This is a genomic window from Pseudomonas nabeulensis (genome assembly GCF_004682045.1).
In the GTDB taxonomy this organism is placed as follows: Bacteria; Pseudomonadota; Gammaproteobacteria; order Pseudomonadales; family Pseudomonadaceae; genus Aquipseudomonas; species Aquipseudomonas nabeulensis.
In genome coordinates, this window is record NZ_QUZT01000041.1 from 1 (window position 1) to 56,689 (window position 56,689).

A 56,689-nucleotide genomic window follows, 5' to 3' on the forward strand; every position below is an offset into this window, starting at 1 on the left:
AGCCAGGGCCAGGGCCAGGGCTTCGGGTTTTGTCAGGTCCGGTAGTTGTGTAGATATCTATGCTCATCGGGGGCAAGCCCCCTCCCACCTTTTGATCCCATTTACCCTGAGGGATCAGCGGTAGACGAGGCCGCCGTCGATCAGCGGCGATTGGCCGGTCATGTAGTCCGCATCCGGGCCAGCGAGGAATGCAACCAACCCGGCCACATCCTCCGGCGTCTCCGCCCGGCCCAACGCAATACCATCCACGTACTTTTTGTACGTCGCACCCAACTCAGCGCCGGTGATCTCAGCCATGCGCTTATCGATCTCCACCCACATATCAGTGCCCACCACGCCCGGGCAATAAGCATTCACGGTGATCCCAGCGCTCGCCAGTTCCTTGGCTGCCGCCTGGGTCAATGCCCGTACGGCAAATTTGGTAGCGGAGTAAACACCGAGCAACGCAAAGCCTTCATGACCGGCAATGGAGCAGGCATTGATGATCTTGCCCTTCTGCTTGAGCGCCTTGAACTTCTTGCCAGCGGCCTGAATGCCCCACAACACGCCCTGCACATTGATGCCCAGGGTGCGTTCGACCTGTTCCGGGCTCACGTCCAGCAATGAGTCGATCTGCGCGACGCCAGCGTTGTTGACGATGATGTCGAAGCCGCCCAGGGTTTGGTGCGCATGCTCAACGGCCGCGACTACTTGCTCACGCTTGGACACGTCGGCGATAAACACCGAGGCTTTGCGCCCCAGGGCGACAACCTCGGCGGCCACAGCTTCGAGCTTGGCGCCATTGATGTCCACCAGGGCGATGTCGGCGCCGTCTTGCGCCAGGCGCAACGCAATCGCGCGACCGATGCCCTGCCCGGCGCCGGTGACCAGCGCAACTTTTCCAGCAATAGCCATGACACTCTCCTGCAATGATGAGGGAAGCCTTGTCTATCGCAGGTGCCCGCCGGGTCTGTCGAGGCCCGGACAGATCGGCGTGCGGCCTGAGACGGACAGTCTCAAGCCGCGAATCATTCTCGAAAACTTGTAAAAGTGCGCACTTATGCCTAGCTTATGCGCCCCCCGCCCTGCGCTTTAAGGCCCTGCCCCCATGGTTCTGCGTTTTCGTCCCGTCGTCACTTCACGTTTCGCCCTCGGCCTGCTGCTCAGCGGCGGCATCGGCACCAGCTTTGCGGCTGAGCTGGAACTGCCCGAGGTCAAGATCCAGGGCCAGGACGAATCCGGCTATCGCAGCGATACCGCCTCCGTCAGCGGTTTCAGCGAAGCCCCGCTGCTGGACACCCCGGCCTCGATCAACGTGATCAACGCCGCCTTGATCAAGGACCAGCAAGCGCGCCTGCTCAGTGAAGTGCTGCGCAACGATGCCTCGGTGGGCGACAGCTATGCCCCTATCGGCTACTACGAAAACTTTGTGGTACGAGGGTTCTCGCTGAACGCGGCGAGCAGCTACAAGATCAACGGGCGCACCATCACCGGCGAGCAGAACGTCGCCCTGGAAAACAAGCAGCAAGTGGAAGTCCTCAAGGGCCTGGCCGGTTTGCAGAGCGGCATCTCCGAGCCCAGCGGCGTGATCAACTACGTGACCAAGCGCCCGGAAGATGTGCGCTCGGTGACCGTCTCCACCGATGATCGCGGCAGCGGCTACATGGCCGCCGACGTCGGCGGCTGGTTCGGCAGCGAGCAGCAATTCGGCCTGCGCGCCAACGTGGCCCATGAAGACCTGAATTCCTATGTGGAACACGCCAACGGCCAGCGGGATTTCGTGTCCCTGGCGTTCGACTGGAACATCAGCCCCGATGCGGTGCTGCAACTGGATGCCGAATACCAGAACAAGCAACAACGCTCGGTGCCGGGTTACCAGTTGCTGGGCGGCACCGAAGTGCCCTCGAATGCCTCGCCGAAAAAACTGCTGGGCCATCAGAGCGGCTCCAAGCAGGTGGGGATTGATTCGCTGAACCTCAACGGCAAATTCGAGTACCGCTTCAACGATCAGTGGAAAGGCAATGTCAGCGCGGCGCGTAGCAAGGTGGTGATTGACGATTACAGTTCGTTTGCCTACGGCTGCTTCTACGTGACGGGTTGTGAGGCTGCGACCTTCGGCCCTACCGGCGACTACGACGTCTACGACTACCGCAGCCCCGATGACACCCGTCGTGATGACGAACTACAGGCGGCCATGACCGGCGTGTTCAACACCGGCAGCCTGGGCCATGAACTGACGTTTGGCTCTAGCGCCTTCCGCCGTGTGGTCGATAAGCGCAAGTCGGTGAACGAGTACATCGGCAGCACTAATATCAACGTCGATGCCCCCACCTTCACCCCCACCGATGTGCCGCTGAACGACAAGCATCGCCGCCTCGACAGCCGCCAATATGGCCTGTTCGTCACTGATCGAATCCGCTTCAACGAGCAATGGCAGACCATCATCGGCGGGCGCGAAGTACGCCTGGATGAAAAGGCCTTCGACAAAAATGGCGATCAAGAGCGCCACACGCAGCAGTACGAGTTCCTGCCCCAGGCCTCGCTGATCTACAAGCCCGTGGAAAACATCTCGCTGTACACCAGCTACAGCAAAGGCTTGTCCTTGGGCGGTGAAGCGCCGTGGACCGCCACCAATGACGGTGAAACCCTGGCCCCCACCACCTCACGGCAAATCGAAGCCGGGGTGAAATACGACTGGCACCGCATGAGCTTTACCGCCGCCGTGTTCCAGACTCGCCAGGCGTACCAGTACGCCAAGCCGGATGGCACCGGCCTGTTCAACTACGTGCAACAGGGCGAGCAGAAAAACACCGGCCTGGAATTATCAGCCAACGGCTGGGCCACCGAACGCCTGCAAATCGCAACCAGCGTGGCCGCAATTCGCGCTCGTGTCACCGGCAGCGGCACCTCGGACTACGAAGGCCACCAGGCGCTCAACGTGCCCAAGCTGCGCGCCAGTGTGTATGCCGATTATGCGTTGCCGTGGGTGAATGGTCTGGCGGTGCTGGGCGGCGTGCAATACAGCGCCAAGAAATACGCCGACCGTACCGGCAACGTAGAAGTGGGGGACTACGCGGTGGTGAATGTGGGCAGCCGCTACACCACCAAGGTGGACGGCTATGAAACGGTGTTGCGCCTGAGCGTCGACAACCTGTTCGACAAGCGCTACTGGCGCGACGTGGGCGAGTACATGGGCGATGACTACCTGTTCCAGGGCGCGCCGTTGACGGCGCGCTTGAGTGCCACCGTCAACTTCTGACACAGGTTTACTTAGGCATTTTGCGGAAACCCACCGCCAACCGGTTCCAGCTATTGATGGTGGCAATCGCCACGCTCAAGTCGATCTGTTCCTGGGCGCTGAATTGCTCGGCCAGGGCGTTGAAGTCTTCGTCCGGGGCGTGGGTGTGGCTGATCAGGGTCAGGCTTTCGGCCCAGGCCAGCGCGGCACGTTCACGCGGGGTGAAGAACGGCGTTTCACGCCAGGCCGATACGGTGTACAGGCGGCGTTCGGTCTCGCCGCCTTTGCGGGCGTCAGCGGTGTGCATGTCGAGGCAGAACGCGCAGCCGTTGATCTGCGACACGCGCAGGCGCACCAGCTCCAGCAGCGGCAATTCGATGGACAGTTTGCCCACGGCAGCTTCCAGGGCCAGCATGGCTTTCATGGCGTCTGGGGAGGCGGTGTAGAAATCGGTACGGGTTTGCATGGTAGTGCTCCAGGACGGTAGGAATTGGTGGCTAGGTTAGTCACCGGACGCTACGGGAGAAATATCCAATTCCTGGGAAGAACAGGTGACCAATCCCCACCACCCATCAGGATCTAAACGTCGAAGGTCTGCGAAGGCCTGCGCAACGTGGGATCAAACGGATTAATCCTCGGCCCGATCGCCGCTGCTTCGCGCTTCAACAACTCCACCACCATCGGCAACCGGCTCGGCCCCAGCCGGTCGCTGATGGTCGCCACACTCAACGCCGCCACGGCATGCCCATCCCGATTGAGGATCGGCACCGCCAACCCTGCCATGCCCTCCAGCACCCCGGTATTGCGCGCGGCGTAACCCAGGGTGCGCACGTTCTCCACCTCCGAGCGCAGTAGCACTTCGTCGTACAGATGAAAGTCCTTGAGCCGTGGCAGGTTGTAGCGAATCACGGTTTCGCGCTCTTCCTCCGGCAAAAACGCCAGGATCGCCAAACTGCCCTGCCCCACGCCCAACGCCACGCGCCCACCAATATCACCGGTAAAGGTGCGGATCGGATACGGGCCTTCGCTGCGGTCCAGGCAGATTGCATCAAAGCCTGAGCGCGCCAGCAGGAACAACGAATCCCCCAACGAGGCACTCAAGCGCAACATGCTCGGCCGAACCAGGTCGCGCAGGTTCCCGGTCTTGCCTGCGTTGGCCGCCAGGGCGAAAAACTCCAGGCTCAGCCGATAGCGTTTGCTGCGCGCGTCCTGCTCGACCATGCCTTCGTCCATCAGGCTGCGCAGCAAGCGGTGCGTGGTCGGCTGCGACAGGCCCACTTGTTGCGCGAGTTGGGTCACGCGCTCGCCGCCTTCGGGCACCTTGCCCAGGGTACGCAGTAGCGCAAACAAGCGAGGTACCCCACCCGCTCCGACCTCTTTGCCGTTTTCGTTTCGACCAGTGGAATCCATAACACACATTCTCTTTACATATTCCGGTGAGTGAATAAAACAGAAAATAATAGTCCGACCAGTGAAATTCTATCTTCCGCCCATCCTAGTCTTCGTCCTAATCTGCGTCCACAGGGGCGAAATGAACAACAACGGCAGCCGACTTCGAGATCGAGCGCCAACGCACCCGCAACACTCTTTTCGCATCTGCCCAAAACAACAAAGCGCGTTTCGACGCGACTTAAAAAAGGTGGAACGCACCCATGGCATTTCTCCAACTCAACGCCTTGAGCAAACGCTACGGCGCCGTCGACGCGGTGGTCGCCACCGACCTTGCGGTGGAAAAAGGCGAGTTCGTGTCCCTGCTCGGCCCTTCGGGCTGCGGCAAGACCACCACCCTGCAAATGATCGCCGGCTTCGTCGATGTGAGCGGCGGCCAGATCCTGCTGGACGGTCGCGACATCACCCACGCCAAACCCGCCAGCCGTGGCCTGGGCGTGGTGTTTCAGAGCTACGCGCTGTTCCCCCACATGACCGTGCGCGACAACGTCGCCTTTGGTTTGAAGATGCGCAAAGTGCCCGCCGCCGACATCGCCAGCAAGGTCAAAACCGTGCTGGACCTGGTGCGCCTGGCCCAACACGCCGACCGCTACCCACGGGAACTCTCCGGCGGCCAACGCCAACGCGTCGCCCTGGCCCGCGCCCTGGTAATCGAACCGCCGGTGTTGCTGCTGGATGAACCGCTGTCCAACCTCGACGCCAACCTGCGGGAAGAGATGCAATTCGAGATTCGTCGCATCCAGTGCGCGGTCGGCATCACCACCTTGATGGTCACCCACGACCAGGCGGAGGCCTTGTCCATCAGCGACCGCGTGGTGGTAATGCAGGCCGGGCGCGTCACCCAGATCGACGCGCCCTACAAGCTGTACGAACACCCGCGCACCCGGTTCATCTCGGATTTCGTCGGCAAGGCCAACCTGTTGCCTGGGGACTATGACGAGCTGCGCATTCCACAAGTACGCCATGCGGACGGCGACGGCGAACTGACCCTCAGCCTGCGCCCGGAGAAAATCCAACTGGTGGACGCCGGCACCGGCCGCCTGCAAGGTCAGGTGATCAACCGCTACTTCTTCGGCAGCCAATGGCTGTACCACATCGACACCGTTCTGGGCGAAGTCACCGTGGTACGCAGCAACGACGGTAATGCACCGCTGCGCTGTGGCACGGCAGTGGGCCTGGACTGGCATGCGAGCCTGTTGCGAGTGCTGGCCACGGATGAGGTGCATCCATGAGCCGTGGGTATTGGCTGTCGTTGCCGGCGCTGGTGCTGTTCGTCGGGCTGCTGATTTTGCCGCTGGGTCTGACGTTGGTGCTGTCGTTCAACGTGTTCGACTACCAGGTGGGCGTAAAGGCCGATGAGTGGACCTTCGCCCACTATTGGTCACTGCTGAGCGATTCATACTTCTACGAAATTTTCTGGCGCACCTTCTGGATCAGCGCTCTGGTGACTCTGCTCTGTGTGGTCATCGGTGTGCCGGAGGCCTATATCCTCAGCCGCATGGGCACGCCATGGCGCTCGATCTTTCTGATCCTGATCCTCACACCTCTGCTGATCTCGGTGGTGGTGCGGGCTTTCGGTTGGAGCCTGCTGCTGGGTGCCGACGGGCTGGTGAACCAAACCATCCAGTTCCTCGGCGGGCGTCCGGTGAAACTGCTGTACACGCCATTCGCGGTGATCATCGCGCTGGTGCACGTGATGCTGCCGTTCATGATCATTCCGGTGTGGACCTCCCTGCAAAAGCTCGACCCGTCGGCGGAGCAAGCGGCGTTGTCACTCGGTGCCAGCCAGACCACGGTGATGCGCAAGATCGTACTGCCGCAGGTCATGCCCGGTGTGCTGTCCGGCACCTTGATCGTGTTCGGCCTGGCCGCCAGCTCCTTCGCCATCCCCGGCCTGCTGGGCGGACGACGCCTGAAAATGGTCGCCACCGTGGTGTACGACCAGTACCTGTCCGAACTCAACTGGCCCATGGGCGCGACCATCGCGGTGGTGCTGCTGTTGGTCAACCTGCTGATCATGCTGAGCTGGAACCGCATGCTCGAAGGCCGCTACAAAAAGTCCCTGGGGGTTTAAGCGCATGTCCAGAAACGGTCCTTTGGCCCTCGGTTTCCACGGTTTGGTGGTGCTGTTCATGATGGCCCCACTGGTGGTGGTGTGCCTGGTGGCCTTCACCCCGGAAAACACTCTGAGCCTGCCTACGTCGGGCTTCTCCCTGCGCTGGTTTCGCGCAGTGTTCGAGCGCGCTGACTTTATCCAGGCGTTCTATAACAGCGTGATCCTGGCCTTTACCGCCGCAAGCCTGGCGACCTTGATCGCCGTGCCGGCGGCGTTGGCGATCAGTCGCTATCAGTTTCCGGGGCGCAATTTTTTCAGTGCGCTGTTCCTGTCGCCCATCATCATCCCGCACCTGGTGCTGGGCGTGGCGATGCTGCGCCTGTTCGCGCTGATGGGGGTCAACGGCAGCTTTACCTGGTTGATGCTGGCACATGTGGTGATCATCACCCCATACGTGCTGCGCCTGGTATTGGCGGCGGCCATCGGCATTGACCGCAGTGCCGAGCAGGCGGCGGAGTCACTGGGTGCCAGCCGTTTCACGCTGTTTCGCCAGATCACCCTGCCGATGATCCTGCCCGGCGTGGCCGGCGGTTGGTTGCTGGCGTTCATCAACAGTTTCGACGAGGTGACGCTGTCGATCTTCGTCAGCTCACCCGCCACCCAAACCCTGCCGGTACGCATGTATGTGTACGCCACCGAATCCATCGATCCGATGATGGCGGCAGTGTCTGCGCTGGTGATTGGGCTGACGGCCGCCACCATGATTCTGCTGGATCGGGTCTACGGCCTGGACCGCGTATTGGTAGGGAAACACTGATGGCCTTGTTCAAACGCGTGGCTGAAACCCAACGCCCTGCCCTCGCCTTCACCCTGGACGGCCAACCCTGCACCGGTTTAACAGGCGACACCTTGCTGACCGCGGTGCTGACCTGCGCCGAGCACCTGCGCGGCAGCGACTTCAGCGCCGAGCGGCGTGCCGGGTTTTGCCTGATGGGTGCGTGTCAGGATTGCTGGGTGCGGCTCGAAGATGGGCGGCGCGTACGGGCGTGCTCGACGCTGCTGGAAGAAGGCCTGGCGATCAGCCGCGACCTGGGGCGCCTGCCATGAAGCCAGTGGTGATTGTGGGCGCAGGCCCGGCGGGAATCAGCGCGGCGCGTACGCTACTCGAGCATGGCATTACGCCCTGCCTGGTGGACGAGAGCCTGCGCGGCGGCGGGCAGATTTATCGACGCCAACCGGTGGGTTTCCAGCGCACGGCCAGGCAGGTCTACGGATTCGAAGCGCGCAAGGCAGAAGCCGTGCACCGCACCCTCGACGGTTTGGCGCCATGGATCGACTACCGCCCGGAAACCCTGGTGTGGAACGCCGAGGACGGTCGCCTGGATCTGCTCAACAACGGCCTCGCCACGAGCATCGAATACGCACAGATCATTGTTGCCACAGGCGCCACCGACCGCATCCTGCCAGTGCCAGGCTGGACCTTGCCCGGCGTGTACAGCCTCGGGGCGGCGCAGATCGCCCTGAAATACCAGGGCTGCGCCATCGGCGAGCGCGTTGCGTTTTGTGGCAGCGGGCCGTTGCTTTACCTGGTGGCTTATCAATATGCCAAGGCCGGCGCCAAGGTCGTCGCAGTACTCGACAGCGCGCCGTTCAGCGCCCAGTGCCGCGCACTACCGACGCTGCTCGGGCAACCGGCAACCTTGGCCAAGGGCCTGTATTACCGCGCCTGGCTGACGGCCCATGGCATTCCTGTGCATCAGGGCGCGACGCTGACGCGGATCGACGGTGAACAACGGGTCAGCGGCATTCGCTGGGGCGAGCACACCCTGGCATGTGATGCCGTGGCCTTCGCCCATGCGTTGCGCAGCGAGACCCAACTGGCGGACTTGCTCGGTTGCGAATTCACCTGGAGCGCCTTGAACCGCGCCTGGTTGCCACAACGAGACAATGCCGGACGCAGCAGCGTCGAAGGCGTGTACCTGGCGGGCGACGGCGCGGGGATCATGGGCGCCGATGCTGCACAGATGGCCGGCGAGCGCTCAGCGCTGTCGGTGCTGGAGGACTCGGGCAGCGCGATTGATCCTCGTCGCGCCGTCACATTGGAGCAGCAATTGGAAGGCATCCAGCGCTTTCGCCATGGCTTGGAAACCGCGTTCCCCTTCCCCGAACAATGGGCAGCGCAGGCGCCGGATGCGTTGATCCTGTGCCGCTGCGAGGAAGTCAGCGTCGGCGATGTCCGTGCAGTGGTGGATGAAGGCCACTGGGAGATCAACCGCGTGAAGGCTCACTGCCGCGTCGGCATGGGCCGCTGCCAGGGACGCATGTGCGGGCTGGCGGCGGCGGAAATCGTGGCCGAGCGCAGTGGGCGAGGGATTGAAAACGTCGGGCGGCTGCGCGGTCAGGCGCCGATCAAGCCGCTGCCGTTTGGCGTGGAGATCAAGCCATGATCGATGTGATCGTACTGGGTGGCGGGATTGTCGGCGCGTCGGCGGCTTTGATGCTTGCGCAGAAAGGTAAGCGGGTCGCGTTGGTCGAGCGGGATTTTTGCGGCTCCCATTCCAGTGGCGTGAACTATGGCGGTGTTCGGCGCCAAGGCCGGCCTTTACACCAGTTGCCGTTGTCCCAGCGTGCCCATGAACTGTGGGCCGACTTGCCGGGGCTGATCGGCATCAATGGCGAATATGTACGTTCGGGGCATTTGAAGTTGGCGCGCAGCCACGCCGATTTCGCCGCGTTGCAGGCCTACGCCGAACAGACCCGCGGTTTTGGCCTGGGTTTGCAACTGCTGGACTACGCCGAGTTACGCGCGCGCTTTGCTTGGGTCGGCGATATCGCCGTGGGCGCCTCGCTGTGCCCGGAAGACGGGCATGCCAACCCGCGCCTGGTCTCCCCCGCCTTCGCCCGTGCCGCGCAGCGCTGCGGCGCCAGCGTGTACGAGCAGGCCGAAGTGATCCGCATCGAACATGACGGCAGCCTGTTCCAGGTGCTCTGCGCCAACGGCCTGCACCTGCAAGCACCGTGGTTGCTGAACTGCGCCGGCGCCTGGGCGGGCAGCGTGGCTGCACAGTTTGGCGAAGCGGTGCCGATCACCTCCGCACACCCGGCCATGCTGGTGACCGAGCCGTTGCCGGTGGTGATGGACGTGAGCACCGGCGTGGAAGGCGGCGGTATCTATGCACGCCAGGTTGCCCGGGGCAATTGCATACTGGGGGGCGGGCGCGGTTTTGCCTTGGGCCCGGCGCAAGCGCGGCCGGGTCAGGCCGCCGTGTTGGAGATCCTGCGCAATGCCGGCGAGTTGTACCCGTTTCTCAAAGGTGCCCAGGCCATCCGCACCTGGAGCGGCACCGAAGGTTACCTCCCCGATCATGAACCGGTGATCGGTCCCAGCAGCACCCAACCGGGCTTGCTCCACGGTTTCGGCTTTGCCGGCGCCGGGTTCCAGCTTGGTCCCGCGGTCGGTGAAGCCCTGGCAGAGATCGTCTGCAGCGGGGCCAGCCGTCACCCTATCGAAGCGTTTTCCATCCGTCGTTTCCAAGCCTGAGAGGAAAAACATCCATGAACCCACGTATTGCGCTGTCCTGCTTGTCCCTTGCCTTGCTCACTTCCACCGTCCAGGCAGCACCCACGCTGTACCTGGGCATGAACGGCGGCACCATGGAGCGGGTGTACGCCGACAAGGTGCTGCCGGCATTCGAAAAGGCCAATAACGTCAAGGTGGTGATCGTGCCCGGCACTTCGTCGGACATCCTTGCCAAGGTCCAGGCCAATAAAGACAACCCGCAGATGCACGTGATGTTTCTCGACGACGGCATCATGTACCGCGCGATTTCCATGGGCCTGTGCGACAAGCTTGGCGCCAGCCCGACGCTGGACCAGATCCCGGCCAAAGCGAAGATCAAGGACGAAGCCGTCGCCGTGACTCTCGGCGTCACGGGCCTGGGCTACAACGCCAAGATGTTCAAGGAAAAAGGCTGGGCCGCGCCAACCTCGTGGATGGACCTGGCCGACCCGCGCTTCAAGGAAAAAGTGGTGTTCCAGTCCCTGGCTTCATCCACCTTTGGCCTGCACGGTTTCCTGATGTTCAACCGCCTCCAGGGTGGCGACGAGACCAATGTGGAACCGGGCTTCAAGGCCTGGCCAAAAACCGTCGGCCCCAATGTGCTGGAATACATTGCCAGCTCGGCGAAAATCTCCGAGATGGTGCAAACCGACGAAGCCGCACTCTTCCCTCTCACCCCGACCCAGGTCGCCACCCAGAAACTGCTGGGTGTGCCGATGGAATATGCCCAGCCCAAGGAAGGTGCGGTGGTGCTCAACGTGGCTGAGTGCGTGATCGCCCGCAACGACCAACCGGAGCTGGCGCAGAAACTCGCAGCGTTCCTGCTCACCGCCGAAGCCCAGGCCCCGGCGCTGGAGGAAGGTGACCAGATCCCTTCGAACCCGACCACGCCCACCACCGACAAGACCCGCGCGCGGGTGGAGGCGATGCAGGGCTATTTGCAGACGGCGATCTCGATTGATTGGGACCAGGTGAACCAGGCGCGGCCGGAGTGGAATGCGCGGTGGAGTCGGTCTATCGAGCGCTGATCAACACTGCCTGTAGTGAGCGGGCTTGCCCCGCGCTGGGTGGCGAAGCCGCCCCAAATCCATCCAGCGTGGGCTATCTGAAACACCGCGGTGCCTGGGTTTAGGGCGGCTTCGCCACCCACCGCGGGGCTATCTGAAACACCCCGGTGCCTGGGTTTAGGGCGGCTTCGCCACCCAGCGCGGGGCAAGCCCGCTCACTACAGGGTCAGAGCGGTGCAATGGGCAGAGAACGCTTGTGGGCGGTCTTGGAATAGGCGCTTTCCACAATCACCCTCACCCGCTCGCTCACCGCTTCGCCCATCAGGTACGCGTCGATCTCGGCATATGAACATCCATAGGCGTGCTCATCCAGCTTACCCGGCACCAATTCTTCAAGGTCGGCGGTGGGGTGTTTGTGCACCAGGTTGTCCGGTGCGCCAAGGGCCGAGGCCAGCAGGCGGACCTGTGTCTTGGTCAGGCCTGACAGCGGTGTGAGGTCGCAGGCGCCATCGCCAAACTTGGTGAAGAAGCCCATCAGCGCTTCGGCGCCGTGATCAGTGCCGACCACCAGGCCATGGTGCAGGTTGGCCACGGCGTACTGGGCGATCATCCGTGTACGGGCCTTGACGTTGCCCTTGATGAAATCCACATGGGCGGCGCTGGCTTCGGCAGCGCTCAGGCTAGCCATCAGGCCGTCGACACTGGCGGCGATATTCAGGGTGTCGATCTGGTCCGGGATGATGAAGTCCAGGGAGGCCTGGGCATCGCTTTCGTCGGCCTGGGTCTTATAGGGCAGGCGCATGGCGATAAAACGCGCGGCGTAGCCTTCGTTGCGCAATTGCTCGACAGCCAGTTGGCACAGACGGCCAGCGGTCAGGGAGTCGACGCCGCCGCTGATGCCCAGCACCAGGGCCTTGCAACCCGACTGGCGCAACGTGTGCTTGATGAAGTCGATGCGCCGTTGGATTTCCTTGGTCTCTGCGCCTTTCACTAACTGCCGGTTGATATTCAGTTCCCGCGCAATTCGATCCTGCATGTCACACCTCCATACTGCCGACGTTGAACACCTGGGCTGCGTACTGCAAAAACGAGGCGTCTTCGCAGACATTCTTGATCGGGTCATCAGAGAACTTCACTACCGGTTCGCCGTGCACCCGTACCAGTTTCATCACGACACTCAACGGCTCCACACCCTCGACATCGCAAGCCAGGCTGGTGCCCATGCCAAAACCGAACTTGGCCTTGCCCCGCACGTGACGCAGGATCGGCAGGCACTTTTCGAAGTTCAGGCCGTCGGAGAACATCAGGTCCTTGGTCATCGGGTCGATGCCCAGCTGTTTGTAACGGGCCAGCACCTTGTCGGCCCAGACGATGGGGTCACCGGAGTCCTGGCGCAGACCGTCGTAGAGCTTGGCGAAGTACAGGTCGAAGTCCTTGAGGAAAAAGTCGGTGCTGATGCAGTCGGTCAAGGCGATACCCAAGCGGCCACGGTATTCACGCACCCAGTTTTCCAGCGCGGCATTCTGGCTCTCGCGCAGGCGCCCCAGTTGCTGGTGCACCATCAGCCATTGGTGGGCCATGGTGCCGATCAGCGGCAGGTCGAACTCATAGGCCAGGTGCGCGTTGCTGGTGCCGACGAACTGACCGGGAAAGTCGCGGCGCATGATGTCGATCACTTCGCGCTGGGCCTTGAATGACAAACGCCGGCGGGTGGAGAAGTCGGACACACGCAGGTCGGCGAGTTCATCGCGGCTGAGGTTTTTCTCCAGCCAGTCGAATTTTTGATAGAGCTTGCGGGTGACGTCTTCCAGGGTCACGTCGGGGTATTTGTCGCGGTTGCGCAACTCGCTGACCAGGGCCAATACCGGCTGTTCAAACATGATGCAGTGCAACATCGGGCCGATGACACGGATGTTCAGTTGGCCGTCAATTTCGCTGACGTGGATATAGCGCAAGTTAAAGCGAAACAGGCCGAGGAAGCGCTCGTAATCCGGCGTGAGGTACTCGCGAAAACGCGGGTTGAACAGGAAACGCAACTCGCCTTCACGCATGTGCAGACCGGCCATTTTCTCCAGCTCGGCGCGCAGTTCGGGGATCAGGTGGCCGAGTTTTTCCCGGGAGCGCACGATGAAGTTGTATTCCACATCGACGTTGGGGTGCTGGTGCAACACGGCCTGCATCATGGTGAAGGTGTAGTAGTCGGTGTCGAGCAAACCCTGAATCACCGGCACTTCGTAGTCGTAGGCACTTTCCATGGTGGGTCTCCTTAACGCGTGGCCATCGCGGCCAGTTCTTCGCGGGTGCGGCTGATGCCAGCACCGGCCTTGAGCAAATCGTTGACCGCCTGGGTACTACCCTCCTCGCTGATACCTCGGCAGGCGGGCAGGTGCAGCACCACCTCAAAACCGGCCTTGAGCAGTTGCAATGCGGTGGTCTTGACGCAGTAGTCCAGGGCCAGGCCACCGACGATCACGCGCACAACCCCTTGGGCTTTCAGATACTCGATGACGCCCGTGGACAGCTTGTCGTGAAGGTCGTGGAAGCAGGCGCCATAGGGGTGCAGGTCGGGTTCGACGCCTTTCCAGATGAAGTAATGGTAGTCGTAGGGCGTGGGCAACTCGTCCAGCAAGGTGAAGCCTGCGGTGCCCGGTACGCAGTGGCTTACCCAGGTCACATCGGCATGGGCCAGGCCGGTAGGTTGCAGCATGTCGCTGTGCTGGGAAACCACCCAAGGCGCGTGCGGGGTGTGGGCATCCTTGCTGCCGACGCGATGCCCGGCGAGGCTGGCCATGTAGTTGAGTTCGGCGCCGATCTGGTCGCCGCCGGCCACGGGCAATTCGTTGGGGCACAGGGGCGTGAAGCTCTTCTGGGCGTCGACGTCGAATGAAGCAAGGGCAGTTTTCGCGAGGGTCATGGCGGTTCTCCTGTGGCTTGAAAACAAAAGTACACGTCATGTACTTTCATTGCAAGAAACATTTGCTTATCTATGCTGGGGTCAGTACATGACATATCTGCTCGATCCGTTAGACTGTGCCCCGCCACTGTTCACAAGGACTGCCCATGCCCCTTAGCGCCTACCTGCATACCGTCGACCTGTGCGTGCTGTTTTACTGCCGCGCTTCCGCTGAATTGAAGCTGCTGCTGAACAAGCGCGACGCCGAACCCTTCGCCGGGCATTGGGCACTGCCGGGCGTGGTGGTGAATGGCGGCGTGCAGGACCTGAGCCTCAAGGATGCAGTGGAGCGGTTGCGCGCGAGCGACAAGGTGGGTTTCAAGCTGGCCTGGAGCGAACAGGTGGGCACCGTGGGCGATGCGTTTCGCGATCCGCGCTGCTGGTCGTCGTCCACGTACTACCTGGCGATTGTGGCGCAGGCGGTGCCGTTGGCTGAGCATCAAGCCTGGTTTGCGCTGGAGGCCGTGGCCGATGGCAGCATCAAACTGCCGTTCGATCACAACCTGATCGTGGCGGCGGTGCAGGAGCGCTTGTTGTCCAAGTCGCTGTACAGCAGCTTGCCGCTGATGTTCTTGGGCAATGAATTCAGCGCGCCGGAAGCGACCACGATTTTTTCTGTGGTGCTGGCGCGGCCGGTGATGAAGACCAGTGTGCGTCAGCGGTTATTGAAGCTGACCGAGGCCGGATATTTGCGCGAGACCGGGCGCAAGAAGAATGGGGACGGTGGCAGGCCGCAGGCGACGGTGGAGGTGTTGAAACCTGGCGATATCTACTTCTTTGATCGAAGCTTTGCTGACTAACCCTATTGCCCATAGTTAACCCGTAGTGAGCGGGCTTGCCCCGCGCTGGGTGGCGAAGCCGCCCTAAAACCAGGCACCGCGGTGTTTCAGAAAAACCGAGTTGGATGGATTTGGGGCGGCTTCGCCACCCAGCGCGGGGCAAGCCCGCTCACTACAGGTTTGGAGAGACTTAGCTCATCCAGTTACCACCATCCACGTTATAGGTCTGGGCCACCACATAATCGGCATCCCTGGACGCCAGGAAAACCGCCATCCCGGTCAAATCCTGCGCCGTGCCCATCCGCCCAAATGGCACTTCCTCCCCTACCCGTTTTTTCTTCTCTCCCGGCGCCAGCCCTTCATGCCGGGCGAACAACGCATCCACCCCGTCCCAGTGTTCGCCGTCCACGACACCTGGTGCGATGGCATTCACGTTGATCCCCTGCTTGATCAGGTTCAGCCCCGCCGACTGCGTGAGGCTGATCACCGCCGCCTTGGTCGCGCAATACACCGCCACCAACGGCTCGCCACGCCGCCCGGCCTGGCTGGCCATGTTGATGATCTTGCCGCCGTGGCCCTGTCGGATCATCTGCCGCGCTGCCGCCTGCAGGGTGAACAGCGTTCCGGCGACGTTGATCGAGAACAACCGGTCAACGCTGTCGCGGGTGATGTCGACGATGGGCGCCAGGTCGAACAGCGCGGCGTTGTTGACCAGGATATCCAGCTTGCCGACCTGGGCGACAACCGCTGCAATGGCGTCGTCGATGGAGGCCTGCTGGGTCACATCCATCTGCACGGCGTAAGCCTGTGGCCCCAATTGCGCCGCCGTTTCCAGCGCCTGTTGCAAGTTGATATCGGCGATGGCAACCGTGGCGCCTTCATCGATATACGCCTGGGCAAACGCACGGCCAATGCCACGTGCAGACCCGGTGATCAGCGCGCTTTTACCTTCCAGTCGTTTCATGGGGAGTCCTGTCAAAGTCATTTCGGATAACCCGCGCGCTTCATCTCGCGCTCGGTGGTGGACTGGGCTTGCAGCAAGGCCTGGTCAACCGACATGCCGCCGGTGAGCGCCGCCGAGAACAGCTTGCCCACCGAGGTGCCGATGGCCTGGAACTCGGGGATGGTCACGTACTGGATCCCCACGTACGGCACCGGCTTGGCTGACGGGTGCGCCGGGTCGGCGTGCTTCATCATTTCCAGGGTGACCTGGGCAAACGGCGCGGCCTTCAGGTAGGCGTCGTTGTAGGTCGACTGGCGCGTGCCCGGCGGTACGTTGGTGATGCCTTCTTTGTCCGCCACCAGTTGGATGTAGTCCTTGGAGGTGGCCCAGGCGATAAATGCCTTGGCCGCGTCCTTGTGCTTGGACGTGGCCGGAATCGCCAGGGACCAGGCGTACAACCAGGACGAGCCCTTGTCAGTGACTTCGGTCGGTGCGGCGGCGAAACCGACGCTGTCGGCGACCTTGCTTTGGCTCTTGTCGGTGGTGAAGGAGCCGGCGACGCTGGCATCGACCCAGATCGCGCATTTGCCGCTGTTGAACAGCGCCAGGGTTTCGTTGAAACCGTTGCTGGACACGCCCGGCGGGCCGTATTGCTTGAGGGTATTGACATAGAAGTTGGCCGCAGCGGTCCACTCGGGGCTGGTCAGTTCGGGCTTCCACTGCTCATCGAACCAACGTGCGCCAAAGGCATTGGCCATGGTGCTCAACAGTGCAATGTTTTCACCCCAACCCGCCTTGCCCCGCAGGCACAGGCCGTATTGGTCCTTGTCCTTGGCGGTGAGCTTGGCGGCAAACTCGCCGAGTTGGGTCCAGGTCGGGTGCGCGGGCATGCTCAGGCCGGCTTGCTTGAACAGGTCGGTGCGGTAGTAGGTGACGGTGCTTTCGCCGTAGAACGGCAAGGCGTACAGGGTGTTGTTCACCGACAGGCCCTGGCGCACCGAGGGGAAGATATCGTCGGCGTCGTAGTCCGCCGGCAGTTGGGTCAGGGGTTCCAGCCAGTGCTTGGCGCCCCACAGCGGGGTTTCGTAGGTGCCGATGGTCAGCACGTCGAACTGCCCGCCCTGGGTGGCAATATCGGTGGTCAGGCGCTGGCGCAGCACGTTTTCTTCGAGCACTACCCAGTTGAGCTTGATGTCCGGGTGCTGCGCTTCGAACGCCTTGGACAGGCGCTGCATGCGGATCATGTCGCTATTGTTGACCGTAGCGATGGTAACGGTGTCGGCGGCGTGGCTGGGCATGGCCACGGCCAGGCCGGACAGCAGGAATAACGCTTGCGGGAGCTTGAGCATGGCGATTTCCACCTGTTTTTTTGTTATTGAGGGCCGATTACAGCAGCTTGCCCGGGCCCTCACAAACACGTGGAGGATGCTCGACTGGTACTTTTTTAACCTTGGCCATGAAGTTAAAAAAGTATCAGCATCGGACGAAAACGGGACTAGCGCTTAGCTAACTTGAACGCGTATTTTGAAGTGATTCCAAGAGCCCTAAGTAGCCCGCCATGCCTGCCAGCCACGCCCAATTGTTCGAGCACCGCCCCGCCGAACTGGAAGTGATCCTGCCCGAACCGGACCATTGCTTTCGCTGGTTCGAGCATGACTACCCCTATGATCTGGCGCGTTGGAACCACCATCCCGAGTTCGAAATCCACCTGATCCGCCAAGGCAGCGGCAAGCTGGTGGCAGGCGACTACATCGGCCCGTTCAGCGCCGGGCATGTGGCATTGATCGGCCCGGACCTGCCCCACGACTGGATCGGCGAACTGGCCCCCGGCGAACACCTGAGCGGGCGCGACGTGGTGTTGCAATTCGATGGCGCTGCCCTCCTCGCCTTGCGCAAGGCCCTGCCGGAACTGGGTGATTTGCAACCGCTGTTTAAACACGCCCGGCGCGGCCTGGAATTTTGCGGCGACACCGCCGTGCAGGCAGCACGTTTGATGGAAAACATCGGCAGCGCCCACGGCCTGCAACGATTGATTTTGTTCCTGCAACTGCTCGACACCTTGAAAAACGCCCCGCCACCGCAAGTGAAAGCCTTGGCCAGCCCTTGCTACGCCCCCACCCTGGACGCCCGCAGTGCCGAGCGCATCAACCGCGCCTTTGATTACTTGATGCGTGAACTGACGGGCGACGTGCGCCTGTCGGTGATCGCCCAACAATTGGAGATGAGCGAGCCTGGGTTTTCACGTTTCTTCAAGCGCAACACCGGCCACGGCTTTATCGACCTGATGCGCAAGTTCCGTGTGCAACGCGCTTGCCGGCTGTTGCTGCAAAGCGACATGTCGGTGGCCGCTATCTGTTTTGAAGTGGGCTATGCCAACCTGTCGAATTTCAACCGGCACTTTCGGATCGAAATGGGCCAGACGCCCAGTGAGTATCGACGTGCGGCATTACCGAAGGCCAATGGAGATCAAAATGTGGGAGCGGGCTTGCTCGCGAAAGCGGTGGGTCAGCCAATAAATCTGTAACTGACACACTGCCTTCGCGAGCAAGCCCGCTCCCACAGGTTTTGACCGTATCAAGGCAGGAAGATGATCTTGTCCGCACTGCCGCTGTTTACGTCTTCATAGCTCTGCAGACCCTCGGCCAACGGCACTTCCCGCAAACCCGTCGGCAATGGCAGCAACCCCTCGTCAAAGAACCGCCCAAACTGCTCCAGCATCACCGCGCATTGCGCGCAGGTGTAAAGCAATGAATTGATCCCCACCACCGAACCACCCTTGCGATACAGCGCCAAGGCTGGCAGTTGCACCAGCCCATCCACCGGCGCGGCGATGATGGCGATGCGTGCGAAGGGTGCCAGGCCGGCGACCGCCGCCGGTAACCAGAAACCGGTGGTGTCGAAGATCACATCGGCACCGCCCTTGAACACAGCATTCACCTGCGCGCCCAAGTCGTCGGGAGTGCCCAGCGCAATCGTGTCAAACCCCTGCCCCTGCAACACCTCGACCTGCTCCGGCCGACGCACCGCCGCCAGTACGTGGGCACCGCGGATTTTCGCCAGGGCCAGGGCCGCGCTACCCACCGCGCCATTGGCCCCGATGACCAGCAAGCGCGTGCCCTTGGTCACCCCGCTGCGCTCCAACGCATCCCAGGCGGTGGTGTACGGCACGCCCAAGCTCGCGGCCTGGGAAAAACTCAGATGAGTCGGTTTATGCGCGACACCTTGGGCCGAAAGCTTCACGAATTCGGCATGGGAACCATCGGCAAAAAAACCCAGGTCGCGCCCCGTGCCCCAGACTTCCTGGCCCAACAGTGCTTGCGGGCCTTCGACCACGATACCGGCGAAGTCACGACCGGGAATGCGCGGCAGTGTGGTGTACGGGAAACGGCCAAGGACGTTTTTGACATCGCTGGGATTAAGGCCCGCGGCTTTGATCTGTACCAGTACTTCATCGGCAGCCGGAACCGGGGTGGCGACATCGACAAAGCCAAGGTGGGCGAGATCGCCAGTGGCGGAAAATTGCAGTGCTTTCATGGCCAATATCCATCGAAGTGAAAAGAAATCAGGACAACCAACCGCTGACCAACTGCCGCCCCATGGGCCAGAGCTTTTCGCCTAGCAGCATGCCCATCAGGCCCACCAGCGCGATGGCTGGCGGCGCGGGCGAGCGGAAGTCCAAGGCGCCGTAGATCACGCCGACAAACAGGCCGATGGCGAGGGAGATCAAGTAGCTCATGACAGGTGACGCCTTGTGGGTGGATGGGCTCAGTGTAGGGAGCCCAATTCTGAAGCATCGGCCAAGTACTTCAGGATATCGGCCAAACCTTATCCCAGGTATTGCGAGGGTGCCACGCCCAACTCACGCCGGAACATATCGCTGAAGCTGCTGGGCGAATAGCCGAGAGAGCGGGCAATAGCGCTGACCGGCTCGCCCTGGATCAACTCCGCCACCGCCGTGGCCAACTGCACCTGGCGACGCCATTCGGCAAAACCCATGCCCAGGGTGGTCTGGAACAGCCGCGCCAACGTACGCACGCTGGCACCAGCCGCTTCGGCGTGCTGCTCGAAAGGAATGTGCAGTGAAGGTGCGGCCATGACGGCCTGGCAGGCATTGATCAGCCGGCGGTCGCCATCCACCGGCATGGCGATCCGAATCTGTGAATGGCGTGCCCGACGCAATTCCAGCAATGCCAAGCCGACCACGGCGTCGTAATACGTAGAGTCCCCGCTATCACCCTCTTCCACCAGCGTGACGATCAGTTCACGCAGCAATCCGCCGACTTCGATCACCTGTACCTGGCTGTCGAGCGTCGCCGCCAGTGCCGGTCGCAAGTAGATGTTGCGCATCTGTAGGTCAGACACCACACGAATCCCATGCTCCACGCCCGGAGGTAGCCACACCGCGCGTTGCGGTGGCACCACCAGCGCTTCACGCGGCGTCTCGACCCACATCACGCCGCTCATCGCATAGAGCAATTGGCCCCAGTCATGTTGATGAGGCTCTATGTACAAACCCCGCGGGTAGGTGCGCGCCAAGGGCTGCACGGGAACGGCGGGGTCGCTGAGGTCGGGAGGAGCGGCAAGGGCCATGGGAAGCGCATCAAGCTAGGGTGGGCGACCATGGTAATAACCACCCGATAGCCGAAACAACACAATTCCAAATGTGGGAGCGGGCAAGCCCCCCACACGTTTATCGGTGTTAATCAGTCTTGCGGGTATTACTGCGATACATAAACACCAACGCCAACGCCAGCAAGGCCATCGCCACAATCCGGCTGCCAGACAGTTCAATCGCCGGGTTACCCAGCCAACCAAAGTTGTCGATCAGCATGCCCATGCCCAGTTGCCCGAGGATCACCGCCACCGTGGCGACTGCCGTGCCCACCACCGGCACCGCACCGACCATCACCATCATGTACACCACGCCGAACAAGGCACCGGTCAGTTGCCATTTGGGTACGTCCAGCAGGCTGACGGCCTGGGGCGGTTCGAAGAAGAAAATCAGCAGCGCGGTGGTCAGTGCCCCCACGGCAAACGTCAGCAGGCTGCTGCGCAGCACACCCACCGTCTGGCCCAAACGCCCATTGATCGCCGCCTGTACACTCAACACCGCACCGGCAGCAATCACCAGCACCAATAACAGAATCAGATTCATCGCCTTACCCTCGTGCAATCAGAACAAGTGCCGCCACAATCAGCGCCAGGGCTATCCAGCGCTCACTGTTGACCCGCTTGCGCGCGGTGCCGAACCAGCCGAAATGGTCGATCAGCACGCTCTTGCCCACTTGGCCCGACAGGATCGCGATCATGGTCATGGCGATGCCGATATGAGGCGTGGCCAGGGTCAGCACCACCACGTACATCGGCCCGAGTAACCCACCGATCAACTGCCAGCGCGGCAGGTCGGTCAGCGCCGGGCCTTTTTGCGGGCCGCTGAACAGCAGCAGCAAAAACAAAATCGCCGAGCCCACGCCGAAAATGCTCAGGGTCGCCCACAAATGCCCGACCTGCGCACCCAGCGGCCCGAGCAAGCCGGCCTCGACCGACAGGCCCATGCCCGCCAGAATCACCAGCGGCAACAACAGAAGCCGTAGAAGATTTTTTTTCGGCGTCGCTTGCGCCACAGCCTCGATGGAACTCGCCTGCATACATCACCCGCATTTATAGAAAGGAAACATGGCGCGCATTATCCGGTGGCCGTCCTGTGCGATAAATGGGAGCATACGGACAACACCTTTGCGCAATACGCACAGCATGGAGTCACGATGCAGGGTTTGAATGAATTGAGCTTCAAGGCGCTGCGCCTGTTCGTCGCGGTGCTGGACTTGGGCAGTTTTTCCGAGGTGGCGCGCCGCGAGGGCCTGGCGCCCTCCTCCATCTCCCGGCAGATCCAGTTGATGGAACACGCCCTTGGCCAACAGTTGTTGTATCGCCATACCCGTGCGGTCAGCCCCACCGAGGCTGGGCGCCTGCTGGGACGCCATGCACGCCTGATGCTGGAACAACTGGAGGCCGCTGGCCAAGCCCTGCAGGAACAGGAAAGCGAACCCAGCGGCCTGGTGCGCATCAACGCGCCGATGGTGTTCGGCCAACGCCACCTGTCACCGTGGCTGGGCGAGCTGTGCCGGCGCTACCCAAAGCTGCAACTGGATATCCAGCAAACCGACACCTACGTCGATCCCCTGCAAGACGGCACCGACTTGCTGTTTCGCATCGGCGTGCTCAACGACTCCAGCATGCAGGCACGCATCTTCGCCCCCCAGCGCTTTCGCATCGCCGCAAGCCCCGGTTACCTGGCCAAACACGGCGCGCCCCAACACCCTGACGAACTGGCTCAGCACCAATGCCTGGCCTACAAAGGCATCACCGGCCAACAACGCTGGTTCTTCCGCCGCGACGGCGGCGACTGGACCCCCTACAGCGTCAAGGGTCCCATCACCGGCAACCACGCCGACACCCTGACCCACGCCGCCGAGCAAGGCCTGGGGCTGGTAGTGTTCCCGTCCTGGCTGATTGGCGAGAGCCTGCGCGCAGGCACGTTGCAGGCGGTGCTCACGGAGTACGAGGTGGCAACGACGCTGGAGCCGCAACAGATTGCTGCGCTGTGGCCGGGAAGCCGGCGCTTGTCGCTGAAGGTGAGGACGGTGATCGATTATTTTGTGGAGTGTTTTGGGGTGGTGCCGTATTGGGATCGGTGACGCCACGAGCGCTTTGAGGAATTTTCCGACGAGGGAGAGTAGGCCCGTTCTGATTTTACGGGCCACTATTTTTAGGCAATGCGCACTGGGGCAGACTTTGGCGAAATCTTTTCCGGAGCGATGCCATGGACTTCATGTACCCCAAAAAATCCCGTGATGAGCGCGTTGCTTCAGCCAGTTGCCTGGCCGTCTCTGACAGCTCACCTGCCTTTGGCTATAGTTGGCCAAAACACGGGGACCTTCACATGATTATCGTGCCCTTGGACGAAGCCAAACGTAATTTGTCAAAACTGGTTGATGAAGCGGCATCCGGCAAAGTCATCACCCTCTCCAAACATGGCCGCGCTGTAGCGCAACTTGTGCCGCTGGAGAAGCCAAAAAAACCACGAATCGGTGCGATGAAGGGCATGTTCGTCGTTCCTGACGACTTCGATGCGCCGTTACCGGACGACCTGCTGGATGCCTTTGAAGGTAATCTTTCATGAGGGTACTGCTGGATACTCATATCCTGCTTTGGGCACTGACTGACGATCCCAGACTCTCCCGCAAAGCTCAGAGGCTTATTGAAGATGCTGCAGAAATCTACATCAGCTCTGCGACGTTCTGGGAAATGGCAATCAAGGTCGGGCTGGGCAAGCTCAATATAGATCTAAACCAGACCCGCGAATGCTGCCTGGAAAGCGGATTCGTTGAGCTACCTATCACGACCGACCACGCCGTAACGGTTAAAGATCTTGAGCGTCACCACAAAGACCCGTTCGATCGACTCATCGTCGCGGTCGCCTTGAGCGAGCCGATGCGTCTAGTCACAGCCGACCCGCAAGTCGCCCAATACACACCCTTGGCAATGCTTGTGTAGAGCCATACGCCTCTGGGTCAAAACACCCACTGCCCAATCAACCACGCATTCGCCCCACTGATCACCGCAAACAGGAACCACGCTAACAGCCGGGTCGGCAAGCGATTCACAAACGGCCCCATCAGTTGCTTATCGCCCGTCATACGGATCAACGGATACAACGCAAACGGCAGTTGCAGGCTAAGCACCACCTGGCTAAGGATCAGCAATTTACCGATAGCCTCGTCACCCATCAGCCACACACCCAGAAACGCCGGGATCAGCGCCAGCCCACGGGTAATCAGGCGGCGTTGCCAACAAGGAATACGCAGGTTGAGGTAGCCCTCCATGATCACTTGCCCGGCAATGGTTCCGGTGAAGGTGGAGCTTTGCCCGGAAGCCAGCAAAGCGACGCCGAACAGGATGCTGGCCAACGCGCCACCCACCAAGGGGTCGAGCAGGTGATAGGCATCCTGGATTTCCACCACATCGGCGTGACCAGTGTTGTGGAAGGCCGCAGCGGCAAGCACCAGGATCGCGGCGTTGACCAGCAGGGCCAAGGCCAGGGAACCAATGGTGTCGATACGTGCCAGCTTGACCGCATCCTGCTTGCCGGCGAGGTCCTTGCCGATCAGGCGGGTTTGCACAATGGAGGTATGCAGATAGAGGTTATGGGGCATCACCGTCGCACCGAGGATGCCTATGGCCAGGTACAGCGGCGCGGCATCGCTGATAGCCGACAGTGACGGGGTAAATCCGCTGAGCACATCCGGCCAATAGGGTTTGATCAGTACCAACTCAATGAAGAAACACACGCCGATGGTCGCCACCAACGCCAGCATGATCGCTTCCAGGCGCCGGAAACCACGGTTTTGCAGGGCAAGGATCAACAACGTGTCGAAGGCGGTGATCACGATGCCGGTGGTCAGTGATACGCCCAGCAACAGGTGAAACGCCAGGGCACAGCCCAATACTTCGGCCAGGTCGGTGGCGATGATGGAGATTTCCGCCAGCAGCCACTGGGTACGTGCCGAGCGTTTGCTGTAGCGCTCGCGGCACAACTGCGCCAAATCCTTGCCGGTGGCGATCCCCAGTCGCGAACACAGGCACTGCACCGCCATCCCGGCCAGGCTGGCGAGCAACACCACGAATAACAGGCTGTAGCCGTAGCGCGAGCCGGCCTCGATGGCGGTGGCCCAGTTGCCGGGGTCCATGTAACCGATGGAGATCAACAGGCCGGGGCCAGCGAACATCAGCGCACGCTTGAAGAACGAGGCCTTGGGGTCAACGGCAACGGAGCCGGCCACTTCCGGCGGGCAAAACGGGGCGGTAGCGATTTTCGGCAGGCTGAATTTCACGCGGTATCCCAGGCAAACACACTCGATAGAGGCGCAGCTTATCAGTCAGACGGGACCGTGCGCATTACCGTGTCCCGAGGCAGGTCAAAGGCTTCGACCACCTGGGCCACCAAGTCCATTTCCTGGTTCAACGCTTCACGCTCCATGCGCTGGCGAATCACGCCAATCACCAGCACCGCCAAGGGGGTAATGGAATACGCCGGGCCGGAAAACGCACGGACACCGGTGACCAGCAGCATGGCCGCCGCCACCGCCTGGCCCACCACCGGGATCGCCGTGGCCGCGCCCCGGCGCAGAATAAACCCTGTCAGGCCGGCCAACGCGGTGCCACTCAAGGCGGTAGTCGCCGAACGCCCTCTGTCAAAACGGCTGAACAGCCCCTGCTCTTTCTGCGCGGCCGCCTGGAGTTCTGCATCAAACACCAGCCGGTCGGCATGGGTAAGTTTGTCTTTGTACTGTTCGATGAGTTTGTCCGCGACCTGGGCTTCCAGATCAGCCAGTTCGACCGTTGCCAGGGGCCGATCAAACTTGATCCCCAGCCGTTGAGCCACATCTTCGGCGATCTGGCGGTAACTGACCCCATGCCCCCTGGCCAGGTTCATGAACGTATCGCCGCCCATGCGCTGCAACTCGATGGCCAACTTGAGCGGTTCGCGCACAGTGGCATCGATAGAAGTACTGCGTTTTTGCGCCATCAGTTCAGCCAGGAACTTCAACTCTTCGGGCCGCGCCTGTACCAGCGCAGGGAGCAGCTCCACGTCCTCCTCGGCAAAGCGCACTTCGCTGCTGCGCTGATCGGAACGGATCATGCCGCGTCGCTCGTGCAACAGGTCGGTGTACTGCACCACTGTCTGCAACTGTGGCCAATAGGCGGCATGATCGAAGGTCGCCAGGTGCACATTGGTAACCTTGGCCTTGAGGGCGGGCGTGATGGGGATCGCATAACGGCCAATGCAGCGCTCGGTATCCGGCTTGATAGCCAGGGCCCAGTCCTTGCTCGAATGACAGTTGATCACCCGCCCCTTGAGCGGTGCTGCTACGGCATCCCACGGGCTGGACGTACAAATTGCACCGCCCATCAAGAGAAGGTTATTCAGTGGTAGTTCGCGGGCGGTTTCAGGATTGGCCAGCACGCTCTTGACCAGTATGCGTGCGCCGAGGGAGTGGCCGATCAGGTTGATACGCCGCACTTGCAGGGACTCGCCGTGCAGGTACGTGGCCAACTCCGGCAGCAAGCTTTTGGCTACCTCGTCCACCCGCGCCTCGACGCTTTTATAGTGGTCGAGAAAATAGGCAATCGCCTTGCCCACGCCAACCGTCGCCGCGCCCAGGCCCCCACCTCCGAGTACCGCGCCGAGCACATCCTTGAACGGGGCGAATAGATTTTCCAGGAAATGCCCCGCAGGCCAGAACAGCATCACATTGGTCGAGCCTTCGATGCCTGCCAGCTGTTCCTTGAAATTGCCCAATTGTTGCCGGTTGAAGAACGCCGAATAGCCATGCACGTAGAGATTGAGCACATCGCCCTGGGGCTCGCCACACCGTAAAAACGTGGGTTTGCGCGTGCGGTGCATTTCATCCCACTGGTGCTGCATGGGCCGGTGACTCCTGGAAACGAGGGAGAGCGATAGTAACAAAGGGTGACGGTCAGCGGCGTACCGCTGGGGGGAAAGGCACCCGGTTGGCGCCCTCTTCCTTTCAGAACATCGAGGCCGCCTTGGACTTGGCCAGGTAGCGCGCCGGTGAATCCCCCAGGTTGCGGCGGAACACCGAGGTGAACGCGCTGGAACTGCTGAAACCCAGTTCGAACGCCACATCAGTAATGGACGAACCATGACTGAGGCGCGCCGTGGCCTCAAGCAAACACACCTGCTGACGCCACGACACGAACGTCATGCCGGTGCACTCGCGAAAATTACGCGTGAACGTGCGCCGACTCATGCTCGACCAATCGGCCATTTCACCAATCGAGATCTTCTGCGTTGGCGCATCCAGAAAACGCTGACAGGATCGGGCCAAACGTGACTCCGACGGCAACGGCGCACTCAGGGGCAGCTCGGGCATCGCGCCGATTTCGTCGACCAACAGGGTCAGCACACAGCGATCACGCACGCTGGGCGCAACCGGTGGGATCGCCAGCGCAGCTTCCAATAAATGGCGCAACAACGGCGAAACGCCAAACACCTGGCAATAGTCCTGCAACCCCGCGCGCCGGGCCGCATCGTCGTCCAGGTAGGTATTGAGCATCACCACATCACCGCGCATGTGCATTTCATGGGACACCCCCGCCGGCACCCAGATCGCCCGTTGCGGCGGCACTACCCAGTTGCCCAGGTCGGTAAACATTTTCAACGCACCCGTGGAGGCATAGGCGAACTGCCCACGGCGATGGGTATGGCGGGGAAATACGGTGCCAGACGGGTACTCGCGCAGCGTCACCACTGCCTCGGGGCTGTCGGGTTCGTAAGGGGAATAGGTGAAGGTCGGCGGCATGGCCCGATTTTGTCAAAGTATGACCTGACATAGCAAGCGGGCCACCCAACCCGCACCTATCATCGTTGCTCCCCAAGCTGGGTTCATCTCGAAGGGATATTCGAAAAATGAGTGTCAAAAACTACTTGGATGTACGAGTAGACGGCGCCGTGCTGATGGTGGGACTCAACCGCCCGCAGAAGCGCAACGCCATGTCTCTCGAAGTCATGCATGAACTGCGCGATACCTTCACGAACATGCCCGAAGGTATTGGTGCCGCAGTGCTGTACAGCACCAGCCAGCATTTTTGTACGGGGTTGGACCTTTCGGAAATCCGCGACCAGTCGGTCATCGATAACGTTCAGGCCTTTCGTGAGTGGCACAAGACCTTCGAACTGATCCAGTTCGGCAAGGTGCCCGTGGTGGCAGCCATTACCGGCGCGGCCATCGGTGGCGGCCTGGAGATCGCCACCGCGTGCAGCCTGCGGGTGGTCGATGACAGCGCGTTCTTCTCGCTGCCCGAAGCCATGCGCGGTTTGTACGTTGGGGTCGGCGCCTCGGTGCGCTTCCCACGTATCGCCGGCATTGCGCTGATGACCGACATGATGCTCACCGGCCGCACCCTTTACGCCAAAGAGAGCTACGAACGCGGGGTCGCCCAGTATCTGGTGCCGGTTGGCCAGGCAGTGCTCAAGGCCACCGAATTGGCCCACAAGATTGCGGGCAACCTGCCCATGACCAACTACGCCGTGACCCACGTACTGCCGCGCATTGTCGATCAGAGCCAACAGGACGGCCTGATGACCGAAGCGCTGATTGCCGCAGTGGTGTCTTCCGACACCCGCACACAGGATCGCCTGGCGGATTTCCTGGATCGCAAAAAGGACAAGATCCAGACCGCACCAACGGTGTAACTCCCGGTCGTGAATGTTGCCGGGCACGCTCGGCAAACCATGGATGGCCTTCACAGCACTTTATCAATCCGGTGAAACCATGTTTCAGCACAGCACTCAAGACGATCTTTATCGAAGCAATGACGCGACCGATGAACGCTTGATCAAAATCGAACGCAGCTGGCACAAACGCGCACAGATCAAACTCGATTCCCAACGCCCGGATATCCAGCTTGACCTGCAAGCGCCGGACTTTCTTGAGGCCCTGCTCCCGTTCGCCCATGACCCGCAGTATCAGAATTACCCCCATGCGCTGAAATTGCTGATCCTGTCGGCCGGCTGGGTCATCTACAACCAGAAAACCATCGCTATTGAAACCGAGATCATCTGCCCGTCGTGCATCGACCTGCTGCAATTGGGCTCGCGCCTGAGTTCCGCCAGCGCCGCGACCATCTCCGAAACCCTGGCGGACGAGGCCTACCACACATTGTTTTCGATCAACATGTGCGAACTGGCGATTACCCAGCGCGGCATGCGCATCAAATGGCCCGAGCTGGAACTGACCCGCCACTTGAGCCAGGCCCAGGCAACCCTGTCGGAGGCCGACTTCAAGGTCTACCGCCTGGCCTTCTCGCTGGTGTCAGAGACGTTTATCAGCGACTACCTGGCCGACCTCAGCGACGCGCCCGACATCCAGCCGGTATTCCGTCACGTGGTGGCCCTGCACAAAAAAGACGAGCTGGTGCACAAGCACATCTTCCCGCTGTTCGTGCAGCAGGTGGTCGGCGACTTCACCGCGCAGCAAACCACCCTGTTTGCCCGTGGCATCGCCAACTCCATCCGGATCTTTCCGATGCGCGAGATTTCCGCGTGGCGAATCATCCTGCCGCAACTGCTGGAGGTGTTCGGCGATCGCTCGTTGCTGCTACCGACTCAATTTATCGAGACCGGCGAAGCGGACTACTCGGCAATGCCCGAGATCCTCCGCTCCATCGGCATACAGCCCGCCACCGTGCTGCCAGAACTGCACGGGGTGACTGAGGCCGTCATCACCGTTTGAACCCAGCGTGCCGCTGACTACTACAAATTCAATCGAGTACTTTTTATGTGTGGATACATTGGCGTCTTCGCCAAACAACCTCGTGCGTTCAACCCGAACATGTTCGATGCCGCCCTGCGCGCCATCCATCACCGTGGCCCGGACAGCTCCAGTCAGTGGTTCGACCCCAAGGGCCAGGCCGCGTTTGGTTATGTGCGCCTGGGCCTGGTCGGGCTGGGCAACGGCACCCAGCCGATCGTCGCCGATGAGGGCGACCTGGTGATGATGGTCAACGGCGAGTTCTATGACTATCAACGCATTCGCGCAGAGCTGGAAAGCTACGGCTGCCGCTTCAAGACATCGTCCGACAGCGAAATCGCCATGCACCTGTACCGCCGCCATGGCGTGCGCGGCCTCAAGCAGCTGCGTGGCGAGTTCACCATCCTGATTTTCGACCGCCTGCATAAAAAGCTATTTGCGGTGCGCGACCGCGTGGGCGTCAAGCCGCTGTACTACACCGAACATGAAGGTGCCTGGTACTTCGCCTCCGAGATCAAGGCCTTGCTCGCGGCCGGTGTACCGGCGCAGTGGGACCACGAGTCCTACGCCAACCGGGGTTTTATCCTGCGTGACCGCACGGTGTTCAACAACATCCGCAGCGTGAAGCCGGGGTGCTGGATCATCGCCGACGAAAGCGGCCTGCAAACCGAACAATACTGGGACTGGGACTTCCCCGATGCCCAGGCCACCGAGCAACGCAGTGAAGCCGAGATGATCGACTCGTTGCGCAACACCATCGAAGAATCCGTGCGCCTGCGCCTGCACGCCGATGTACCGGTCGGTGTGTGCCTTAGCGGCGGTCTGGATTCCTCGGCCATGCTGGGGATTGCCACCGAACTGACCGGCCAGCCGTTGCAGGCCTTCCACCTGTCATTCGAAGGCGAACAGGCCTACGACGAGCGTCAATATGCCGAGATTGCTGCACGGCATAACCGCGCACATCTCAACGTGCTGTCGGTGAACGCTTCCGACATGGCGGACAACTTCGAAAACGCCCTGTGGCACGCCGAAATGCCCTTCGCCAACGCCCACAGCGTGGCCAAGTACCTGCTGTGCAAATACGTGCAAAGCCAGGGCATGCGCGCGGTGTTGACCGGTGAAGGCGCCGACGAAGTATTCGGCGGCTACCCGCACTATCGCCGTGACATGGTGCTGTACAACCACGAACACCAGGACCCGACAGTGATCGCCGAACTCACCCGGCGCCTGCACGCCAGTGAAGACCGCTACCTGCCCGGCGGCAAGAATGACGTGAAGTGGGTCCAGGACGAACTGGGCCATGGCGTGTCCTGGCTGCAAACCCAATCGGCGCTGTTCGGCCCGTTGGCGCAATTGTATAGCGAGGATTTCCGCGAACGGTTCTGCAACGTCGACGCCTATCGCCAGTTCTACGACCGCCTGAGCCCACGGGCGCTTGAGGGTTGGGAGCCGGTCAACCGCTCGCTGTACATGGTCGCCAAATCCAGCTTGCCCAATGTGGTGCTGACGTCCCTGGGCGACCGCATGGAAATGGCCGGTAGCCTGGAGGGGCGTCCGCCGCTGCTGGACCACCAAGTGATCGAAGCGGCCTGTCGCTTGCCGGTGAACATGAAAGTACGCGGCGCCACCGAGAAATACGCCTTGCGCGAAGCCATGCGTCCGTACGTGCCGCAAGCGGTACTGGATCGCAAGAAGCAATACTTCCGCGCGCCACCGGCATCGGAAAATCCGCAATCAAAGCTGTTTGAGATGGTCAATGACCTGCTCAGCGGCCCGGCGTTGAGCAACGTGCCGTTCTTTGACCCACGTAAAGTGCGTGCCCTGCTGGCAACCCTGCCAAGCTTGACCGGCACCCAACGCGCGTCGGCAGACAACCTGCTGATGGAAATCGCCGGCCTGTGCCTGATGCAACAACGGTTCGCTCTGAACTGATTTTTAGGCGGCGCACTGCGATTGCAGTGCGTCGCCAGACCCAAGGAGGGTCCATGCAGAAAAAACACTTACTACTGGCCGTACTCGTCACCCTGGTCTGGGGCGTCAACTTTCCTATCACCAAATTGGGCCTGCGGGCCATTGATCCGTTTGTGCTGACGGGTATCCGCTTCGCCCTCGCCGCGTTGCCGCTGGTGTTCTTTATCAAGCGTCCGGCGGTCAAGTTCAGCTATGTGGCCGGCTACGGTTTTATCTTCGGGCTGGGCATGTGGGGCGTAATCAACTACGGGATCCAGGTGGGCGTCAGCCCGGGGATCGCTTCGTTGATCATCCAACTGAGCGTGTTCTTCACCATGGGTTGGGGGTTCTTGCTGTTCAAGGAAAAGATCCGTGGCGCGCAGATGGTCGGTGCCGTGCTGGCGTTGATCGGTCTGGCGGGCATTATCTCGACCCAGGAAGGCAACCATGCGGTGCTGGGGGTCATGCTGATCGTACTCAGCGCGGTGGCGTGGAGCGTGGGCAACGTCATCATCAAGAAGTCCGGGGTCAAGGAGATCTTCTCGTTCATGGTCTGGGCCAGCCTGATCCCGCCGATTCCGCTGTTCCTCACCGCCTGGTTGATGCATGGCAGCACGGCGTTCGAAGGTTTGCAGGCGAGTCTTGACCTGACGGCAGTGCTGTCGATCCTGTTCCAGGTGTACTTGGCCACGCACTTTGCCTATTGGGGTTGGAATTCGTTGCTCAAGCTGTATCCCGTCTCCACGGTGGCGCCGTTGTCGTTGCTGATTCCGGTGTTTGGCATTACCAGCTCGATGCTGATTCTGGGCGAGCGGATTTCTACGCCGAACCTGATCTCGATTGGGATCATCATCGCGGGGTTGGCGGTTGGGCTGTATCGCCGGCCGGTGAGCCTGGGCGCTGCCGCACAGGGTGCAGTGATGCAGGCCGAAAAATAACGGTGTTTGGAGCGGGCTGCCCCTAATGCCAGTTAGTCAAGAAGTAGCCAGTGTAAAAGTAACCTGTGGCGAGGGAGCTTGCTCCCGCTGGACTGCGTAGCAGTCCCAGCCTTTTAAAACAAAGAGCTGGGGCCGCTTCGCGGCCCAACGGGAGCAAGCTCCCTCGCCACAGGTACAGTGTTTCCCTTAGCTGTTCAGGCGAAATTGTCGATCTTGACCTGCCCGTCGGGAAACGTCGCGATAATCTCCAGCTCGCCTCCCATTGCGCGGATGTAGTCGCGCAATGTGCTGATGTACATATCGGTGCGCCGCTCCATCTTGGAGACGGCCGCCTGGTTGATGTTCAACGCCTTGGCCAGGCTTTGCTGGCTCAACTGCTGAGCCTTGCGTAGCTCATGCAGGGGCATTTCTTGTAGGTGCTGCTGGAGCAACAGCTTGGCGTCCGCACGGGATTCCGGCGTCATGCGCGCTTGAAGTTCAGCGAATTTCTTAGCCATGGTTACGGCCCTCGTTACGCAATGTTTGCAAATGTACGTCATACAGCTTTTCTGCCACTGGGACATGTTCCTCGTACCATCGGTATCGCCCGGTCTTATCACCCCCCAGCAATAGCAACGCGCATCGACGAGGATCGAAGGCGTACAACACTCGATACGGGCGCCCCGCGTGCTGTACGCGCAGCTCACGCAGGTTGCCATGCCGGGAGCCCTTGATATCACTGCTGTGAGGAAAGCCCAGGCCCGGCCCGAAAAGCCCTAGCAAGTCGACGCTGGCGGATACCGAAACTTGCTCTTTCATGCCCAGAGCATCCCACCACTCTCCGAATTCATCCGTGTACTCAATGTCCCAGCTCATGCAAATATGCCACCCAAGGAATATAAACTCAAGGGCATAACTCTAGATTCTGAAATGGCCCAGAACCCGATCAAACACCATGGGAAATTGTTAGTACATTCTTCATGGGCAGCCAAGCCAAGCGGGATGCCACTGACAGACATCCCCAGCAAAAAAACCGCCCTTACGGGCGGCTCAAGGGACTCGGGTTGGATCAGAACCCGAGGGAGAAGCTGACGCTCACCGCGTGATCCTTGTCGTTGCGCGACAGCTGGCCGGAGTAGCCCAGGCCAAGCTTGCCGTTGGCGCTGATCTGATAGTCCAGCCCCGCTTCCACCACCGCACTGTCTTTAGCGATAGGCACGCCCTGGGTGCTGAACGACGTCCCGCCGTTGATAAAGCTCAGGTCGGCATCCGGCGTGGTGTCACCAAAGGCATGCCGCCAGCCGATGCTGCCGCGTGGGGTGATTTTCGAGCCGTTGCCCAGGGTGATGGTCTGGCCGATGCGCACGCCCAAGGTGGAGTAGGTGATGTCCTGGTCGGCATCACCGCGCAGCGCTGCCGAACCGCCCTTCTCCTTGATCGTGTCGCTGTCGTAGTTGACGTAGGCCAGGCCGGCGAACGGTTCCACCACCACGCTGCGGGTTTCGACGGTGTAGCCGACTTCACCAAAGACCTGGGCACTGCGCGCCTTGTAGCCGGCTTTCAGGCGCTGGCTTTCACTGCCTACCGCCACGTCGCGCTTGCTGTCGATGTCATGCCAGCTATAAGCCACGCCCATACGCGCGGCGAACGCTTCCTGCTGATAGGCGGTGTAGGCCATCAAGTGGTAGCTGTCGACATCAGCGCTGGAACTGCGGCCCTTGGCCTTGAGGTCGCTACGGGTGTAACCCGCTGCGGCGCCGACACGCCAGGCGTCATCCACTTGTTTGTCGGTGCCCAGCAGGAAGCCGCTGAGATTGCGCTCCAGCTTGGCGGTTTCGCTGTCGCCACCCATATGGCCCCAGGTGCCGAGTACGCGCATCCAGCCGACCATTTCGCCGTTGCAACCGGCGCTGGTCAGGCGATTTTCGCTGGGAGCGAGGCTGTTGCGCGGGTCGTCTTCGCGGTAGCAACCCGGTTGACGCAGACGTTCGTTGACGGCATCACGCACGTAGCGCGAGTCTTCAAGCAGGGCGCTGGCGGTGCTGGCGTGAATCTCCCCGGAGAGGCTATCGAACGCGGCCCGCGCACTGCTGGCATCACTGTTGAGCAGGGCACTCTGGATCGCCGCGCCACCCACTGCCGCCCCACTGCCCAATGCGCTCGCCACGCCGCGTTGGTTGTTGGTCGCCGCCACACTGGCAAAACTGGCGCCGTTGCGGCTCACCGCCAGCGCGACCTGATTGGTGCTGTAGTTGAGCGACGTATTAAGGAACGCCAGGTTGGTCAGGTTAGTGGTATCGAACGTACCCGTGATGCCACCGTTGGCGGTCAGCAGCGTATAGGTAGTGGGCCCACTGTTGGGCGCCAGGTTGATCACATTCAAGGTGCCCGCCAAATTGGCCGTGCCGCCGATATCCAGGCCGCTGGTGGTGGACGGTGTGATCACCAGGTTCAGCGCGCCATCGGCGGCGTTAGTGAAGTTGCCACTGACTTTAAGGGTGGTATCGCTCGGCGCGACCGCGCCGTGGTTGACCAACGAGCCAACCCGGCCAGTACCGCTCAAGGCAGCGCCATTGGCCACGGTGACTTGCCCACTGAGTTCCGCATTGGTACTCGCGGCGTCCCCCACTTGCAACACGCCCTGGTTGACCGCCACGCTGCCAGAGAACGGCTGCGTACCCGTGAGCAACAAGGTGCCGTCACCTTGCTTGACCACACTGCCGGTGCCACTCAGCACACCGGTGAAGCGTCCATCAACCGCTTGCGCGAACACCAGCAACGCATTGTTGATGATGCCGCCTTGCAGGCTGGTGCTATCCCCCACCAATGTCCCCGCGCTCACCGTGGTGCCACCGCTGTAGGTGTTGGCGCCAGTCAGCAACAAGGTGCCCGCATCCGTTTTATCGATACCGCCGCTGCCTACGAGGGGCGCGGCGATTTGCGTGGTCACGCCGGCACTGACGCGCACGGCGGTGGACGGGTCCGTTGGGCTCAAGGTTCCCCCAGCCCCGGCCGTCAGCACATAGCCATTGTCGAGGACCTGCAGCCCGGTGAAGCCCTGGTCGCCGACCACGGTCACCGTGCCGCCCTGCCCGCCGAACACCGCGAACTGGTTGGTCGACGCCTGGGCCTGGGTGCCAGTGGAATCGGTCCAATTGGTGCTCGGCCCCCAGGTGCCGCTGCCGCCGTTGATCGTACCGTCGGGATTGGTGGTGCCGCCGTTCCAGAACTGCACTTGCCCCGGCGTGGTTTCCACCAACAGGTTGAGTTGGTTGGCCAGGGCGGTTTGCAGGGTCAGGTTGCCCAAGGGCAGTGAGCCCAGGGCAAGTCCGTTGTCGGTCAAGGTGCCGCCGTAGCGGAACAGTTGATAGACCCCCACCCCGAAACCACCGGCATCGGTGACATTGAGGGTGCCGTCCAGTGTCAGGTCACCGGCCACATTCACCGCCGTGGTGGCGGCACCGGGTGCACCAAGGGCGAAGTCCAGGGTGGTCCCCGAGGACAACGCCAATGACCCGACTGACAAAGGCGCCGCCGCGCCGGCTTTAAGGGTTGAGCCGTCAGCCATGGTCACAGCGCCACCCAGGGTGCCGCTACCACTCAAGGTTGCACCGTTGGCAACCTGTACCGTCGCACTGTTCAACGTGCCATCGACCACCAGGCTGCCTGCACCGACATTCGTGGTGCCGATAAAGGTGTTATTGCCGGTCAGCAACAACGCGCCGGTGCCGATTTTGTTCAGCACCCCGCTGCCGGTGAGGTTGCCGGTGTAGGTGCCGTCGGCATTCTGCTCGAAGGTCAGCGCGGCATTGTTGGCGATGGCCCCTTGCAAGCTGGTGGTATTGCCGGTGGTGGTGCCGCCGCTCAATGTGGTGCCGCCGCTGTAGGTATTGGCGCCGGTCAGCAGCAACGCGCCATTGCCGTTTTTCACCAGGCTGCCGGTGCCGCTGAGTACCCCTGCCAATGCCAGGTCATGACTGCCCATCAGGGTCAACGGGCCTGCCAGGTTGATGGCATTCGTCAGTTGCAGATCGGTGCCGCCATCCAACTGCGCTGCGCCGCCGATGGTGAGTGCGCCCACGCCCAGTGCGGCGTTGTTGCCCAGGGTCAGTTGACCGGCATTCAGGGTGGTGCCGCCGCTATAGGTATTGGTGCCGTTGAGGGTGAGGGTTGCCGCGCCTTCTTTGAGCAGGCTGCCGCCACTGAAATCGCCGTCCAGGGTCAAGCCGTTGCTGCCGCCGATGGTCAGCGCGCCGTTGATCACGCCGGTATTGGCCAGGGTCACGTCGGCATTGCTGTCCAGGGTGGTGCCGTTGGCCGTGGTCAACGTACCAGTGCCCAGTGCGGTGTTGCTGCCCACCACCAGCGTACCGCCGTTGAGCGCGGTGCCGCCGGTGTAGCCGTTGGTGCCATTGAGGACCAGGGTGCCGCTATCGAGTTTGGCCAAGGTGCCGCTGCCCGTGAGGGTTACACCCAGAGTGGCGATGGCGTTCGGATCGACCCGGATCGCCGTGTTGCCCGTACCGCCATTGACCAGGTTGAGTGCCCCCGACACCAGATCGTAGCCGCCAGTGACGAATTGCATGCCGGTAATAGTCTGCGTGCCATCCACCGTCACCGTACCCGCCGTACCTTCGAACACCGCAAAGCTGCCATTCCAGCCCTCGTTGAAGGTGCCGTCGACATTGCTCCAGTTGGTATTGGCAGCGCTCCAGGTGCCGCTACCACCTTCGATGGCGCCGTTGGCGATCAGGTTGCCGCCATCCCAGAACTGCACGGTGGTATTGGGTGCGGTGACCAGCAGGTTGACCTTGTTGGAGATCGCCGTCTGCAGTTGCACGTCCCCAGGGGTCAGCGAGCCGGGTAATGTGCCGATGCTCAGGCCGTTATCGGTCAAAGCGCCGCCGTAGTTGATGACGGTGTAGACGCCGCTGCCAAAGCCGCCGACGTCCGTCACATTGAGGTTGCCGTCCAGGGTCAGGTCGCCGCCGACATTCAGCAAGCCCGAGCCACCGCCCACCACCGGCGTGCCCAGGCCCACATCCAGATTGGAATTGGCGCCCAGCACCAGCGAACCTACCGACAGGCTGCTGCCGGTGTTCAGGCCGATATGCCCGCCGTCCGCGACCGTCACCGCACCGCCAAGGGAGCCGGTGCCCGTCAGCGTCGCGCCGCTGTTGACGGCCACGCTGCTGCTCGCCAAGGAACCGCTGACATTCAGCGTGCCGGCGTTCACGTTCGCTAGGCCGCTAATGCTGTTCGCGCCGCTCAGGTCGAGCACACCGCTGCCGTTTTTATCCAGGTTTCCGGCACCGCTCAGCGCACCGGCGAAGCTGTTATCCAAATTGCTGCTGCCTACCGACAGTGTGCTGCCTCCCGCCACCTGGACGGTGCCATTGCCGGCCAAGCTGCCAAGGCTTGCGTTACCGCCCAGGTTGAGGCTCGCCCCGCTGCCCACGGAGACACCGGAGGTACTGCCCAGCGCACCATTGCCGACCGTGGTGAGGCTACCACCCAACACGCTCAATGGACCGGTGAAGGTGTTGTTGCCGCTGAGGGTCAAGTCGGCGGCGCCGTTCTTGATCAGGGCTGCGTTGCCCGCCAGCACACCGGCGAGGGTCAGGTTTTGAGTGCCTGCGACGGTCAGGTCGGCATTCAGGCTAACCGCATTGGCCAACACCAGCGGTGCAGTGTTATTGGCCAACGTGGCCGCACCGCCGACTGTCACCGCGCCCGAGCCGAGGGCCGCCGCATTGCCGACGGTCAGCGTGCCGCCATTCAGGGTAGTGCCGCCGCTGTAGGTATTGGCGTTCGCCAGGGCCAGGTTGGTAGCGCCATTTTTAATCAGCGCACCGGTTCCGCTGACGACGCCACCGAGGCTCAAGTCATTGCTGCCCGGCAGCGTGAGTGCGGCATTGAGGCTGATCGCGTTGGCCAAGGCGAATGCACTGCCACTGTCCAGTGACGCCGCGCCATTGACCGTCAACGCGCCGGTACCCAGCGCCGAGCTATTGCCCAGCGTGAGCGTGCCTTGGTTCAGTTGCGTCCCGCCGAGGTAGCCATTGGCAGCGTTGAGGGTCAAGTTGCCCGCGCCGCTTTTACTCAAGCCACCGGTGCCGGTGACCAGCCCGTTCAGGGTGAGGTTGCCACCGCCAAGAATTCCCAGGTTACCCGCCACACTGACCGCGTTGGCCACGGACACTGTGCCGATGTTATCCAGCGTGGTGCCCGCCGCCGCGCTCAACGTACCCGAACCCAACGCCGTGTTGGAGCCCAGCACCAGGCCGCCCTGATTCAATACGGTCGGGCCGCGATAACTGTTGTTGCCCGCCAGGGTCAAGCTGGCGATGCCGTTCTTGATCAGGCTGCCAGTGCCCGACACGCTGCCTGCCAGGGTCAGGGCATTGCTGCCGGCAGCAGTCAAAGCGCCGTTGACGGTGACGTTGTTGTTCAAGCTGACAGTGGTGTTGGCGTCCAGCGTGGTGCCGTCGGCAGTGGTCAACACGCCCGTACCCAGCGCGCTGTTATTCCCTACTACCAGGGTGCCGCCATTCAGCGCGGTACCGCCGGTATAAGTGTTGGCACCATTGAGCACCAAAGTACCGGCATCCAGTTTGGCCAGGGTGCCACCCCCTGTGAGCGCGACGCCCAAGGTTGCCGTGGCGCCCGGGTCGACACGCACGGCAGTATTGCCACCCGTGCCGTTGAACAGCGCCAACGACCCCGCCGCGCCACTCGCCAAGGTGTAGCCGTCGGTGACGAACTGCAGGCCGGTGATAGCTTGCGCGCCGTCCACGGTCACGGTCCCCGCGGCGCCTTGGAACACGGCAAAACTGTTGGGCGCCCAGGCCGCGTTAAAGCTACCGTTGACGCCGGTCCAACTGGTGCCGGCCGCATTCCAGACGCCGCTGCCGCCATCCACGCTGCCGTTGCCGGTGGTCTGGCTGCCGTCCCAGAACTGCACATTAGTGTTGCCGTTGACCAGCAGGTTGACTTGATTGCCAATGGCCGTTTGCAAATCCAGGTTACTCGCCAACACGTTGCCGGGCAGACTACCCAGCAGCAGGCCGTTATTGGTAAGGCTGCCGGTGTAGTCGATCAGCCGATAAATGCCGGCGCCAAAACCACCGATGTCTTGCACATTCAGCGTACCGTCCAGGGTCAGGTTGCCATCGACCCGCACCAGTGCCGTACCGCCGGTAGACGCTGCGCCAAGGCCGGCATCCAGGTTGGAATTGGCATTCAGCACCAGCGATCCCATGGTCAGGGTATTGCCGGAAGCGACGGCCAGGTGGCCGCCGTCGGCGATGTTTACATTCCCCAACACAGTGCCCGTACCGCCGAGGGTTGCGCCGCTGGCCACGCCGACATTGGCACTGGCCAACGCACCATTGACCAGCAACTGGCCGGCGTTGACTTGGGTGTCACCGGTCAACACGTTGACGCCGCCAAGGGTGAGTGCACCACTGCCCACCTTGGTGAAACTACCGACACCGGCCAGGACGCCGCCGAACAGCGTGTCCTGATTGTCACTGCCGACGCTGAGGGTGCTGCCAGTGCCCAGCACCGCCAGGCCATTGCCGGTGAGTGCGCCAAGGCTGGCATTACCGCCAAGGTTCAATTGGGCGCCGCTGGCCAGGTTGATTCCGGCACTGTTGCCCAATGCGCCGTTGCCCAGCGTCGTGAGGCTCCCCGCCTGCACATCCAGCAGGCCGGAGAAGGTGTTATTGCCGCTCAGGGTCAGGTCGGCGGTGCCGGTCTTGATCAGGTTGGACGCACCGGCCAGCACGCCGGCCAGGGTCAGCTGTGCGTTGGTGTTGACGGTCAGGTCGGCGTTGACGTTGACCGCATTGGCCATCACCAAGGGCGTGTTGGTGTTGGCCAGGGTGGATACCCCGTTGACCGTCAGGGCGCCAGTGCCGAGGGCTAGCGCCGAACCCAGGGTCAGGCTACCGGCGTTAAGGAGTGTGCCACCGCCGTAGGTATTGACGCCATTGAGCGTCAGGTTGCCGGTGCTGTTCTTGACCAAGGCAGCGTTACCGCTGATCAACCCACCAAGCACCAGGTCGTTATTACCTGTCAGCGCGAGGTTGCCATTGAGCACGATGTTATTGCCCACGTTCATTGCGGCACTGTTGTTCAGGGCTGCGGCGCCGTTGACCGTCAAGGCGCCCAAGCCCAGGGCGCCACCATTGCTCAGGGTCAGCGTACCGGCGTTCAGCGAGAGGCCGCCGAGAAAGGTATTGGCGCTGTTGAGGATCAGGTTGGCCGCGCCGTTTTTGGTCAGGCTGCCGGCCCCCGTCACTACGCCATTCAGGGTCAAATCGTTGCTGCCCAGTACGCTCAGGTTGCCGGTCAAATTGACTGTGTTACCAAGGACCAACGCTGTGCTGGCGTCCAGCGTGGTGGCGTTCGAGGCATTCAAGGCACCGCTGCCCAACGCCGTCGCGGTATTGAGCAGCAAGCCGCCCGCCACCAGGTTGGTGTCACCCAGGAAGGTGTTGGCACCGCCCAGGGTCAACACGCCTGTGCCGGCTTTGACCAGGCCGCCCGTGCCGTTGATCAGACCATTGAGGGTCAGGGCATTATCGGTGAGCAGCGCGAGCGTACCGGTGAGGGCAACGTCATTGGCCAGCGTCACATTGGCATTAGTGCCCAGGGTGGTGCCCGCCGCTGCCGTGAGTGTGCCCGTACCCAGCGCCGTGTTGTTGCCGACAATGAGGGTGCCGCCATTGAGCAAGGTGCCGCCGGTGTAGGTATTGGCGCCACTGAGTACGAGGGTGCCAAGGTCGAGCTTGTTCAGGGTGCCCGCACCGTCGATACCCACACCCACGGTGGCCGTGGCAAGGGGATCGACACGCACCCCCACACTGCCGGCAATGCCATTCACCGCCGTCAAGCGCCCGTTCGTGCCGTTCACCAGGTTATAGCCGTCGCCCATGAATTGCAGGCCGTTAAAGGCTTGCGCGCCATTGACGGTGATAGTGCCGCCAGCGTTCTGGAACACCGCAAAACCACCGCCCCAACTCTGGGTCTGCAAGCCATCGGCCGAGGTCCAGTTTGTGCCGGCGGCTCCCCAGGAGCCTGCGCCGCCGTGGACAGTACCATCGGCGGAAACCGTTGCACCGTTCCAGAAACGGATGTTCGGCGTCGCCACCACCAGATTCACCTGGTTGAGGACCGAGGTTTGCACCAGCACATCGCCCAGGCCATAACCGCTTGGCAAGGTATTCAGGTTGAGTGAACCGCTAAGGGCGCCGGTGTAGTCGATCAAGCGATACACCCCCGCGCCAAAACCACCGGCATCGGTGATGTTCAGGTTACCCGCCAGGTTTACGTTGCCGCCTACCGTCAACAACGGCGACGGCGACGCGGCGCCGAGGGCCACATCCAGGTTGGCGCCGCTGCTCATGTTCAAGCCGCTGGCAGTCAACAACGAACCCGTGCTGAGCCCCAAGTGCCCGCCGGCATTGACGTTCACCGAGCTCACCGTACCGCTGCCGATCAGCGTGCCGCCGTTGTTCACATTGATCAGGCCACCGGTCAGCGCGCCGGTCACATTCAAGACGCCTGCGTTGATCGCGGTGCTGCCCGTCAGACCGCTACTGCCCGTCAGGTTCAACGTGCCAGTGCCCACCTTGGTCAATCCACCGCTGCCGGAGAGGCTGCCGCCGAACGTGCTCGAACTGTTGACCCCGCCCACGCTCAAGGTGGTGCCGGCACCCAGTTGCAAGGCACCACTGCCCCCCAGGGTTGCCAGGCTGCTATCAGTGCCGAGGTTGAGACTGGCGCCACTGGCGACACTGACGCCCGAGGTGTTGCCCAATGCGCCGGGGCTGGCCGTAATGACCCGCCCGGCCTGAATATTCAGCGCTCCGCTAAACGTGTTGGCGCCGCTCAAGGTCAGGTCGCCAATACCATTTTTGATCAGGCCTCCGGTGCCGCTGATCACACCGCCCAGGGTGAGGTTCGGGGCGCCCGCCAGCGTCAGGTCACTGTTCAATACGATCGCGTTGCCCAGGCTGAATACGCTGTTGTTGCTCAGGGTCGCCGCGCCGCTGACGGTCAACGCACCTGTGCCCAAGGCTGTATTGCTACCGACGGTGAGCGTCCCGGCACCAAGGGTAGTGCCGCCGCTGTAAGTGTTGGCAGCACTGAGCGTGAGATTGCCCACATCGGACTTGATCAACGGCCCGGTCCCGGAAATCACACCCGACAGCGTCGTGTCCAAACCGCCCAGCACACGCAAGCCGCCTGCACCCAACGTCACCAGGTTAGTCAGGCTCAAGCCGCCGCTCGTGGACTGGATCGCACCCCCATTGCTGGTCAAGACGCCAGTACCGAACGCCCCGCTGTTATCGAATTGCGCCACGCCGCCGTTTAGCGTTGCATCCGCGCTGACCACCGCACCTTGCAACGTCCAGGTGCCGCTATTGATCGTCAGGTGATTGAAGTTGACGTACGTGCCGCTCGATACCGTCCCCGAGCCCGCGGTGCCGGTGCCGACGCCTGTGGCGCTGTTTTGCAGGACCAGTGAGTTATTGCCCCCGGCACCGCCGTCGATCTGGCCGGTGGGCGCAAAGTTCAGGCCGAGTATCGCGCCCAGGCTGAGCCCGGAAGCGCCTGCGTTGGACACCGTTGAACCGGTGACCGCCGTGAAGGTGTTGGCGCTACCCGCTCCCATCGACAGGCCGCCATTGAGCGTGCCGCTGTTGAGAAACGTGTTGCCCGCCGTCGACGCCCCGAACGCAATACGCCCGGTTACCGTACCGGTGTTGGTCATGCTGATCCGCGAGCCGCCGTGCACGGCCACCACCGGAATATCGGCGGCCAGTACCGCGGCACTCAACAAGGCAGTGGACTCGATCCTGCCGTCATTGACGATCGTCGTGGTGCCAGTTGCACCGTTGTTGATATTCAGCGCCATGCCCGTGAGATTGGCGATGCTCAACCCCAGCACGCCGGACATCCCCCGCAGAATACCGGTAGCGGCGTTATTGACCGTCACATTACCCGACGCGCCATTGCCGATCACCGTGCCGCTGCTGAGCACGCTCAGGCCCGGGATGATGGCCGGGTCGATGATCCCCGAATTGTTAAGCGTGATGCCATTGCCCAGCAGCGTCATGGCGGCGCCGCCGAGCAACGCGTTGAAGGTTGAGCCTCCAGCAACGTTGACGGTCAGTGCGTCGGTTGAACTGTTGAACGTATTGTTGAGAATCACCGAAGCATTGCCCGTGCACGTAACGGTCAAGCCCGCTGTTGTGCAAGCCGCCATCACCGGTGAGCTGGCAAGGCCTATCACCAGCCCGGCAAGTCCCAGACGAACCGCATGAAAAAGGGGGGCGACACAAGGCATACCGGCGACAGCAAGTCTTCTTTCCACGTCCAACTCCTTCGTGGTCAAAGCCTTTCATCCATGAACGCGCAGAAGCCCTACTTTCCAGATCCACACGTATCGAAATCGAAATACCTGACCGTGGTGACAGCTAACCTGTTTGCCAGAACGGTAGTTGACGATGCCGGAGGCCATTGAATTAAATGGTATTAATACTTTCGTAAGCGCCTTGTAGGATTGCTATGACATCCAATACATATTGGACTTCGCCGCAAAAATACAATTTTCAAAATGTAAAAAGCGCTCTAATGGCACCTTGTTGATTCGCGTTTAAAGATCCTGGAGTTCCTGATGCCCCATGAAGGCAACCTGTTACAAGCGGCGGTGGTGTTCCTGCTCGCCGCCGTACTCACTGTGCCCCTGGCCAAGCGCCTGCAACTGGGCGCGGTGCTGGGCTACCTGTTCGCCGGTGTGATCATCGGCCCGTCGGTCCTGGGCCTGGTGGGCAACCCGCAAAGCGTGGCGCAATTCTCGGAGCTGGGGGTCGTGTTGTTGCTGTTTATCATCGGCCTGGAGTTGTCGCCCAAACGTTTATGGGTGATGCGCAAAGCGGTGTTCGGTGTGGGCCTGGCCCAAGTGCTGCTTACCGGTCTGGTGATGGCCGCAGTGGCGTTGTGGCTGTTTGGCCAGGCATGGAACAGCGCCATCGTGCTGGGCCTGGGCCTGGCGTTGTCGTCCACCGCGTTTGGCCTGCAAAGCCTGGCCGAGCGTAAAGAGCTGAACCAGCCCCACGGGCGCCTGGCGTTTGCCATCTTGCTGTTCCAGGACATCGCCGCGATCCCGTTGATCGCCATGGTGCCGCTGCTGGCCGGCAGCGATCACCCGACCACCGAAGCCCAGGGCCTGCAGCACGTGCTGCAAATCCTCGGCAGCATCGCTGTGGTGATCATCGGCGGGCGTTACCTGCTGCGGCCGGTGTTTCGCATCGTCGCCAAGACCGGCCTGCGCGAAGTGTCCACCGCCACCGCGTTGCTGGTGGTGATCGGCACCGCCTGGCTGATGGAACTGGTGGGCGTGTCCATGGCCCTCGGCGCCTTCCTCGCCGGCCTGCTGCTGGCGGACTCGGAATACCGCCACGAACTGGAATCCCAGATCGAACCGTTCAAGGGCTTGTTGCTGGGGCTGTTCTTTATCAGCGTGGGCATGGGCGCCAACCTGAGTCTGTTGCTCAGTTCGCCGCTGCTTGTGATCGGCCTGACCCTGCTGCTGATCGGCTTGAAATTACCGTTGCTGTACGCCGTCGGTAGCCTGGTGGGCGACCTCAACCGCGAAAGTGCCGTGCGCCTGGGCGTGGTGCTGGCGGCGGGCGGTGAGTTTGCCTTTGTGGTGTTCAAGATCGGCCGCGACGAGGGCCTGTTCGCCGCTCACCTCTACGATGTGCTGGTACTTACCATCACCTTGTCCATGGCCGTGACGCCCTTGCTGCTGTTGGTGTGCCCGAAGCTGTTCAAGCCCAAGGCCAAACCGGTGGAGATCCCCGAGGAATACCGCACCATCGAAAGCGACGCACCCCGCGTGGTCATCGCCGGCATGGGGCGGATGGGCCAGATCGTCGCGCGGATCCTGCGTGCGCAAAACATCTCGTTTATCGCCCTGGACACCTCGGTGGAAACCATCGAACTGACCCGCAGCTTCGGTGGCATGCCGGTGTTCTACGGCGACCCGCAGCGCCCCGAGATCCTGCACGCGGCCAAGGTCGACCAGGCGGAATACTTCGTGATCGCCATGGACGACCCGGAAATCAACATCAAGACCGCCGAACTGGTGCGCAACCTCTACCCGCACATGAAGATCATCGCCCGGGCGCGTAACCGCCAGCACGTGCACCGCCTGGTGGACCTGGACGCGTCACCGGTGCGCGAGACCTTCTACTCCAGCCTGGAAATGAGCCGCCGAACGCTGGTGGGTCTTGGCTTGAGCGAGGCCCAGGCCGACGCACGCATCACCCGTTTCAAGAACCACGACCTGCAACTGCTCGCCGCGCAACATGCGGTGTACGACGACGCGGCCAAGGTATTGCAAAGCGCCCAGGAAGCCCGTGGGGAATTGGCGCGATTGTTTGAAATGGACCGGCTTGAGGAAGAGTCCGACAGAGTGTGATGCCAGCGGTGAACGACATTGCGAAATTTCTGACAGAATGCTCCGCAATTTCGTTCACCCCTGGAGCGCCTCATGGCCACCTTCACCAAGACCGCCGTCCTATTGGCCCTGGCGCTTACCGCCGGCAGCGTATTCGCCGCGACCAAGCCCGCTACACAGACCATCTCCACGTTGGGCGGCAAGTTCACCTTCAAACTGCCCAAGGCCTACGCCGCTGACACGCTGCCTGTCACCGACGACACCCAAGGCACGATGTACGCCAACCCAACCACGAAAAGTGTGGTGATCGTCGCCGAAACCGTGCGCAAGGACGGGGTAACCATCCAAGACAACGACGCCCAGTTCCTGGACGGTGCCGTGGCCGGTTTCGTCAAGGACCAGAGCGCCGCCCTGCCCGACTTCAAGAAACAAAACGAGAAGAAACTGACCTTCAAGGGCCTGGGCTTGCGCCAGGTGGACAGCACCGCGACCCAAGGCGGTGGCAAGACCTTGAACTCAACGTTCCTCGGTGGTTCGGGTAACCACCTGCTGGTGATCCAGGCAATTTCCCGCGCGGATGATGCCAAGGGGCATGCAGAGCTGGTGAGGCAGATTACGGGCGGGAAGTAAGCGCGCTCCCAAGACAAGTTGAATCAAATGTGGGAGGGGCGGTGCGACGATTCGACTTGCCCCCGATGGCGGTGGGTCAGTCACCAAATATAGTGGCTGACATTCAGCAATCGGGGGCAAGCCCCCTCCCACATTTTGATCTCCATTTTTCAGATACACCGTGGCCTGCTTTCGGAAGCAAGTCGAATCGTTGCCCCCCTCCCACACTCAGGGCTTGCGCAGCAAATACGTATCCATGATCCAACCATTGGCCACGCGCGCAGCCTTGCGCACCCGCTCGATCTCTTCGGCCACCTCAGCGACTTTGCCACTGATCAGGATTTCATCCGGCGTGCCCAGGTAGGCCCCCCAGTAGATATCCACGTCCTGATCGGCCACGGTGCGGTAGGAGTCTTCCGCATCCAGCATCACCACCAACGTATCCGCATCGCTCGCCTGCCCCGCCGCCAAACGGCGGCCGGTGGTGATCTCGACGGATTTACCAATCCGGTTCAACGGCACTTTGTGCTGGGCCGCCAGGGCCTGCACGCTGGTGATGCCGGGGATCACTTCGAACTCAAACTCGCTACGGCCACTGACGAGGATCGCCTGCAGGATACGGATGGTGCTGTCGTACAGCGCCGGGTCGCCCCAGGCCAGGAACGCGCCCACTTCACCGTCGGCCATTTCCTCGTTGATCATGCGCTCGAAGGTCAGTTGCTTGTCGCGGTTCAGGTCCTGCACGGCGGTGGTGTAGTCGATATCGCCGCGCACGCGCTCAGGGCAATCGGCCTCGACGAAGCGGTAGCCGGGCTCGGTGATGTAGGTCTCGCAGATCTCGCGACGCAGGTCGATCAGCTTGTCTTTGCTCTGGCCCTTGTCCATCAGGAAAAACACGTCGGTGCGGTTCAGCGCCTTCACGGCCTGCATCGTGATGTAGTCAGGGTTGCCGGCGCCAATGCCGATGATCAGGATGCGTTTCATGGGTTGCTCTCATTGCGGGGCGTGGATTTTGCCACGTGGGTTTCCAGACGCAAGCGCCACACACGATTGAAGCGCAGCTCGGTGACAGACAGCGGCTCGACGTCGATCAGATAAAACATCGACACCGGGAACTGCATGACGTACAGCATCGCTGCACGAATGACGAGGGGATGGGTGATGGCGACGACATGGCCAGGTTGGGATTCAAGGGACTTCATCCATCGCCCGACCCGCCCACAGACCTGATCCACCGATTCGCCACCGTGGGGGGCGCTGGTGCTGTCGGTGAGCCAGGTGCTTAACCCGCCTCGGTCGATTTGACCGATGTCCTGGCCTTTCCACTCCCCGAAATCGCCATCGCGCAGTGCGAAGTCGACGATCGCATCGTCACCGTACAAACCTGCCGTCTGCCGGGTACGAGCCTCGGGCGCGCATAGCAGGCGTCGATTGGCCTTGTAACAGTGGGCCAGGGATAACGCAGCCCCCTGCCAATCCATCGCCACCGCCTCGTCATCGGGAAAACGCCCCCGCTTTTGCAGGGGCGTGATGGCATGGCAGATTAATGTCAAACGCGTGGCCTGCATGACAGATGGCTTCAACTCAACGGATAAGGCAGCCAAGACTGGCGCAGTTAACCTGGCAGCGCAACGCCTCGGGCCAGATAGAGCACTTGATAGCCGGTGCCGGGATGCGCGGCGTCCAGCGCTTTGGCCGACAAGGTCACCCGCACCAGTCGCCACGCTTGCACATCCAACGCCAGGAAAACAGCAAATGTATCGCTGCTGTCTGCCACCTGCTGATTGCGCTGTTTTTCCTCGGCCAATATCCCGGCCCGATCCGCGCCAGGCTCAAGCGGCCACTCTTCGCGGTACAGACTCAACGCGTTCGGCGCCGGCCCACGCTGCACATCCAGCGGCAGCCAGCTCTCGATATGCGGGCGACCAAAGCTGTCGAGTACCTTCTGAAAGCGCTCCCCCAACAAGAAGTCGGCGGCCTGCAACGGGTCGGCCCACAGGTACACCGACGAATACAGGTTGCCACCGCGCTCCTGGGCGATAAACGCCTTGAACAGCAACCCTTCGGTGTGATCCCACAATGGCCCCAATTGCGCAGCGCGGCGGCGGATTACGCCCATGTCGTAGTCGGCGGGCAAGCGGTGCGAATACTGTTTGGCGAACATACAAAAGCTCCCATGCAAGTTGAGGTTGCAGCTTGCGCAGGCTTGGTGATTACAACAAGATATGCCTGAATATATGTGCGATAAGGAATACATATGACTGACACGCCGAAACCCTTGGATATCGACACCGTGCAGGCCTTCGTACTGGTGGCGGATTTCGCCAGTTTCACCCGCGCCGCCGAAGCGCTCGATACATCCCAAGCGGCGATCAGTCTCAAACTCAAGCGCCTGGAAGATCGCCTCGGTTATCGCCTGCTGGAACGCACGCCACGCCACGTGCGCCTATCCCCTCAGGGCGAGCACTTCATCATCGCCGCCCGTGCCCTGCTCAATGCCCACGAACGCGCCCTCGGCGATATGGGCGCCCACGCCCCCCGCCGGCTGGTCATTGGCATCAGCGACCATGTGGCCGGCCCCGATCTACCGCTTTGGCTCAGCCGCCTCGCCGCCTACGACCCGCTGGTGATTCTTGAAGTACGCATCGCCTCCTCTCGCGACCTGGTGGCCGCGTTCGACCGCAATGAACTGGACGCGGTGATCGTGCGCAACGAGGGCGACCGGCAAGACGGCGAGGTACTGGCGGTTGAGCGCTTTGGCTGGTTCGCCGCCCCCACCTGGCAGCACTCACCCGGCGCGCCGCTGCGCATGGCGACCATGGCCGCGCCGTGTGGCGTGCGGCACCTGGCGACCCGGGCGTTGGATGAAGCGCGTATCGACTGGACCGAAGTGTTTGTCGGCGGCGGTGTGATGGCTGTCGGCGCTGCGGTCAGCGCCGGGCTTGGCGTCGCCGCCCTCGCCCATCGCGTGGCGCCGGCCGGAGCGGTGGACGTGAGTGAGCAACACGGGTTGCCCCCCTTGCCGGTCAGCGAGGTGATGCTGCACAGCCGCATCAGCGACGCGCGCTCGCGGGAAACCTTGCGCGCGTTGAGTGCAACGTTTCGGGGTGTGTTGCAACGCTGAGTGGGGATAGCCAATTAGCACCTGTGTTGACTGACACGCCGCCTTCGCGGGCAAGCCCGCTCCCACAGGGGATGGGGGTGCACTCAGTTGCCCGGTCTGGCGCAAGCCCCACCTTTGACCGTGTTCGGCAAACCCTCTCAATCAAACCACTCCCGCCGCCCCTCAAAGGTGCTGGTGATCAGCTCGACAATCATCTGTACTGCCTCGCCATGCTGCACCTGGGCATTCACCGCCAGCCACACCTGGCGCTGCATGCTTTCGGCCAGCAACCCCGGCAAGGCCACCAGGCCGCGGTCGAAGCTGCTCATGTAGTGCGGCAGCAAACCGATGCAGGCGCCACAACGGATCATCTCCAGCATCAACGAATAGGCATGCACCTGTACCACCGCTGCCAAACGTTGTTGCACCACTTGGTTCCATGGCTGCAACGCATCGACCTGGGCATCGGGCTGCCACTGCACCAGCATGTAGTCGTCAAGGTCCTCTACGCTGTCCGGACGCGTGACCAAGCGCGAATAACGCTTGGCGATATGCGGCAGGTATTCCAGGCGCGCCAGTGAGCGAGGCGGTTCGGTGACAAAGCTTGGGCCGGGCACCGGGCCGTCGCTGTCCGAGAGCCACAGCACCACGTCGACGTCCACCGCTTGCAAGGACAAATGGCTGTCGAGAGAAATGATCTCCAGGCGCACGCTGGCGTTGCGGCGCAGCAAGGCGATCAGGTCACGTCCAAGAATGTCATGCAGGATCGGCTCGGCCACGGCCAGGCGGATCAGCGGCTGCTCCACCACCGGCAGGCGCCGCTCATGGGCCAATGCCACCCACTGCGCCTGTAGTTGCAGACCGTCACGACTCAGTACCAGGCCGTTGCCCTGGTAGGTAAACAACGAATGCCGCAGGTGTTCTTCCAGTTGCGCCAGGCGCTTGCGCAACAGCGTTGCCTTGATATTCAAACTGCGCGCCGCCTGCATAAAACAGCCACAGCGCGCACTCACCAGGAAGTAACGCACCACCTCCGGGTCGATTTCCTGGGCCAGGGCCAGCCAACTGCTGCGCGATTCGCCGGGGGTACGATAGGTGGCGGGCCCGTGGGGGGCAGACGGTTCTTGAAATGCCATGGGAGACTCCCTGTCTTATGGGTCTGTGCATCCAATGCGGGTTGACGCCGGTTACTCCAACACCTTGTTCAACTCGGCGCCGTCGATACTCAAGGTGGCCGTGTTGAGCATGCCTTCCAGGTAGGCCTTGGCAATCTGCTCCTGACGCTGGGCACGCAAGGCCTGGGTCAGCCGTTCGCGCAGCTCATCAAGGGTGGCAGTGCGCGCCGGTTGCTGGCCGGTCAGCTTGAGCACATGGAACCCGGCGGCGCTTTGCACCACGTCCGACACTGCGCCCACCTTGAGGCGCGACACCGCACCGCGTACCTCGGGCACCAGTTGTTGCAGCGGTTGCAGGCCGGAGTCTCCGCCCTGGGCAGCGGTCTGCGAGTCTTGGGAAAACTGCGTGGCCAGGGCGGCAAAATCCCCTGGCGCGGCCTGGGCCTTGCGACTCAACTCCTGGGCCTGGCGGCGCACCGCTTCAACGCTTTGCGGATCATTCACCGCGAGGAAGATCTGGCTCACGCGGTACAACGGTGGCGTCACCCATTGGGCTTTACCGCTGTCGTAGGCCTGTTGCAATTCCGCAGCGCTGGGGTAGTCCGCCGGCACCTTGCTCACCGACAGCATGTAGTCGCGAAACACGATCTGCTCGGCGGCGGCGCGGGTTTGCTGCTCCACCTCCGGGCGCTGGCGCCAACCCTGTGCGTCGGCCTGTTCCAGCACGGCCTTTTGCGCCAGGCGCGAACGAATCCAGGTTTCCAGGGCGCCACGGTTACCGCGCAATTGCTCGCGGGTTTCAGCCGGCAAACTCGCCAGCACACTTTTCAGTTCTGGCAGGTCGATCTGCTGGTTGCCCAGGCGTGCGACGGCCGGTTGCGGATTGCTCACCGGTGCCGGTTGCTGCGCTGCCACCGGGTCGCTGCCCGGTCGCAGGCTCAAGCCCACCGCCACCACCAGCAAGGCCAGCGCACCGGCGCCGACCATCAAGGTTGGTTTTTTCACAATACCGGGGCCTCTTCGCTAACCGGTTCACCTGCCGCCTGAGCCTGCAACTGCGCGGCCTGCTGGCTGTATTCACGCAGGTACACGATGAATTCCTGCAACAGGCGATCCCACAATTCCAACTGGCTGCGCAGATGGGTGGCGCCCACACCGGCCACCACCACGTCCATTTCCATCAGCAGGAATTCACCCTGCACCGACAACCGCGCAAAGCGGCGCGAGGCGTTCCACACCTGGGCCAGGCCCTCGGGCAATTCACCCTGGATGCGCAGCGCGCAGCTGTAGGTGAAATCCACATAGCTGCCCTGCTCCGCCGCCGGGTTACCGAAGCGCACGGCAAAGCCGATGCCCTGGCTGGCGCTGAGCAACTGCACGACGCCGTTCTGTTCGGTCTGGTTGACTCGGTAACCGGCCTCTTGCAGCAACTCGGTCAGGCTCTGGGTGGTGACGCTGGTGATCAATTCGCTCATGGTCATGCTTCCTTGTCGATCAGTGATTGGCAGTTGCCTGGGGCGCATCAAAACGGCTCTTGTACAGATCGTCGCCAAAGCCTTGGGCCAGTTCTTCAAACTTGACCCGCGCGCCGCTGGCGAAGGGCTGGCGAATACTCATCACCTCGGCCACGTCGATCTTTTCGTAGGCGCTCAGCAGTTGCTGGGCCACGCCGTACATCTGTTGATTCTTGACTGCGCATTGCTGCACTTGTGTGTCACGTTCGCCGAGTTGCGCCTGCAAGCGCGCACGCTCGGCTTCCTTGCCCTTGGCCAATACCAGCAGCTCGTCATAGGCCTTCTTGAACTTGCCGATCTGCTCGTTGCTCGCCGCCACCTGGGCTTGCGCCTGGCTGTGCAGGCTCTGTTGCTGGCCGGCCAGTTGCTCGGCGGTGCCCCGGGCCTTCTCCAGCTCGGCGGTCAGTTGCTTGATTTGCGCCTGGGCTTGCTTGGCCTGGTTTTCAGCGGCGATGCGCGCGGCACTGGCCTGGGCCTGTTCGCTTTGCAACGCCTGCAACTGCTGGGTAGTGCTGCGCAGTTGGGTACGCAGGCGCTCTTCCATGCCTTCGGCGGCAGCGCCGGTGGCGACGAACAACAGCAGCAGCCCGCAGATTCGCGTGTTCATGTGGCATCTCCCTGCGCATCAAAAGCGCGTGTTGAGTTCCAGTTGCATCACATCCACCTCGAACGGCGCGCCATACACTTCGGAAGCGCTCAGCCAACGCGCACTGGCGTAGATGTTCTTGTCGATGCCGTAGTTGCCGCCGATGAAGTAGCCCTTGGCGTTGGTGCCGCCCAGGTGGAACGACGAGTCGTTGAAACCGTCAGGCAAGGCATCCGGCTGGATGTATTTGTAGCCGGCCAGCACGTTCCAGTCGCCGCGCTTGCGCATCTCCAGGGCACTGCCGAGGGTGAACGAGACCATCAACGCATTGCCGCCACTTTCAAACTGGCCCTGGCTGTTGATGTTGTTGACGATCTCGCCTTCGCTGCGCTTGAGCATCTCGCCTTTGTCGTAGGCCAGGTTGCGGATGTAGTTGCCCTGGGTGCGCAGTTTGAAGTCGCCGGGCAGCTCCGAATCCCAGGCCAGGTTGAGATCCAGCACATCGAACTTGGAGGCCAGGCCTACAAACTGCGGCTGCGGCGTCAGGCCAGGGGTGGCCGGGTTGGGGGTGATATTGCGCAGCAGGAACACACTGTTGCCCTTTTGCATAAAGGCCAGGCGCGAGCCGTCGCTGTCGCAACCCGGCGCACCGGCCCACGGCGAGCACGGGCTGGAACGTTGGCCTTCGATATCGTCGAAGTGGTAGTACGCCACGGCGCCCTTGAGGCTGTTTTCGCGGTTGATCTTCCAGTTCGCACCGATCTGCCCGCCAAACAGCCACTTGGTGTCACTGTCTTCCTTGTCGAAACCGTTGCTGCTGGCCGCGTCCGAGGTGTACTCCACCGGGAACACACCGAGGGTGCCGAACAGCCCCCACTCGTTGCTCAGGGCGTGGTTGAAGTTGGCGGCGATACCGTCGAAGTTCAGGTCATTGGAATACAGCATGTCAGTGGAATAGAACGGGTTGGCGAAACGCCCGGCGGTGAGGGTCACGTCCTGGGTAGCCTTCCAGCTCAGGTAGCCCTGGTCGAGCCAGATGTCTTTCTTGCCAAAGCCCCCGCCCAGGGTCTGGGTGGTGGACACCGGGTTATTGTCAGAGCCGGTGCCGATGCGGATGCCGGCGGTCCACTCGGGGGAAATCACTGCTTTCATGCCCAGGCGTGCGCGCAGACGGAACAGGTTTTCGCGGTCCTTGGTGGTGTTGAGCAATGGCGGCAACCTGGTGTTGGTGTCTTTGTTCACATCGTACGGGCCGCTTTCATTGAGCTTGGCGTAGTCGGTGATTTCATTGCTGTTGTTGCCCGAAAAATAGCGCGACTCGTCACGCAAGCGAATATCGCCATCAAAGGTCACGCGGGACACCCAGTCCGGAAAGGTATTGGGCTGGGCCCAGTTTTCCTGCTTGGCGGTGGCCATGACTTCGGCCTTCACCTGGTCGCGAATCTGGTCGCGCACCGCTTGCGGCACGTACTGCACCCGCACATCGCCGGGCGCTGCGGTGGGGCCTGCGGCAACCACTGGCGCGGCATTCGCCTGGCGGGCCTGCTGGGCTTCTTTTTCGGCCTGGGCGATCAGCCCGTTGGCGGTGTCCTGAGTCAAGACACCCTGCTGCACCAACAACCGGATCAGGTTGATGGTGACGTTTTCCGAGGGCGCGACCGGCGCTGCCGCCGCCTGGCCGACCAGGGTCGCGATGACCATGCCAGCCGCCAGGGTCAGTCGATTCACGGGGGAAATCATGTGTACGCAACTCCTGTAGAAAATTGCCAAAAATAAGGTTCGATCAATCCGGGCGACGGCCCTTGAGGGACAGGCGGACCGGCATGTTTACCGAGGCCGGCACCCGCTGCGCGGCATGGGGCGCACGCAGCGCGGCCAACACCTGGGCGTCGGTCTGCGCATCGCCGCTGGACTTGGCCAGTTCTGCCCGCGTGACCTGGCCATCGGCGCTCAACCACAAGTCCGCCTGCACGGTGTAAGCCTTCTTGCGCAACTCCGGGTCTTCGCGCAGCAGGCGTTGAAACACACCCGCCAGGTACTGCTTGTAAGTGCCCGCTCCCAGGCCACCACCACCGGAACCGGCCATGCCGCCACCTTTACCGGCACCAATGTTGAAACCGTCATTGCCGGACTGCGCATCACCGTCGATCTGCATCGGGTTGGCCAAGTCATCGGCGGGTGACGGCGGCGCTTCTTCCGCCGGTTTTACCTCTTCCGGCTCCGGCGTGGGCACCGGCTCCGGGACTTTCTCCTCGACCTGGGGCTCGGGTTCCTTGGGCTTTTCCGGCGGTGGTGGCGGCGGTGGTGGCAACGGAATGATCGTCGGCACCTTCGGCGCTTCGCGGCGTACGCCACTCATGTCATTGGCCCACTGCCACAAAAACCAGGCGGCCAGCGCCCCCAGCAGCAGGCCTGCGCCCCACTTCAACGGGCGCAACGGCGGTGTCTTCTTCACGGGCAGTGGCGTAATCGGGATCTGTGCGGTCATGGCTCAGCCCTGGCTCGGTTTGCCGGTGACCAGCCCGACCTGGGACAGCTCCAGCCGTCGCAGCAGGTCGAGCACTTCGATCACCTTCTGGTACTGCACCAACGCGTCACCGCGCACGATCACCGGGAAGTCCGGGTTCAGCGCTTTTTCGATGCGCAGGCGCTCTTCCAGCTCGCCGAGGGTCACCGGGTAGGCATCCAGGAACACCTGGCCGCCATCGTTGACCGAGATCGCCTTGGTCTTGGCCTCCGACAGCGACACCGAGGCACTGGCCTTGGGCAAGTGAATCTGGATCCCCGAGACCTGGGCCGTGGCGGTCAGGATGAACATCACCAACACCACCATCAGCACGTCCACCAGGGGCGTGATGTTGATGCTGTCGACGGCCGCATCATCGTCATCGTCGTGGGAGGCATTTACGCTAGCCATGGCGATTCTCCTCAGGCCGGAACCGATGCGTGATGCTCGCGACGGTGCGCGGTTTCACTGGACTGGCTCTCGCCGTGCATCTCCGCCAGGCGGGTGATGAATTCGTCGACGAACACCCGCATATCGGCGCTGACTTCCTTGTTGCGCGTGATCAGGCGGTTGTAGCCAAACAGCGCCGGGATCGCGACGAACAGGCCCATGGCCGTGGCCAGCAAGGCCGCCGCCATACCGGGGGCGATGGCATTGATGTTCACGTCACCGGCCATGGCCGTGCCGAGGAACACCACCATGATCCCCAGCACCGTACCGAGCAGGCCGATATACGGGCCGCCGGCGATGGCGTTGGACAGGGTCGAGAGCTTGGAACTGAGGGCCTGGTTTTCACGGGTGCGCACGCCGTCCATGGAGCAGCGAATCGCTTCGATGGTCGCGGCTGACACCGACGAGGTGTCGGCGCCCTGGGCGCGGCGGGTGCGGATCTCCTTGACCGCCACCAGGTACAGGCGCCATAGCGAGGAATGGGTCAGGCGCTCGCTCAGTTGGGCGTCATCGGCATACATCTCCAGACGTGTGCCGATCTGCGCAAAGTGCTCGCGGAACACCTCGTTGGCATGGCTGACGCGGCCGACCTGACGGTTCTTGCGCAGCATGATGACCCACGATTGCACCATCATTGCCACCAGCACCAGGATGATTACCCAGGCATCCACCGGCACGGCATTGAGCAAGAAGCCCAGGCTGCCGAAGCCAAAGCCCGACTGTTCTTCATCCACCCCGTAGGCCACCAGCTTCGACTCGGCGCCCTGTGCAGAGGCATCGGCCAGCAGCAGCGTGGCCGGGCGTGCCACTTTGGACAGGCGCAGCTCATCCATGGCCCCGGCGAATGGCTGATGCGTGCTGCCCGCGTCCGGCAGGTCCGCACCCAGCGCCAGTTGCGTAGTGAATGCCGGCATCGCCACGGCGAGGTTGGCGGTTTCGCGACCATTCACATACAGCGTGATTTTTTCACCCTCGGCGGTAAACGCCAGGTGCTGCCATTGGCCGGGGTTCAGCGGTTGGCTCGATACAGCGCGCTGGCCGTCGATCTCGACAAATGGCGTGCCTTGGTTCAGCCCCAGCAACAGGCTGTGGGGGCCGTCGCGGCGGGCCAAGACCACTTGTTCGCCGCTGGCCTGGTCCAGACGCAACCAGGCGCTGAAGG

Annotated in this window: 50 protein-coding genes (1 of these 50 cut by a window edge); 20 read left to right on the plus strand and 30 right to left on the minus strand. The window is 61.9% G+C overall.

From position 1 onward, the window contains the following. Positions 1 to 114 precede the first annotated feature (114 nt). A complete protein-coding gene (locus DYL61_RS20175; protein ID WP_135309791.1) occupies positions 115 to 894 on the minus strand; it encodes an acetoin reductase in 780 nt (259 codons plus the stop codon). A 193-nt stretch (positions 895 to 1,087) separates the two neighbouring features. Between DYL61_RS20175 and DYL61_RS20180 the strand changes: the two genes are divergently transcribed. Further along, entirely contained in the window at positions 1,088 to 3,238 is a 2,151-nt protein-coding gene (locus DYL61_RS20180; RefSeq protein ID WP_135309792.1) for a TonB-dependent siderophore receptor, read from the plus strand. Between the two features lie 7 nt (positions 3,239 to 3,245). Here DYL61_RS20180 and DYL61_RS20185 read toward each other — a convergent pair whose 3' ends face one another. Together DYL61_RS20185 and DYL61_RS20190 are read right to left on the minus strand one after the other, a co-directional pair. Continuing rightward, the gene (locus tag DYL61_RS20185) at positions 3,246 to 3,683 is read right to left on the minus strand and encodes a carboxymuconolactone decarboxylase family protein (protein WP_105698038.1); all 438 of its coding nucleotides are present in this window, start codon (positions 3,681 to 3,683) and stop codon (positions 3,246 to 3,248) included. Positions 3,684 to 3,796: 113 nt separating this feature from the next. Continuing rightward, positions 3,797 to 4,627, minus strand: coding sequence for an IclR family transcriptional regulator (locus DYL61_RS20190; protein WP_135309793.1), 831 nt, complete (start codon positions 4,625 to 4,627; stop codon positions 3,797 to 3,799). A 242-nt stretch (positions 4,628 to 4,869) separates the two neighbouring features. Here DYL61_RS20190 and DYL61_RS20195 point away from each other — a divergent pair, with 242 nt between their 5' ends. The 7 genes from DYL61_RS20195 to DYL61_RS20225 are packed head-to-tail and all read left to right on the plus strand — an operon-like array spanning position 4,870 to position 11,309. Next, positions 4,870 to 5,898: an ABC transporter ATP-binding protein gene (locus tag DYL61_RS20195; RefSeq protein WP_135309794.1), complete on the plus strand. Its 1,029-nt coding sequence runs from the start codon at positions 4,870 to 4,872 to the stop codon at positions 5,896 to 5,898. Continuing rightward, a complete protein-coding gene (locus DYL61_RS20200) occupies positions 5,895 to 6,740 on the plus strand; it encodes an ABC transporter permease (protein ID WP_135309795.1) in 846 nt (281 codons plus the stop codon). Before DYL61_RS20195 ends, DYL61_RS20200 begins: the two co-directional genes overlap by 4 nt. 4 nt (positions 6,741 to 6,744) lie before the next feature. Then, the gene (locus tag DYL61_RS20205) at positions 6,745 to 7,539 is read left to right on the plus strand and encodes an ABC transporter permease (RefSeq protein ID WP_135309796.1); all 795 of its coding nucleotides are present in this window, start codon (positions 6,745 to 6,747) and stop codon (positions 7,537 to 7,539) included. Further along, entirely contained in the window at positions 7,539 to 7,829 is a 291-nt protein-coding gene (locus tag DYL61_RS20210; RefSeq protein ID WP_135309797.1) for a (2Fe-2S)-binding protein, read from the plus strand. Before DYL61_RS20205 ends, DYL61_RS20210 begins: the two co-directional genes overlap by 1 nt. Then, positions 7,826 to 9,169 (plus strand): FAD/NAD(P)-dependent oxidoreductase, encoded by a 1,344-nt coding sequence (locus DYL61_RS20215; RefSeq protein ID WP_135309798.1) that lies wholly within the window; start codon positions 7,826 to 7,828, stop codon positions 9,167 to 9,169. Before DYL61_RS20210 ends, DYL61_RS20215 begins: the two co-directional genes overlap by 4 nt. Beyond that, positions 9,166 to 10,263 carry an NAD(P)/FAD-dependent oxidoreductase gene (locus tag DYL61_RS20220; protein ID WP_135309799.1) on the plus strand — a complete coding sequence of 366 codons (1,098 nt, stop codon included), beginning with the start codon at positions 9,166 to 9,168 and terminating at the stop codon, positions 10,261 to 10,263. Before DYL61_RS20215 ends, DYL61_RS20220 begins: the two co-directional genes overlap by 4 nt. Before the next feature lie 14 nt (positions 10,264 to 10,277). Then, complete coding sequence (locus tag DYL61_RS20225) at positions 10,278 to 11,309, plus strand: ABC transporter substrate-binding protein (protein WP_135309800.1); 1,032 nt, start codon at positions 10,278 to 10,280, stop codon at positions 11,307 to 11,309. A gap of 205 nt (positions 11,310 to 11,514) precedes the next feature. Here the strand turns inward: DYL61_RS20225 and nadE are convergent, their stop codons facing one another. Genes nadE through DYL61_RS20240 form a run of 3 tightly spaced genes read right to left on the minus strand, consistent with a single transcriptional unit; the run spans position 11,515 to position 14,202 of the window. After that, complete coding sequence (gene nadE / locus DYL61_RS20230; RefSeq protein WP_135309801.1) at positions 11,515 to 12,324, minus strand: ammonia-dependent NAD(+) synthetase; 810 nt, start codon at positions 12,322 to 12,324, stop codon at positions 11,515 to 11,517. Between the two features lies 1 nt (position 12,325). Then, the gene (pncB, locus tag DYL61_RS20235) at positions 12,326 to 13,543 is read right to left on the minus strand and encodes a nicotinate phosphoribosyltransferase (protein WP_135309802.1); all 1,218 of its coding nucleotides are present in this window, start codon (positions 13,541 to 13,543) and stop codon (positions 12,326 to 12,328) included. Positions 13,544 to 13,554: 11 nt separating this feature from the next. After that, positions 13,555 to 14,202 (minus strand): nicotinamidase, encoded by a 648-nt coding sequence (locus DYL61_RS20240; protein ID WP_135309803.1) that lies wholly within the window; start codon positions 14,200 to 14,202, stop codon positions 13,555 to 13,557. A 146-nt stretch (positions 14,203 to 14,348) separates the two neighbouring features. Here DYL61_RS20240 and DYL61_RS20245 point away from each other — a divergent pair, with 146 nt between their 5' ends. After that, complete coding sequence (locus DYL61_RS20245) at positions 14,349 to 15,041, plus strand: NUDIX hydrolase (protein ID WP_135309804.1); 693 nt, start codon at positions 14,349 to 14,351, stop codon at positions 15,039 to 15,041. A 169-nt stretch (positions 15,042 to 15,210) separates the two neighbouring features. On the opposite strand, the gene DYL61_RS20250 is transcribed toward DYL61_RS20245, so the two are convergent. Then, positions 15,211 to 15,984, minus strand: a complete 774-nt coding sequence (locus tag DYL61_RS20250) for an L-iditol 2-dehydrogenase (RefSeq protein WP_135309805.1) — start codon at positions 15,982 to 15,984, stop codon at positions 15,211 to 15,213. Between the two features lie 17 nt (positions 15,985 to 16,001). After that, entirely contained in the window at positions 16,002 to 17,261 is a 1,260-nt protein-coding gene (locus DYL61_RS20255; protein ID WP_420825083.1) for an ABC transporter substrate-binding protein, read from the minus strand. Between the two features lie 260 nt (positions 17,262 to 17,521). Between DYL61_RS20255 and DYL61_RS20260 the strand changes: the two genes are divergently transcribed. Next, a complete protein-coding gene (locus tag DYL61_RS20260; RefSeq protein ID WP_238704597.1) occupies positions 17,522 to 18,487 on the plus strand; it encodes an AraC family transcriptional regulator in 966 nt (321 codons plus the stop codon). Positions 18,488 to 18,537: 50 nt separating this feature from the next. Here DYL61_RS20260 and DYL61_RS20265 read toward each other — a convergent pair whose 3' ends face one another. The 5 genes from DYL61_RS20265 to DYL61_RS20285 form a co-directional block, all read right to left on the minus strand. Beyond that, the gene (locus DYL61_RS20265; protein WP_135309807.1) at positions 18,538 to 19,497 is read right to left on the minus strand and encodes a quinone oxidoreductase family protein; all 960 of its coding nucleotides are present in this window, start codon (positions 19,495 to 19,497) and stop codon (positions 18,538 to 18,540) included. 28 nt (positions 19,498 to 19,525) lie between these two features. Further along, positions 19,526 to 19,699, minus strand: coding sequence for a DUF1427 family protein (locus DYL61_RS20270; RefSeq protein WP_017849167.1), 174 nt, complete (start codon positions 19,697 to 19,699; stop codon positions 19,526 to 19,528). Positions 19,700 to 19,788: 89 nt separating this feature from the next. Then, positions 19,789 to 20,553 carry an AraC family transcriptional regulator gene (locus DYL61_RS20275; protein ID WP_135309808.1) on the minus strand — a complete coding sequence of 255 codons (765 nt, stop codon included), beginning with the start codon at positions 20,551 to 20,553 and terminating at the stop codon, positions 19,789 to 19,791. A gap of 109 nt (positions 20,554 to 20,662) precedes the next feature. Further along, on the minus strand, positions 20,663 to 21,118 hold the full coding sequence (locus tag DYL61_RS20280; protein ID WP_135309809.1) for a DMT family transporter: 456 nt from the start codon (positions 21,116 to 21,118) through the stop codon (positions 20,663 to 20,665). Positions 21,119 to 21,122: 4 nt separating this feature from the next. Then, complete coding sequence (locus DYL61_RS20285; protein ID WP_135309810.1) at positions 21,123 to 21,611, minus strand: DMT family transporter; 489 nt, start codon at positions 21,609 to 21,611, stop codon at positions 21,123 to 21,125. A gap of 117 nt (positions 21,612 to 21,728) precedes the next feature. On the opposite strand from DYL61_RS20285, the gene DYL61_RS20290 reads away from it, so the two are divergent. The 3 genes from DYL61_RS20290 to DYL61_RS20300 all read left to right on the plus strand — a co-directional run bounded on the left by DYL61_RS20290 (position 21,729) and on the right by DYL61_RS20300 (position 23,520). Next, entirely contained in the window at positions 21,729 to 22,661 is a 933-nt protein-coding gene (locus tag DYL61_RS20290) for a LysR family transcriptional regulator (RefSeq protein ID WP_135309811.1), read from the plus strand. Between the two features lie 125 nt (positions 22,662 to 22,786). Then, positions 22,787 to 23,146, plus strand: coding sequence for a type II toxin-antitoxin system Phd/YefM family antitoxin (locus tag DYL61_RS20295; RefSeq protein ID WP_238704598.1), 360 nt, complete (start codon positions 22,787 to 22,789; stop codon positions 23,144 to 23,146). Next, positions 23,143 to 23,520, plus strand: coding sequence for a type II toxin-antitoxin system VapC family toxin (locus DYL61_RS20300; RefSeq protein WP_135309812.1), 378 nt, complete (start codon positions 23,143 to 23,145; stop codon positions 23,518 to 23,520). The genes DYL61_RS20295 and DYL61_RS20300 overlap by 4 nt, the downstream gene beginning before the upstream one ends. A 17-nt stretch (positions 23,521 to 23,537) precedes the next feature. On the opposite strand, the gene DYL61_RS20305 is transcribed toward DYL61_RS20300, so the two are convergent. The 3 genes from DYL61_RS20305 to DYL61_RS20315 form a co-directional block, all read right to left on the minus strand. Continuing rightward, positions 23,538 to 24,857, minus strand: a complete 1,320-nt coding sequence (locus DYL61_RS20305) for an Nramp family divalent metal transporter (RefSeq protein ID WP_135309813.1) — start codon at positions 24,855 to 24,857, stop codon at positions 23,538 to 23,540. 41 nt (positions 24,858 to 24,898) lie between these two features. Then, complete coding sequence (locus DYL61_RS20310; RefSeq protein ID WP_135309814.1) at positions 24,899 to 26,452, minus strand: DUF726 domain-containing protein; 1,554 nt, start codon at positions 26,450 to 26,452, stop codon at positions 24,899 to 24,901. A 103-nt stretch (positions 26,453 to 26,555) separates the two neighbouring features. Further along, positions 26,556 to 27,350 carry an AraC family transcriptional regulator gene (locus tag DYL61_RS20315; RefSeq protein ID WP_135309815.1) on the minus strand — a complete coding sequence of 265 codons (795 nt, stop codon included), beginning with the start codon at positions 27,348 to 27,350 and terminating at the stop codon, positions 26,556 to 26,558. A 107-nt stretch (positions 27,351 to 27,457) separates the two neighbouring features. Here DYL61_RS20315 and DYL61_RS20320 point away from each other — a divergent pair, with 107 nt between their 5' ends. From DYL61_RS20320 to DYL61_RS20335, 4 genes are all read left to right on the plus strand, one after another. Beyond that, entirely contained in the window at positions 27,458 to 28,243 is a 786-nt protein-coding gene (locus DYL61_RS20320) for a crotonase/enoyl-CoA hydratase family protein (protein ID WP_135309816.1), read from the plus strand. A 79-nt stretch (positions 28,244 to 28,322) separates the two neighbouring features. After that, positions 28,323 to 29,282 carry a diiron oxygenase gene (locus DYL61_RS20325; protein ID WP_135309817.1) on the plus strand — a complete coding sequence of 320 codons (960 nt, stop codon included), beginning with the start codon at positions 28,323 to 28,325 and terminating at the stop codon, positions 29,280 to 29,282. A 45-nt stretch (positions 29,283 to 29,327) separates the two neighbouring features. Continuing rightward, positions 29,328 to 31,232, plus strand: coding sequence for an asparagine synthase (glutamine-hydrolyzing) (gene asnB / locus DYL61_RS20330; RefSeq protein ID WP_135309818.1), 1,905 nt, complete (start codon positions 29,328 to 29,330; stop codon positions 31,230 to 31,232). Positions 31,233 to 31,285: 53 nt separating this feature from the next. Continuing rightward, on the plus strand, positions 31,286 to 32,188 hold the full coding sequence (locus tag DYL61_RS20335) for an EamA family transporter (protein WP_135309819.1): 903 nt from the start codon (positions 31,286 to 31,288) through the stop codon (positions 32,186 to 32,188). A gap of 194 nt (positions 32,189 to 32,382) precedes the next feature. Here DYL61_RS20335 and DYL61_RS20340 read toward each other — a convergent pair whose 3' ends face one another. The 3 genes from DYL61_RS20340 to DYL61_RS20350 form a co-directional block, all read right to left on the minus strand. After that, the gene (locus DYL61_RS20340; RefSeq protein WP_135309820.1) at positions 32,383 to 32,685 is read right to left on the minus strand and encodes an XRE family transcriptional regulator; all 303 of its coding nucleotides are present in this window, start codon (positions 32,683 to 32,685) and stop codon (positions 32,383 to 32,385) included. Next, positions 32,678 to 33,043 carry a type II toxin-antitoxin system RelE/ParE family toxin gene (locus DYL61_RS20345; RefSeq protein ID WP_135309821.1) on the minus strand — a complete coding sequence of 122 codons (366 nt, stop codon included), beginning with the start codon at positions 33,041 to 33,043 and terminating at the stop codon, positions 32,678 to 32,680. The genes DYL61_RS20340 and DYL61_RS20345 overlap by 8 nt, the downstream gene beginning before the upstream one ends. Before the next feature lie 193 nt (positions 33,044 to 33,236). Beyond that, positions 33,237 to 43,526 (minus strand): autotransporter-associated beta strand repeat-containing protein, encoded by a 10,290-nt coding sequence (locus tag DYL61_RS20350; protein WP_135309836.1) that lies wholly within the window; start codon positions 43,524 to 43,526, stop codon positions 33,237 to 33,239. A 330-nt stretch (positions 43,527 to 43,856) separates the two neighbouring features. Between DYL61_RS20350 and DYL61_RS20355 the strand changes: the two genes are divergently transcribed. Beyond that, positions 43,857 to 45,665 (plus strand): monovalent cation:proton antiporter-2 (CPA2) family protein, encoded by a 1,809-nt coding sequence (locus DYL61_RS20355; RefSeq protein WP_135309822.1) that lies wholly within the window; start codon positions 43,857 to 43,859, stop codon positions 45,663 to 45,665. 72 nt (positions 45,666 to 45,737) lie between these two features. Continuing rightward, positions 45,738 to 46,274 carry a DcrB/PsbP domain-containing protein gene (locus tag DYL61_RS20360; RefSeq protein WP_135309823.1) on the plus strand — a complete coding sequence of 179 codons (537 nt, stop codon included), beginning with the start codon at positions 45,738 to 45,740 and terminating at the stop codon, positions 46,272 to 46,274. 207 nt (positions 46,275 to 46,481) lie between these two features. On the opposite strand, the gene cobF is transcribed toward DYL61_RS20360, so the two are convergent. From cobF to DYL61_RS20375, 3 genes are read right to left on the minus strand one after another with little or no spacing between them, the layout of a single operon-like run. After that, positions 46,482 to 47,237, minus strand: coding sequence for a precorrin-6A synthase (deacetylating) (gene cobF, locus DYL61_RS20365; RefSeq protein ID WP_135309824.1), 756 nt, complete (start codon positions 47,235 to 47,237; stop codon positions 46,482 to 46,484). After that, the gene (locus tag DYL61_RS20370) at positions 47,234 to 47,821 is read right to left on the minus strand and encodes a histidine phosphatase family protein (protein WP_135309825.1); all 588 of its coding nucleotides are present in this window, start codon (positions 47,819 to 47,821) and stop codon (positions 47,234 to 47,236) included. Before DYL61_RS20370 ends, cobF begins: the two co-directional genes overlap by 4 nt. A gap of 47 nt (positions 47,822 to 47,868) precedes the next feature. Further along, entirely contained in the window at positions 47,869 to 48,417 is a 549-nt protein-coding gene (locus tag DYL61_RS20375; protein WP_135309826.1) for a DUF4865 family protein, read from the minus strand. A 93-nt stretch (positions 48,418 to 48,510) separates the two neighbouring features. Between DYL61_RS20375 and DYL61_RS20380 the strand changes: the two genes are divergently transcribed. Continuing rightward, positions 48,511 to 49,377 carry a LysR family transcriptional regulator gene (locus DYL61_RS20380; RefSeq protein WP_135309827.1) on the plus strand — a complete coding sequence of 289 codons (867 nt, stop codon included), beginning with the start codon at positions 48,511 to 48,513 and terminating at the stop codon, positions 49,375 to 49,377. Between the two features lie 137 nt (positions 49,378 to 49,514). Here the strand turns inward: DYL61_RS20380 and DYL61_RS20385 are convergent, their stop codons facing one another. The 8 genes in view from DYL61_RS20385 to DYL61_RS20420 are tightly spaced (at most 51 nt apart) and all read right to left on the minus strand, a layout consistent with a single transcriptional unit that may run on beyond the window. Further along, on the minus strand, positions 49,515 to 50,492 hold the full coding sequence (locus tag DYL61_RS20385; RefSeq protein ID WP_135309828.1) for a LysR family transcriptional regulator: 978 nt from the start codon (positions 50,490 to 50,492) through the stop codon (positions 49,515 to 49,517). A gap of 51 nt (positions 50,493 to 50,543) precedes the next feature. Beyond that, on the minus strand, positions 50,544 to 51,476 hold the full coding sequence (locus tag DYL61_RS20390; RefSeq protein WP_135309829.1) for a peptidylprolyl isomerase: 933 nt from the start codon (positions 51,474 to 51,476) through the stop codon (positions 50,544 to 50,546). After that, positions 51,473 to 51,946, minus strand: coding sequence for a YbjN domain-containing protein (locus DYL61_RS20395; protein WP_374956514.1), 474 nt, complete (start codon positions 51,944 to 51,946; stop codon positions 51,473 to 51,475). Before DYL61_RS20395 ends, DYL61_RS20390 begins: the two co-directional genes overlap by 4 nt. Positions 51,947 to 51,965: 19 nt before the next feature. Beyond that, complete coding sequence (locus tag DYL61_RS20400) at positions 51,966 to 52,592, minus strand: DNA repair protein (RefSeq protein WP_135309830.1); 627 nt, start codon at positions 52,590 to 52,592, stop codon at positions 51,966 to 51,968. Positions 52,593 to 52,610: 18 nt separating this feature from the next. Further along, positions 52,611 to 54,311 carry a putative porin gene (locus DYL61_RS20405; RefSeq protein WP_135309831.1) on the minus strand — a complete coding sequence of 567 codons (1,701 nt, stop codon included), beginning with the start codon at positions 54,309 to 54,311 and terminating at the stop codon, positions 52,611 to 52,613. A gap of 43 nt (positions 54,312 to 54,354) precedes the next feature. Further along, on the minus strand, positions 54,355 to 55,059 hold the full coding sequence (locus DYL61_RS20410) for an energy transducer TonB family protein (RefSeq protein ID WP_135309832.1): 705 nt from the start codon (positions 55,057 to 55,059) through the stop codon (positions 54,355 to 54,357). 3 nt (positions 55,060 to 55,062) lie between these two features. Then, entirely contained in the window at positions 55,063 to 55,488 is a 426-nt protein-coding gene (locus DYL61_RS20415; protein WP_065905942.1) for an ExbD/TolR family protein, read from the minus strand. A gap of 11 nt (positions 55,489 to 55,499) precedes the next feature. Further along, positions 55,500 to 56,689, minus strand: the 3' portion of a protein-coding gene (locus DYL61_RS20420) for a DUF2341 domain-containing protein (RefSeq protein ID WP_135309833.1). Its footprint extends 610 nt past the window's final position; 1,190 of the gene's 1,800 nt are visible here — the last part of the coding sequence; its start codon lies off the right edge, out of view — the gene reads right to left on this strand; it ends in the stop codon at positions 55,500 to 55,502.

What these genes read in the sequence shown, in the direction of transcription:
- DYL61_RS20190 (WP_135309793.1), bottom strand. Translation starts at nt 4,627, where the DNA reads ATGGATTCCACTGGTCGAAACGAAAACGGCAAAGAGGTCGGAGCGGGT.
- nadE (WP_135309801.1), bottom strand. Translation starts at nt 12,324, where the DNA reads ATGCAGGATCGAATTGCGCGGGAACTGAATATCAACCGGCAGTTAGTG.
- DYL61_RS20240 (WP_135309803.1), bottom strand. Translation starts at nt 14,202, where the DNA reads ATGACCCTCGCGAAAACTGCCCTTGCTTCATTCGACGTCGACGCCCAG.
- DYL61_RS20255 (WP_420825083.1), bottom strand. Translation starts at nt 17,261, where the DNA reads ATGCCCAGCCACGCCGCCGACACCGTTACCATCGCTACGGTCAACAAT.
- pncB (WP_135309802.1), bottom strand. Translation starts at nt 13,543, where the DNA reads ATGGAAAGTGCCTACGACTACGAAGTGCCGGTGATTCAGGGTTTGCTC.
- DYL61_RS20195 (WP_135309794.1), top strand. Translation starts at nt 4,870, where the DNA reads ATGGCATTTCTCCAACTCAACGCCTTGAGCAAACGCTACGGCGCCGTC.
- DYL61_RS20345 (WP_135309821.1), bottom strand. Translation starts at nt 33,043, where the DNA reads ATGAGCTGGGACATTGAGTACACGGATGAATTCGGAGAGTGGTGGGAT.
- DYL61_RS20395 (WP_374956514.1), bottom strand. Translation starts at nt 51,946, where the DNA reads ATGAGCGAATTGATCACCAGCGTCACCACCCAGAGCCTGACCGAGTTG.
- cobF (WP_135309824.1), bottom strand. Translation starts at nt 47,237, where the DNA reads ATGAAACGCATCCTGATCATCGGCATTGGCGCCGGCAACCCTGACTAC.
- DYL61_RS20175 (WP_135309791.1), bottom strand. Translation starts at nt 894, where the DNA reads ATGGCTATTGCTGGAAAAGTTGCGCTGGTCACCGGCGCCGGGCAGGGC.
- DYL61_RS20280 (WP_135309809.1), bottom strand. Translation starts at nt 21,118, where the DNA reads ATGAATCTGATTCTGTTATTGGTGCTGGTGATTGCTGCCGGTGCGGTG.
- DYL61_RS20245 (WP_135309804.1), top strand. Translation starts at nt 14,349, where the DNA reads ATGCCCCTTAGCGCCTACCTGCATACCGTCGACCTGTGCGTGCTGTTT.
- DYL61_RS20180 (WP_135309792.1), top strand. Translation starts at nt 1,088, where the DNA reads ATGGTTCTGCGTTTTCGTCCCGTCGTCACTTCACGTTTCGCCCTCGGC.
- DYL61_RS20185 (WP_105698038.1), bottom strand. Translation starts at nt 3,683, where the DNA reads ATGCAAACCCGTACCGATTTCTACACCGCCTCCCCAGACGCCATGAAA.
- DYL61_RS20205 (WP_135309796.1), top strand. Translation starts at nt 6,745, where the DNA reads ATGTCCAGAAACGGTCCTTTGGCCCTCGGTTTCCACGGTTTGGTGGTG.
- DYL61_RS20270 (WP_017849167.1), bottom strand. Translation starts at nt 19,699, where the DNA reads ATGAGCTACTTGATCTCCCTCGCCATCGGCCTGTTTGTCGGCGTGATC.
- DYL61_RS20200 (WP_135309795.1), top strand. Translation starts at nt 5,895, where the DNA reads ATGAGCCGTGGGTATTGGCTGTCGTTGCCGGCGCTGGTGCTGTTCGTC.
- DYL61_RS20300 (WP_135309812.1), top strand. Translation starts at nt 23,143, where the DNA reads ATGAGGGTACTGCTGGATACTCATATCCTGCTTTGGGCACTGACTGAC.
- DYL61_RS20405 (WP_135309831.1), bottom strand. Translation starts at nt 54,311, where the DNA reads ATGATTTCCCCCGTGAATCGACTGACCCTGGCGGCTGGCATGGTCATC.
- DYL61_RS20215 (WP_135309798.1), top strand. Translation starts at nt 7,826, where the DNA reads ATGAAGCCAGTGGTGATTGTGGGCGCAGGCCCGGCGGGAATCAGCGCG.
- DYL61_RS20410 (WP_135309832.1), bottom strand. Translation starts at nt 55,059, where the DNA reads ATGACCGCACAGATCCCGATTACGCCACTGCCCGTGAAGAAGACACCG.
- DYL61_RS20375 (WP_135309826.1), bottom strand. Translation starts at nt 48,417, where the DNA reads ATGTTCGCCAAACAGTATTCGCACCGCTTGCCCGCCGACTACGACATG.
- DYL61_RS20295 (WP_238704598.1), top strand. Translation starts at nt 22,787, where the DNA reads ATGGACTTCATGTACCCCAAAAAATCCCGTGATGAGCGCGTTGCTTCA.
- DYL61_RS20275 (WP_135309808.1), bottom strand. Translation starts at nt 20,553, where the DNA reads ATGGCCCTTGCCGCTCCTCCCGACCTCAGCGACCCCGCCGTTCCCGTG.
- DYL61_RS20350 (WP_135309836.1), bottom strand. Translation starts at nt 43,526, where the DNA reads ATGCCTTGTGTCGCCCCCCTTTTTCATGCGGTTCGTCTGGGACTTGCC.
- DYL61_RS20370 (WP_135309825.1), bottom strand. Translation starts at nt 47,821, where the DNA reads ATGCAGGCCACGCGTTTGACATTAATCTGCCATGCCATCACGCCCCTG.
- DYL61_RS20265 (WP_135309807.1), bottom strand. Translation starts at nt 19,497, where the DNA reads ATGAAAGCACTGCAATTTTCCGCCACTGGCGATCTCGCCCACCTTGGC.
- DYL61_RS20225 (WP_135309800.1), top strand. Translation starts at nt 10,278, where the DNA reads ATGAACCCACGTATTGCGCTGTCCTGCTTGTCCCTTGCCTTGCTCACT.
- DYL61_RS20325 (WP_135309817.1), top strand. Translation starts at nt 28,323, where the DNA reads ATGTTTCAGCACAGCACTCAAGACGATCTTTATCGAAGCAATGACGCG.
- DYL61_RS20355 (WP_135309822.1), top strand. Translation starts at nt 43,857, where the DNA reads ATGCCCCATGAAGGCAACCTGTTACAAGCGGCGGTGGTGTTCCTGCTC.
- DYL61_RS20315 (WP_135309815.1), bottom strand. Translation starts at nt 27,350, where the DNA reads ATGCCGCCGACCTTCACCTATTCCCCTTACGAACCCGACAGCCCCGAG.
- DYL61_RS20360 (WP_135309823.1), top strand. Translation starts at nt 45,738, where the DNA reads ATGGCCACCTTCACCAAGACCGCCGTCCTATTGGCCCTGGCGCTTACC.
- DYL61_RS20285 (WP_135309810.1), bottom strand. Translation starts at nt 21,611, where the DNA reads ATGCAGGCGAGTTCCATCGAGGCTGTGGCGCAAGCGACGCCGAAAAAA.
- DYL61_RS20250 (WP_135309805.1), bottom strand. Translation starts at nt 15,984, where the DNA reads ATGAAACGACTGGAAGGTAAAAGCGCGCTGATCACCGGGTCTGCACGT.
- DYL61_RS20385 (WP_135309828.1), bottom strand. Translation starts at nt 50,492, where the DNA reads ATGGCATTTCAAGAACCGTCTGCCCCCCACGGGCCCGCCACCTATCGT.
- DYL61_RS20210 (WP_135309797.1), top strand. Translation starts at nt 7,539, where the DNA reads ATGGCCTTGTTCAAACGCGTGGCTGAAACCCAACGCCCTGCCCTCGCC.
- DYL61_RS20400 (WP_135309830.1), bottom strand. Translation starts at nt 52,592, where the DNA reads ATGAACACGCGAATCTGCGGGCTGCTGCTGTTGTTCGTCGCCACCGGC.
- DYL61_RS20380 (WP_135309827.1), top strand. Translation starts at nt 48,511, where the DNA reads ATGACTGACACGCCGAAACCCTTGGATATCGACACCGTGCAGGCCTTC.
- DYL61_RS20220 (WP_135309799.1), top strand. Translation starts at nt 9,166, where the DNA reads ATGATCGATGTGATCGTACTGGGTGGCGGGATTGTCGGCGCGTCGGCG.
- DYL61_RS20260 (WP_238704597.1), top strand. Translation starts at nt 17,522, where the DNA reads ATGCCTGCCAGCCACGCCCAATTGTTCGAGCACCGCCCCGCCGAACTG.
- DYL61_RS20415 (WP_065905942.1), bottom strand. Translation starts at nt 55,488, where the DNA reads ATGGCTAGCGTAAATGCCTCCCACGACGATGACGATGATGCGGCCGTC.
- DYL61_RS20310 (WP_135309814.1), bottom strand. Translation starts at nt 26,452, where the DNA reads ATGCAGCACCAGTGGGATGAAATGCACCGCACGCGCAAACCCACGTTT.
- asnB (WP_135309818.1), top strand. Translation starts at nt 29,328, where the DNA reads ATGTGTGGATACATTGGCGTCTTCGCCAAACAACCTCGTGCGTTCAAC.
- DYL61_RS20340 (WP_135309820.1), bottom strand. Translation starts at nt 32,685, where the DNA reads ATGGCTAAGAAATTCGCTGAACTTCAAGCGCGCATGACGCCGGAATCC.
- DYL61_RS20290 (WP_135309811.1), top strand. Translation starts at nt 21,729, where the DNA reads ATGCAGGGTTTGAATGAATTGAGCTTCAAGGCGCTGCGCCTGTTCGTC.
- DYL61_RS20335 (WP_135309819.1), top strand. Translation starts at nt 31,286, where the DNA reads ATGCAGAAAAAACACTTACTACTGGCCGTACTCGTCACCCTGGTCTGG.
- DYL61_RS20320 (WP_135309816.1), top strand. Translation starts at nt 27,458, where the DNA reads ATGAGTGTCAAAAACTACTTGGATGTACGAGTAGACGGCGCCGTGCTG.